The 56,105-nt window shown below is 64.4% G+C and carries 53 protein-coding genes and 2 pseudogenes (1 of these 55 running past the window's edge); 31 read left to right on the forward strand and 24 right to left on the reverse strand.

Annotated elements, in window-relative coordinates:
* The coding region (locus HG262_RS03630) for an autotransporter domain-containing protein (protein WP_169269751.1) at positions 1-5,887 on the forward strand (5,887 nt) is incomplete at its 5' end.
* A gap of 74 nt (positions 5,888-5,961) precedes the next feature.
* Here the strand turns inward: HG262_RS03630 and HG262_RS03635 are convergent.
* From HG262_RS03635 to HG262_RS03645, 3 genes are all read right to left on the reverse strand, one after another.
* The gene (locus HG262_RS03635) at positions 5,962-6,933 is read right to left on the reverse strand and encodes a zinc-dependent alcohol dehydrogenase family protein (RefSeq protein WP_169269752.1); all 972 of its coding nucleotides are present in this window, start codon (positions 6,931-6,933) and stop codon (positions 5,962-5,964) included.
* 97 nt (positions 6,934-7,030) lie between these two features.
* On the reverse strand, positions 7,031-7,333 hold the full coding sequence (locus tag HG262_RS03640) for a metalloregulator ArsR/SmtB family transcription factor (RefSeq protein WP_169269753.1): 303 nt from the start codon (positions 7,331-7,333) through the stop codon (positions 7,031-7,033).
* A 53-nt stretch (positions 7,334-7,386) separates the two neighbouring features.
* On the reverse strand, positions 7,387-8,364 hold the full coding sequence (locus HG262_RS03645) for an alpha/beta hydrolase (RefSeq protein WP_169269754.1): 978 nt from the start codon (positions 8,362-8,364) through the stop codon (positions 7,387-7,389).
* 72 nt (positions 8,365-8,436) lie between these two features.
* Here HG262_RS03645 and HG262_RS03650 point away from each other — a divergent pair, with 72 nt between their 5' ends.
* Positions 8,437-8,862, forward strand: a complete 426-nt coding sequence (locus HG262_RS03650) for an Rrf2 family transcriptional regulator (RefSeq protein ID WP_169269755.1) — start codon at positions 8,437-8,439, stop codon at positions 8,860-8,862.
* An 83-nt stretch (positions 8,863-8,945) separates the two neighbouring features.
* Here HG262_RS03650 and HG262_RS03655 read toward each other — a convergent pair whose 3' ends face one another.
* The 3 genes from HG262_RS03655 to HG262_RS03665 are packed head-to-tail and all read right to left on the reverse strand — an operon-like array spanning position 8,946 to position 10,789.
* Positions 8,946-9,305: an AraC family ligand binding domain-containing protein gene (locus HG262_RS03655; RefSeq protein WP_169269756.1), complete on the reverse strand. Its 360-nt coding sequence runs from the start codon at positions 9,303-9,305 to the stop codon at positions 8,946-8,948.
* 24 nt (positions 9,306-9,329) lie between these two features.
* A complete protein-coding gene (locus HG262_RS03660) occupies positions 9,330-9,887 on the reverse strand; it encodes a GNAT family protein (protein WP_169269757.1) in 558 nt (185 codons plus the stop codon).
* Complete coding sequence (locus tag HG262_RS03665; protein ID WP_169269758.1) at positions 9,884-10,789, reverse strand: LysR family transcriptional regulator; 906 nt, start codon at positions 10,787-10,789, stop codon at positions 9,884-9,886. The genes HG262_RS03660 and HG262_RS03665 overlap by 4 nt, the downstream gene beginning before the upstream one ends.
* A gap of 143 nt (positions 10,790-10,932) precedes the next feature.
* On the opposite strand from HG262_RS03665, the gene HG262_RS03670 reads away from it, so the two are divergent.
* Positions 10,933-11,337 (forward strand): RidA family protein, encoded by a 405-nt coding sequence (locus tag HG262_RS03670; protein ID WP_169269759.1) that lies wholly within the window; start codon positions 10,933-10,935, stop codon positions 11,335-11,337.
* A gap of 9 nt (positions 11,338-11,346) precedes the next feature.
* Here the strand turns inward: HG262_RS03670 and HG262_RS03675 are convergent, their stop codons facing one another.
* Positions 11,347-11,916 carry a hypothetical protein gene (locus HG262_RS03675; protein ID WP_169269760.1) on the reverse strand — a complete coding sequence of 190 codons (570 nt, stop codon included), beginning with the start codon at positions 11,914-11,916 and terminating at the stop codon, positions 11,347-11,349.
* 291 nt (positions 11,917-12,207) lie between these two features.
* Here HG262_RS03675 and HG262_RS03680 point away from each other — a divergent pair, with 291 nt between their 5' ends.
* The gene (locus tag HG262_RS03680; protein ID WP_169269761.1) at positions 12,208-13,041 is read left to right on the forward strand and encodes a DUF4189 domain-containing protein; all 834 of its coding nucleotides are present in this window, start codon (positions 12,208-12,210) and stop codon (positions 13,039-13,041) included.
* An 85-nt stretch (positions 13,042-13,126) separates the two neighbouring features.
* On the opposite strand, the gene HG262_RS03685 is transcribed toward HG262_RS03680, so the two are convergent.
* The 3 genes from HG262_RS03685 to HG262_RS03695 all read right to left on the reverse strand — a co-directional run bounded on the left by HG262_RS03685 (position 13,127) and on the right by HG262_RS03695 (position 16,282).
* Positions 13,127-14,125: a tripartite tricarboxylate transporter substrate binding protein gene (locus HG262_RS03685; protein ID WP_169269762.1), complete on the reverse strand. Its 999-nt coding sequence runs from the start codon at positions 14,123-14,125 to the stop codon at positions 13,127-13,129.
* An 85-nt stretch (positions 14,126-14,210) separates the two neighbouring features.
* Positions 14,211-15,263, reverse strand: a complete 1,053-nt coding sequence (locus tag HG262_RS03690) for a hydroxyacid dehydrogenase (protein WP_169269763.1) — start codon at positions 15,261-15,263, stop codon at positions 14,211-14,213.
* A 119-nt stretch (positions 15,264-15,382) separates the two neighbouring features.
* Positions 15,383-16,282 (reverse strand): LysR family transcriptional regulator, encoded by a 900-nt coding sequence (locus tag HG262_RS03695; RefSeq protein WP_169269764.1) that lies wholly within the window; start codon positions 16,280-16,282, stop codon positions 15,383-15,385.
* 174 nt (positions 16,283-16,456) lie between these two features.
* On the opposite strand from HG262_RS03695, the gene HG262_RS03700 reads away from it, so the two are divergent.
* The 3 genes from HG262_RS03700 to HG262_RS03710 all read left to right on the forward strand — a co-directional run bounded on the left by HG262_RS03700 (position 16,457) and on the right by HG262_RS03710 (position 19,245).
* A complete protein-coding gene (locus HG262_RS03700; protein WP_248293221.1) occupies positions 16,457-17,620 on the forward strand; it encodes an alpha-hydroxy acid oxidase in 1,164 nt (387 codons plus the stop codon).
* A gap of 85 nt (positions 17,621-17,705) precedes the next feature.
* On the forward strand, positions 17,706-18,581 hold the full coding sequence (locus tag HG262_RS03705; protein WP_248293222.1) for a hypothetical protein: 876 nt from the start codon (positions 17,706-17,708) through the stop codon (positions 18,579-18,581).
* Between the two features lie 4 nt (positions 18,582-18,585).
* Complete coding sequence (locus tag HG262_RS03710; protein ID WP_211186953.1) at positions 18,586-19,245, forward strand: hypothetical protein; 660 nt, start codon at positions 18,586-18,588, stop codon at positions 19,243-19,245.
* A gap of 27 nt (positions 19,246-19,272) precedes the next feature.
* On the opposite strand, the gene HG262_RS03715 is transcribed toward HG262_RS03710, so the two are convergent.
* On the reverse strand, positions 19,273-20,199 hold the full coding sequence (locus HG262_RS03715; RefSeq protein ID WP_169269766.1) for a LysR family transcriptional regulator: 927 nt from the start codon (positions 20,197-20,199) through the stop codon (positions 19,273-19,275).
* Positions 20,200-20,291: 92 nt separating this feature from the next.
* Here HG262_RS03715 and pcp point away from each other — a divergent pair, with 92 nt between their 5' ends.
* Together pcp and HG262_RS03725 are read left to right on the forward strand one after the other, a co-directional pair.
* A complete protein-coding gene (gene pcp / locus HG262_RS03720; protein WP_169269767.1) occupies positions 20,292-20,939 on the forward strand; it encodes a pyroglutamyl-peptidase I in 648 nt (215 codons plus the stop codon).
* A 16-nt stretch (positions 20,940-20,955) separates the two neighbouring features.
* Positions 20,956-21,855 (forward strand): alpha/beta fold hydrolase, encoded by a 900-nt coding sequence (locus HG262_RS03725; protein WP_169269768.1) that lies wholly within the window; start codon positions 20,956-20,958, stop codon positions 21,853-21,855.
* A gap of 205 nt (positions 21,856-22,060) precedes the next feature.
* Here HG262_RS03725 and HG262_RS03730 read toward each other — a convergent pair whose 3' ends face one another.
* Positions 22,061-23,422, reverse strand: coding sequence for a carotenoid oxygenase family protein (locus HG262_RS03730; protein ID WP_169269769.1), 1,362 nt, complete (start codon positions 23,420-23,422; stop codon positions 22,061-22,063).
* 277 nt (positions 23,423-23,699) lie between these two features.
* Here HG262_RS03730 and HG262_RS03735 point away from each other — a divergent pair, with 277 nt between their 5' ends.
* On the forward strand, positions 23,700-24,446 hold the full coding sequence (locus tag HG262_RS03735) for a lysozyme inhibitor LprI family protein (RefSeq protein WP_248293223.1): 747 nt from the start codon (positions 23,700-23,702) through the stop codon (positions 24,444-24,446).
* A 334-nt stretch (positions 24,447-24,780) separates the two neighbouring features.
* Here the strand turns inward: HG262_RS03735 and HG262_RS03740 are convergent, their stop codons facing one another.
* The 3 genes from HG262_RS03740 to HG262_RS03750 all read right to left on the reverse strand — a co-directional run bounded on the left by HG262_RS03740 (position 24,781) and on the right by HG262_RS03750 (position 28,696).
* Entirely contained in the window at positions 24,781-25,584 is an 804-nt protein-coding gene (locus HG262_RS03740) for a hypothetical protein (RefSeq protein ID WP_248293224.1), read from the reverse strand.
* Positions 25,585-25,655: 71 nt separating this feature from the next.
* The gene (locus HG262_RS03745) at positions 25,656-27,146 is read right to left on the reverse strand and encodes a DUF1254 domain-containing protein (protein WP_169269770.1); all 1,491 of its coding nucleotides are present in this window, start codon (positions 27,144-27,146) and stop codon (positions 25,656-25,658) included.
* 86 nt (positions 27,147-27,232) lie between these two features.
* Entirely contained in the window at positions 27,233-28,696 is a 1,464-nt protein-coding gene (locus tag HG262_RS03750) for a DUF1254 domain-containing protein (RefSeq protein ID WP_169269771.1), read from the reverse strand.
* Positions 28,697-28,833: 137 nt separating this feature from the next.
* Between HG262_RS03750 and HG262_RS03755 the strand changes: the two genes are divergently transcribed.
* From HG262_RS03755 to HG262_RS03765, 3 genes and pseudogenes are all read left to right on the forward strand, one after another.
* Complete coding sequence (locus HG262_RS03755) at positions 28,834-29,745, forward strand: helix-turn-helix domain-containing protein (RefSeq protein WP_169269772.1); 912 nt, start codon at positions 28,834-28,836, stop codon at positions 29,743-29,745.
* 139 nt (positions 29,746-29,884) lie between these two features.
* Positions 29,885-30,512, forward strand: a pseudogene (locus HG262_RS03760) (tyrosine-type recombinase/integrase).
* 434 nt (positions 30,513-30,946) lie between these two features.
* Positions 30,947-31,834 (forward strand): LysR family transcriptional regulator, encoded by an 888-nt coding sequence (locus HG262_RS03765; protein ID WP_169269773.1) that lies wholly within the window; start codon positions 30,947-30,949, stop codon positions 31,832-31,834.
* Positions 31,835-32,063: 229 nt separating this feature from the next.
* Here the strand turns inward: HG262_RS03765 and HG262_RS31125 are convergent.
* From HG262_RS31125 to HG262_RS03780, 3 genes and pseudogenes are all read right to left on the reverse strand, one after another.
* Positions 32,064-32,364, reverse strand: a pseudogene (locus tag HG262_RS31125) (aldehyde dehydrogenase family protein); the annotation flags it as partial.
* 8 nt (positions 32,365-32,372) lie between these two features.
* Positions 32,373-32,960 carry a thiamine pyrophosphate-dependent enzyme gene (locus HG262_RS03775; RefSeq protein WP_348984358.1) on the reverse strand — a complete coding sequence of 196 codons (588 nt, stop codon included), beginning with the start codon at positions 32,958-32,960 and terminating at the stop codon, positions 32,373-32,375.
* 11 nt (positions 32,961-32,971) lie between these two features.
* Entirely contained in the window at positions 32,972-33,508 is a 537-nt protein-coding gene (locus HG262_RS03780; protein WP_169269775.1) for a phosphonopyruvate decarboxylase, read from the reverse strand.
* Between the two features lie 76 nt (positions 33,509-33,584).
* Between HG262_RS03780 and HG262_RS03785 the strand changes: the two genes are divergently transcribed.
* The 4 genes from HG262_RS03785 to HG262_RS03800 all read left to right on the forward strand — a co-directional run bounded on the left by HG262_RS03785 (position 33,585) and on the right by HG262_RS03800 (position 37,192).
* The gene (locus HG262_RS03785) at positions 33,585-34,556 is read left to right on the forward strand and encodes a LysR substrate-binding domain-containing protein (protein WP_248293225.1); all 972 of its coding nucleotides are present in this window, start codon (positions 33,585-33,587) and stop codon (positions 34,554-34,556) included.
* Between the two features lie 268 nt (positions 34,557-34,824).
* Positions 34,825-35,157: a hypothetical protein gene (locus HG262_RS03790; protein ID WP_248293226.1), complete on the forward strand. Its 333-nt coding sequence runs from the start codon at positions 34,825-34,827 to the stop codon at positions 35,155-35,157.
* Positions 35,158-35,226: 69 nt separating this feature from the next.
* Entirely contained in the window at positions 35,227-36,195 is a 969-nt protein-coding gene (locus tag HG262_RS03795) for a tripartite tricarboxylate transporter substrate binding protein (RefSeq protein WP_169269776.1), read from the forward strand.
* 37 nt (positions 36,196-36,232) lie between these two features.
* Positions 36,233-37,192, forward strand: coding sequence for a tripartite tricarboxylate transporter substrate binding protein (locus HG262_RS03800; protein WP_169269777.1), 960 nt, complete (start codon positions 36,233-36,235; stop codon positions 37,190-37,192).
* 77 nt (positions 37,193-37,269) lie between these two features.
* Here HG262_RS03800 and HG262_RS03805 read toward each other — a convergent pair whose 3' ends face one another.
* Both HG262_RS03805 and HG262_RS03810 read right to left on the reverse strand, forming a co-directional pair.
* Positions 37,270-37,623: a hypothetical protein gene (locus tag HG262_RS03805; protein ID WP_248293227.1), complete on the reverse strand. Its 354-nt coding sequence runs from the start codon at positions 37,621-37,623 to the stop codon at positions 37,270-37,272.
* A gap of 87 nt (positions 37,624-37,710) precedes the next feature.
* Positions 37,711-38,190: a hypothetical protein gene (locus tag HG262_RS03810; protein WP_169269779.1), complete on the reverse strand. Its 480-nt coding sequence runs from the start codon at positions 38,188-38,190 to the stop codon at positions 37,711-37,713.
* Between the two features lie 255 nt (positions 38,191-38,445).
* Here HG262_RS03810 and HG262_RS03815 point away from each other — a divergent pair, with 255 nt between their 5' ends.
* From HG262_RS03815 to HG262_RS03880, 14 genes are all read left to right on the forward strand, one after another.
* Positions 38,446-39,375, forward strand: coding sequence for a TauD/TfdA family dioxygenase (locus HG262_RS03815; protein WP_169269780.1), 930 nt, complete (start codon positions 38,446-38,448; stop codon positions 39,373-39,375).
* Positions 39,372-40,406, forward strand: coding sequence for a tripartite tricarboxylate transporter substrate binding protein (locus HG262_RS03820; RefSeq protein WP_169269781.1), 1,035 nt, complete (start codon positions 39,372-39,374; stop codon positions 40,404-40,406). Before HG262_RS03815 ends, HG262_RS03820 begins: the two co-directional genes overlap by 4 nt.
* A gap of 151 nt (positions 40,407-40,557) precedes the next feature.
* A complete protein-coding gene (locus HG262_RS03825; RefSeq protein WP_169269782.1) occupies positions 40,558-41,394 on the forward strand; it encodes a transporter substrate-binding domain-containing protein in 837 nt (278 codons plus the stop codon).
* A gap of 30 nt (positions 41,395-41,424) precedes the next feature.
* The gene (locus HG262_RS03830) at positions 41,425-42,312 is read left to right on the forward strand and encodes a transporter substrate-binding domain-containing protein (RefSeq protein ID WP_211186947.1); all 888 of its coding nucleotides are present in this window, start codon (positions 41,425-41,427) and stop codon (positions 42,310-42,312) included.
* A gap of 88 nt (positions 42,313-42,400) precedes the next feature.
* Complete coding sequence (locus HG262_RS03835; RefSeq protein ID WP_169269783.1) at positions 42,401-43,648, forward strand: pyridoxal phosphate-dependent aminotransferase; 1,248 nt, start codon at positions 42,401-42,403, stop codon at positions 43,646-43,648.
* Positions 43,645-44,382, forward strand: coding sequence for an amino acid ABC transporter permease (locus HG262_RS03840; RefSeq protein WP_169269784.1), 738 nt, complete (start codon positions 43,645-43,647; stop codon positions 44,380-44,382). The genes HG262_RS03835 and HG262_RS03840 overlap by 4 nt, the downstream gene beginning before the upstream one ends.
* On the forward strand, positions 44,372-45,190 hold the full coding sequence (locus HG262_RS03845; protein ID WP_169269785.1) for an amino acid ABC transporter permease: 819 nt from the start codon (positions 44,372-44,374) through the stop codon (positions 45,188-45,190). The genes HG262_RS03840 and HG262_RS03845 overlap by 11 nt, the downstream gene beginning before the upstream one ends.
* Positions 45,177-46,007 carry an amino acid ABC transporter ATP-binding protein gene (locus HG262_RS03850; RefSeq protein ID WP_169269786.1) on the forward strand — a complete coding sequence of 277 codons (831 nt, stop codon included), beginning with the start codon at positions 45,177-45,179 and terminating at the stop codon, positions 46,005-46,007. The genes HG262_RS03845 and HG262_RS03850 overlap by 14 nt, the downstream gene beginning before the upstream one ends.
* 19 nt (positions 46,008-46,026) lie before the next feature.
* Positions 46,027-46,653 (forward strand): cysteine dioxygenase family protein, encoded by a 627-nt coding sequence (locus tag HG262_RS03855; protein WP_169269787.1) that lies wholly within the window; start codon positions 46,027-46,029, stop codon positions 46,651-46,653.
* On the forward strand, positions 46,650-47,864 hold the full coding sequence (metC, locus tag HG262_RS03860) for a cystathionine beta-lyase (RefSeq protein WP_169269788.1): 1,215 nt from the start codon (positions 46,650-46,652) through the stop codon (positions 47,862-47,864). The genes HG262_RS03855 and metC overlap by 4 nt, the downstream gene beginning before the upstream one ends.
* 122 nt (positions 47,865-47,986) lie before the next feature.
* On the forward strand, positions 47,987-48,337 hold the full coding sequence (locus HG262_RS03865) for a VOC family protein (RefSeq protein WP_169269789.1): 351 nt from the start codon (positions 47,987-47,989) through the stop codon (positions 48,335-48,337).
* A 9-nt stretch (positions 48,338-48,346) separates the two neighbouring features.
* Positions 48,347-49,276, forward strand: coding sequence for a CysB family HTH-type transcriptional regulator (locus tag HG262_RS03870; RefSeq protein ID WP_169269790.1), 930 nt, complete (start codon positions 48,347-48,349; stop codon positions 49,274-49,276).
* A 110-nt stretch (positions 49,277-49,386) separates the two neighbouring features.
* Complete coding sequence (locus HG262_RS03875; protein WP_169269791.1) at positions 49,387-51,594, forward strand: rhodanese-like domain-containing protein; 2,208 nt, start codon at positions 49,387-49,389, stop codon at positions 51,592-51,594.
* 117 nt (positions 51,595-51,711) lie between these two features.
* On the forward strand, positions 51,712-52,599 hold the full coding sequence (locus HG262_RS03880; protein ID WP_169269792.1) for an aldo/keto reductase family oxidoreductase: 888 nt from the start codon (positions 51,712-51,714) through the stop codon (positions 52,597-52,599).
* A 23-nt stretch (positions 52,600-52,622) separates the two neighbouring features.
* On the opposite strand, the gene HG262_RS03885 is transcribed toward HG262_RS03880, so the two are convergent.
* From HG262_RS03885 to HG262_RS03900, 4 genes are all read right to left on the reverse strand, one after another.
* On the reverse strand, positions 52,623-53,996 hold the full coding sequence (locus HG262_RS03885) for a 3-deoxy-D-arabino-heptulosonate 7-phosphate synthase (protein ID WP_169269793.1): 1,374 nt from the start codon (positions 53,994-53,996) through the stop codon (positions 52,623-52,625).
* Between the two features lie 157 nt (positions 53,997-54,153).
* A complete protein-coding gene (locus HG262_RS03890) occupies positions 54,154-54,642 on the reverse strand; it encodes a heme-binding protein (RefSeq protein WP_169269794.1) in 489 nt (162 codons plus the stop codon).
* A 99-nt stretch (positions 54,643-54,741) separates the two neighbouring features.
* The gene (locus HG262_RS03895) at positions 54,742-55,383 is read right to left on the reverse strand and encodes a response regulator (RefSeq protein ID WP_169269795.1); all 642 of its coding nucleotides are present in this window, start codon (positions 55,381-55,383) and stop codon (positions 54,742-54,744) included.
* Positions 55,380-56,105, reverse strand: partial view of an ATP-binding protein gene (locus tag HG262_RS03900; RefSeq protein WP_169269796.1) — the 3' portion only. The gene runs 711 nt beyond the window's last position; 726 of the gene's 1,437 nt are visible here — the last part of the coding sequence; the start codon falls outside the window, past its right edge; the stop codon is at positions 55,380-55,382. Before HG262_RS03900 ends, HG262_RS03895 begins: the two co-directional genes overlap by 4 nt.

Raw genomic sequence — 56,105 nt, forward strand, 5'->3', positions numbered from 1 at the left:
GGCAAGCGGCGCGGGCATACTCTCGGGCGCCGGCCGTATCAACGGCAACGCCACGCTGACTGGCGGCGTACTCGAAGGCGTGCAAGGTCAGACGCTGGTGTTTGGCGGCGACCTGTCGCTGTCCAGCGCAAGCCAAGTGAATGTGGAACTGGGCAATGCATCCAGCACCGCCTTGTTTTCGGTGGCGGACAACTTGACGTTGGCTGGCAGCCTGAACATCACGGATCAAGGTGGCTTCGGCGCGGGGGTTTATCGCCTGTTCGACTACGGCGGCAGCCTGACGAACCAGGGCTTGGCCATCGGCACCACGCCCGCCGGCGTTGCCGCCAGCGCGTTGACCCTGCAAACCGCAGTCATCGGCCAGGTCAACCTGGCCTCGACAGCCGGCGCAACATTGGGCTTCTGGGACGGCGGCAACACCGCCGGCCACGACAACGGCGCCATTGACGGCGGCTCGGGCACGTGGAGCGCCGACGACCGCAACTGGGCCAACGCAGACGGCACGTTGAACGGCCGCTTCCAGCCCAATCCGACATATGCCGTCTTCCAGGGCACGGCCGGCACGGTCAGGGTGGACACCTCGGCCGGGGCCATCGGCGTCACGGGCATGCAGATTGCCACCGACGGCTACCGCATTGAAGGCGATGCCATTGCCCTGCAAGGCGCGGGTGGCGAGAGCATCATCCGCGTGGGATCGGGATCGACAGCGGATGCAGGCATGGCCAGCACCATTGCCGCCCGCCTGACGGGCGCCAGCAAACTGGTAAAAACCGACGCCGGCATGCTGACCCTGACGGGCGACAACACGTATACCGGTGGCACCGACATTCAGTTCGGTACCTTGTCGGTCTCCGCCGACAACAACCTGGGTGCGGCCAACACCGGCGTGGCGATGGCCGGCGGCTCGCTGGCTACGACCGCCAGCTTCAACACGACTCGCAATATCTCCTTGATGCAAGACGGCGCCATCAACGTCGCGACGGGCACGCAGCTGGGCCTGACGGGCACGGTATCGGGCGCGGGCGCCCTGATCAAGCAAGGCGCCGGCACGCTGGCGCTGACTGGCGCCAATACCTATGGCAACACGCGCGTGCAGGCCGGCACGCTCATCGGCGACAGCGCGTCGATCCGTGGCGATCTGCAAAACGATGGCACGGTCATTTTCGATCAAACGTGGGACGACAGCGTGTCCGGCCAGATGATCGGCACCGGCGCCATCGTGAAACGCGGGGCGGGCATCCTGACCCTGAATGGCCTGAACACGCTGAACTGGAACATCGAAGCCGGCACGCTCGCAAGCGACGTGACCCGGTACACCGCCAACGCCACGATCGGCGCCGCAGGCACGTTGCGTTTTGATCAGGCCACCGATGCCGACTATGCCGGCAAAATTTCCGGTAGCGGCACCTTCGAGAAGACCGGCGCGGGCGCATTGCGCCTGAATGCGGACAACGGCGCCTTTGCCGGCACGACGCGTGTCTCGAGCGGCACGCTGGTCGTGGCCAACACGCTGGGTGGCAACGCGGAAGTGTCCAATGGCCGCCTGCATGTGACGGGTACCTTGAGCGGCAATGCGGCCATCGGCCACAACGTCGTCCTGTCAGGCACCGGCACCGTCGGCCAGAATGTCACGCTGACGGGCGGTGTGCTGCAAGGCACGCAAGGCAGCACGCTGAAGATAGGCGGCAACCTTACCCTGGACAACGCCAGCCGGGTCAACGTGGCGCTGGGCCGAGCCGGGTCCAATACGTTATTCGATGTGGGCGGCGACCTGGCTTTGGCCGGCACGCTGAACATCACCGATCAAGGTGCCTTCGGCGCAGGCATCTACCGCTTGTTCGATTATCGCGGCGCACTGACGTCCAACACGGTGGCCATCGGTACCGCGCCCACGGGCGTCATGGCCAATGACCTGCGAATCCAGACCGCCGTCAACGGGCAGGTCAACCTGATGTCCTCCACGGGCGCCACGCTCAGTTTCTGGGACGGCGGCAATGCTGCGCAACGCGACAACGGCATCATTGATGGCGGCTCGGGCACGTGGCGCACCGACGGGCTGAACTGGACCAACGAGGACGGCACGCTAAACGGCCGTTTCCAGCCCAACCCGACCTACGCCGTGTTCCAAGGCGCGTCCGGCATCGTGGCGGTAGACGCGTCGGCAGGCGGCGTTGGCGTGACGGGCATGCAGATGACGTCGAACGGCTATCGCGTTGAGGGGGATTCGATTGAACTTGCGGGCGGCGCGGAAACCATTCTGCGCGTGGGTTCGGGCAATGCGTCGGGCGCGGCGACCTCTGGCACCATTGCCTCCCGCCTGACAGGCGCCAGCATGCTGGTGAAGGCCGATTACGGCACGCTGGTGCTGGCGGGCAACAACACCTATACGGGCGGCACCGAAATTCGCACGGGCACGTTGTCCGTGTCGTCCGACGCCAACCTGGGGGCATCAGCAGGCGCGTTGACGTTGAACGGCGGCGCGCTTGCCACCACGGCCAGCTTTGATTCGGCGCGTGCCGTAACGCTGGCGCAAACCGCTGATATCAACGTCGTGGCAGGCACCACGCTGGGTTTGCAAGGGAGCATCGGCGGCACGGGCAACCTGCAAAAGCTCGGCACCGGCACCTTGACGCTGTCGGGCGCCAACACCTATGGCAACACGCAAGTGCTGGCCGGCACGCTGGTGGGCCATGCGGGGTCGATCCGCGGGGATCTGCTGAACCTCGGCGCGGTCGTGTTCAACCAGGCGACCGACGCGACCTACGCGGGTTATGTGTCGGGCACGGGCACGATGGCCAAGCAAGGGGTGGGCGTGTTGACGCTGACCGGCGTCAACGCGCAAGACTGGCGCGTCGATGCGGGCACGCTGGCCGTCAGCGCCGGCCGCTACACCAGCAACACCACGATCGCCGCGGGCGCCGAGGTGCGCTTCAATCAAGCCAGCAGCACCTCGTTCAGTGGCGTGCTGGCGGGCGCAGGCCAGCTTACGAAGACCGGCGCGGGCATGTTGCAACTGCTGGGCGACAACAGCGGCTTTGCGGGCCGGACGCAGGTTCAATCCGGCATGCTGTGGGTGTCGGACAAGCTGGGCGGCTCGGCGTCGGTCACGGGCGGTCGCCTGCATACGGACGGCGTTCTGGGCGGCGACGTCACGGCAAGCGGCGCGGGCATACTCTCGGGCGCCGGCCGTATCAACGGCAACGCCACGTTGACTGGCGGCGTACTCGAAGGCGTGCAAGGTCAGACGCTGGTGTTTGGCGGCAACCTGTCGCTGTCCAGCGCAAGCCAAGTGAACGTGGAACTGGGCAATGCGCCCAGCACCGCCTTGTTTTCGGTGGCAGACAACCTGACGTTGGCCGGCAGCCTGAACATCACGGATCAGGGCGGCTTCGGCGCGGGGGTTTATCGCCTGTTCGACTACGGCGGCAGCCTCACGAACCATGGCTTGGCCATCGGCACCACGCCCGCCGGCGTCTCCGGCAGTGCGTTGACCCTGCAAACCGCAGTCGGCGGCCAGGTCAATCTGGCCTCGACATCCGGCGCAACGTTGAGCTTCTGGGACGGCGGCAACGCTGCCGGCCATGACAACGGCGCCATTGACGGCGGGTCGGGCACGTGGCGCGCCGATGGCCGCAACTGGGCCAACGTGGACGGCACGTTGAACGGCGTCTTCCAACCCAAGCCGACGTTTGCCGTTTTCCAGGGCACGGCCGGCACGGTCAGGGTGGACACCTCGGCCGGGGCCATCGGCGTCACGGGCATGCAGATTGCCACCGACGGCTACCGCATTGAAGGCGATGCCATCGCCCTGCAAGGCGCGGGTGGCGAGAGCATCATCCGGGTGGGATCGGGATCCTCGGCCGACGCAGGCATGACCGGTACCATCGCCGCCCGCCTGACGGGCGCCAGCAAGCTGGCCAAGACCGACTTCGGCACGCTGGTGCTGACCGGCGACAACACCTACACCGGCGGTACGGAGGTGCGCGCGGGAACCTTGTCGGTCTCCCGGGACGCCAACCTGGGCGCCGCGGCAGGCGGTCTTACGTTGAACGGCGGCACGCTGTCCACCAGCGCCAGCTTCGATACCGTCCGCGGCGTCATGCTGGCCCAAACCAGCCGTATCGCGGTGGCATCCGGCACGAACTTCGGCCTGAACGGATCCGTCACCGGCAACGGCGATCTGGCCAAGACGGGCGACGGCATGTTGACGGTGTCGGGTGACGGCAGCGCCTACACCGGTAGCCTGCTGGTGCAGGCAGGCGCGTTGAATGTCGCATCGACGGGCAAGCTGGGCGGCACGTTGACGCTGGCCAACGGCACGCTGTTGCAAGGCGCGGGCCAAGTGGGTTCGACCACGCTGCAAAACGGTGCCACCCTGGCGCCGGGCAATGTCGCGGGCGCCTTGAACGTGGCGGGCGACCTGACGTTCATGCCGGGTTCCGTCTATCAAGTGGCCGCCGACCCGGCATCGTCCGCCAGCGCCCGCGTGGCCGTCAGCGGCGTCGCCAATCTGGCGGGTTCCGTGGTCCACGTCGGACCGGAAGGGGGCTTTGACACCACGCGCCAGTACACGATCCTGAGCGCGGGCGCCATCAACGGCCAGTTCGACAACGTGTCGTCGAACTATGCATATCTGGATCCCGCATTGCGCTACGGCGCACAGGACGTCATGCTGCAACTGGGTCGCAAGCAGGTTCCCGTGAACCCCGTCGACCCCGTGGACCCGGGCACGCGCCCGATCACCTTTGCGGACGCCGCGCAAACCGCCAACCAGCGCGCCGTCGCCAATGCGCTGGAAACGCTGCCCTCGGGCAATGCGCTGCAAGAGTTCATCCTGACCTTGCCCAATGGCGCACCGCCGGCGGTGTTCAACAGCCTGTCCGGTGAAGCGCATGCCAGCGTCGCCTCCAGCCTGATGGGCGCCAGCAGTACCACGCGCACGCTGCCGCTGTCTTACCTGCGCGCCAATCTGAACGCGGGCATGCGTCCCGGCGCACCGACGGCGCAGGCAGGCGGCACACTGTCCGCGTCTGCCTTGCCGTCGTCGAACGCGCAGCCCGCCTGGGCAGAGCTCGTCGGCAACTGGCAAACGCAGAAAGCCACTGGCAACACCGCGCAAGTCCGTCAACACATCGGCGGCGTCTTCGCTGGCGCCGACCATGCCGTGGGCGAGGGCTGGCGGGTGGGCGGGGCCGTCGGTTACACCGACAGCAAGATCCGGGTGGATGACCGTGCGTCGCAGGCCGACGTGTCCGGCTACAGCGCAGCCATCTATGGCGGCAAGGCCTTCAAAGCGGGCGCAGGAAAGTTGAACTGGCTGGTCGGCACCTCCTACACCTGGCACGACGTGAGCACGGAGCGCTCCGCCACGGTGGCAGGCGCCTCGCAAACGCTGACCGCCGACTACGGCGCCAGCACCACCCAGCTTTTCACCGAACTAGGCTATGCCTTGCCCTTGGCCGACCGTGCAACGATCGAACCCTTCGCGGGCCTGGCCTGGAGCGACCTGCGCACGCGCAGTTTCTCCGAATCCGGCGGCTCGGCGGCGCTGCGCGGCCAAAGCAGCAACAACCAGCAAACCACCAGCACGCTGGGCATGCGCGCGCAGACGGACTTCACGCTGGCCGGGGCCGAAGGGCGCTTGCAGGCGACGCTGGGCTGGCGCCATGCGTTTGGCGACGTGTTGCCGCAAACGCACATGGCGTTTGACGGCGGCCAGGCATTTACCGTGTCGGGCTCGCCTATCGCCCGCAATGCGGCGTTGGCCGAGTTAGGGGCCGAAGTGGCAGTGTCGCGCAACGCGTCCGTGGGCTTGAACTACAGCGGACAGTACGGCGGGGGCAACCGCGAACATGCGGGGTCGTTGAACGTGCGCTGGCGGTATTGAGGGGGGCTGGACAGGCGGCAAAACGGTGTCAGACTACGGTTTCGGCGGCGAAAACCGGAGCCTGACACCGTTCTTTAGTCAGCTAACGGCACGACGGCGATCGCGATTTTTCCTTGAACACCGTTGTTGGGCGTCTCGAGCCGGGCATGGGCCAACGCAATGTCGGCAAGCGAATAGACCGCGCCGACGTGCGGGCGCAACTGTCCGCGATCGACCAATGCGCTCAACTCATCAAGCTTGCCTCGGTTCTGCCGGGTGAAGACGAAGTGGTAGCTTGCGTTCTTGCCCCACGCCTGGACGAGATTTTGCGGCTGCGCGATGTCCACGATCGAGACGACGCGGCCAAGCTGGGCCAGGGCATCGGGGCTGCGCGACAAGGTGTCGCCGCCGATGGTGTCAAACACGACATCGACGCCGCGGCCGCCGGTTTCGCGCAGGATGGCGTCGACGTAATCCTCGTTTTCGTAATCGATGGCCACATCGGCGCCCATCCTGCGTGCGAACTCGAAGTTTGCCGCGCGCACCGTGGTGAACACCCGTGCCCCCATGGCCTTGGCCAGCTGTATTGCGACATGGCCGACGCCTCCCGCGCCGCCGTGCACCAGGATGCTTTCGCCGACCCGCAGCGCCGCGCGCACGACCAGCGCTTCCCACGCGGTTCCGCCCACCAAGGTCAGGCTTGCCGCTTCAAGGTGGCTTAACGAGGCAGGCTTCTTCCCCACAATGCTCTCGGCGGCAACGTGGTATTCGGCATAGCTTCCTGGCCCATCGAATATCTGTGGCGTGTACCAGACGGCGTCTCCAGGAGAAAAAGCCGTTACTCCCGGTCCCACGGCTTCGACCACGCCGGACACGTCATGGCCGGTAATGGCGGGCAGGGGCACCAAGTCGGAATAATCACCGCGCCGGATCTGGTAATCCAGGGGATTGATGGAGGTGGCGTGTACCCGGACCAGGACCTGGCCCGCGTGCGGCACGGGCGTGGGTACGTCGCGCAGCGCGAACGAGGCGGGGCCGCCAAAGGACTGAAGTGTCATCGCTTTCATTGCAATTTCTCGTTTCGTTAAAAAGGGATATCGGGAAATATCGATATTTACGGTTAAAAAAACGGATGAATGGAAATGCCATGCCGTGCGGCAAAAATCACAGCTCTTTCCCGATGATCTCGGCAAGTGCGCTGATGGTGGCTTCGTTACGCTTGTAGTAGGTCCACTGGCCGATGCGCTTGGCTTCGACCAGGCCGGCCCGTTGCAGGGTGGCAAGATAGTCAGACACCGTCGATTGCGACAGCCCGACGCCTTCCTGGATACTGCTGACGCAGACGCCCACGGTGTGCACATCCCCTTCATCCTGCGGAGGAAAGTGCTTCGCAGGGTCCTTCAACCCCTTCAATATGTCGAGGCGTGTACGGTTTGAGAGGGCTTTGAAGATGTCGAGCAGTTCCATGGCATGATTGTATCGGTATTTCCCGATATGTCAATACGAACCGCCTGACGTCCTCACAACCCCCGCAGGAAATCAATGAGCGCGTCATTGACTTCCTGGGGCGCCTCCTGCTGTAGCCAATGCCCCGCGCCGGGAATGATGGCGGTCGTGCGCAATCGGGGAACCAGGCCGGGCATGGCGTCGATGATCTGGTCCATGCCGGGGATCGCCAGCCCCGTGTCGCGTTCGCCCACAAGATACAGGGCGGGCACGTCCACTTTCTTGCCGTCCAGGGCCGCTTGCAGCGCCCAATTTCGGTCCAGATTCCGGTAGTAATTCAGCCCGCCGCGAAAGCCGCTGGTCTGGTAGCCCTGAATGAAGACGTCCAGGTCCGACGGGGTAAGCCATGCCGGCATTGTGGCGGGAAGGGGTAGGGAATCGAGCAGGCCGCGCCCATTGGCCACCATGCCGAATGGATTGGGGGTGCTCGGGTCGTCGCGCGGCCCGGCGTCGCCGGAGGCCGCGAAGTAGATCGCGCGCAATGTCGCGCCGATGTCGCGTTCGAATTCCCGTTCGGCCACGCCCGGCTGATTGAAGTAGTGCGTATAGAACATGGCTGATTCTGTTTTGGGGAACAGGCGGCTGGGCGCGATTGGGGGCCTGCCCATTATGGGGACGCCCAGCGCGGCGACCGCCCGAAAGCGGTCTGGCCGCAACTGTGCCGCTTGCCATGCGATGTTGGCGCCCCAATCGCCGCCCACGATCACGGCGTCCTTTGCGCCCTCGCGATCGATCAGCGCGACGAGATCTCCGATGACGTCCAGGGTTGTGAAGGCGGCCGCGTCCAGCGGGCTTTCGCTGGCGCCGTAGCCGCGCAAGTCCGGGGCGATTGCGCGAAAACCCGCCTTGGCCAACGCGGGCATCTGGTGGCGCCAGGCATAAGAGGTCTCGGGAAAGCCGTGGCACAGCAACACAAGCGGGCCTTCGCCCTGGGCGGCAACACGTAGCGTGATGCCGTTGACGTTCACATCGCGAGTTTCAAAGTCTGTCATTTGGTGCGCCCACAGAAAGAGTCGGATGCCGCTATAATACCGTAACAGTTTAAGTTACGGTTATCCGCTTCCATGGCCTACGACACACGCCTTGCCCGTTTGCTGCACGTGCTGATTCACATGCATTTGCGTGGCGGCACGACCACGTCGGGAACGCTGGCCCAGATGCTGCACACCAATGAGGTCGTGGTGCGCCGGACCATGGCGGCGCTGCGCACCGCCGGCATGGTCGCGTCCTCGGGCGGGCGACATGGCGGTTGGACGTTGGCTAAAGGGTTGGACACCATCACCGCGCGGGATGTCTATGAAGCCATCGCCCATGGCTCCGTCTTTGCCATTGGACCGGCGGACGACAATCCTGCATGCCCCGTTGAGCGCGTCGCGAACCAGTGGGTCGCGGACGCGTTGCGTGAAGGCGAAAGTGCCTTGCTGCACCATCTGGGCGGCAAGCCGCTATCCGAGCTCGCCTCGCAGATTCTCGCGAAGCCCGTAGCCTGACGCCTGTGGACGCATCATTTTCGCCAGGTGACGACTTCACGGCTAGGCGAGTCGCGTGTTCGCCAAGGCGCTACACGTCGCGCCTAGTCTTTTCTAGGACGCCATTTACCGGAAAGCGGGTGTATCAACGTCAGGAGCACGATCGCCGGAACGTCGGCATACAGGCTGTGGGGTTCATCACCGGGGAGCATCACCAACTGGCCTTCGGTCAGGGTGCACCGGCCCCCTGACGCATCGATGTCGACCTGTCCTTCAAGGCACTGGAGCGTCACGACACCCTGGACATGATGCGAGGGCATCCGGTGCCCGGCGGGCAGCACGAGCCGGATGATCTGCAGTTCGGTCGTGCGCAGCAGACTGACGCTGACCGGCGGGGCAGGCTCCAGGCTCGGCCGATGAAACAGGTCGATGACGTCCAGCGGATTCGCGTGCTTCAGGGCCATATGGAACTCCGGTGTCGCGTTGCCTCATGCGGTAATGGTCGGAGCGGTTGTGCCTGGGCGGGCCTGAACCGCCGCGTACATCCAATAGTCACGTGGCTGGCCGCGGACCTTGCGGTACTGATGCAGCACGCCCTCGCGCTGCATCCCTATCCGATCCAGGACCGCAATGGACGGGGCGTTGCTATCAAGGACCGTGGCCTGGATGCGCTGGAGGCCCAGGGCATCGTGCGCCCAATTCACCACGGCACGCGCGGCGTGCGTGGCCAAGCCGCGGCCCTGGTAACGCGGATCCAGGTCATAGGCTAGTTCAGCTCTTCCATGCGCGCGAGCGATTTCGTTCAAACCGACTGTGCCCAAAAGCTTGCCGTTTGCGTCCACGATGGCCCAGCGCAGCGCGTCCCCGTCTTCAGCGTAACCCTCGATGAGTGTCGCGAGAGCGGCCGGACTGATATCGCCCCAGCTGGTATGTTCAATGACGCCGGGCTGGTTCAAATACGCCGACCACGCCGTGGCGTCGTTCGGCTGAATCGGCCGTAGAGAGGCGTGCAGGGCGCTCGGTAATGCCGGGGGTGTGGCGGTCATGGCGCGTATGGCCCCATCAGTTCCGCCACCCAGTCGATGAACAGGCGCAGCTTGGCGCTGACGTGCCGGTTAGGCGGGAAGGCGATGGTTAGCGGCATCGGGTCCAGGCGCCAGTCTTCAAACAGCGGTACCAGTTCGCTGCGCGCCAGGTATGGCCGGGCCATGTAATCGGGCAGCCACAGCACGCCCAACCCTGCCAATCCCGCGGCCAGATACGCATTGCCGTCGTCCACCGCCAGCACATAGCGTCCGTGCACGTTGATGCTTTCGTCGCCGCGGCGCATGGCGTAGGGGAACGCGCGGCCGATGCGCGACCACAGGTAACCGACGATCCGGTGATGCGTGTCTTCCAGCTCTTGCGGGTGCGCCGGCAGGCCGGCGCGTTCCAGATAGGCGGGGGCGGCGTAGACACCCAACCGCAGGTCGGCCACGCGGCGCGCCATCAGCGACTGGTCGGTGATCTCGCCGCCGCGCACCACGCAATCCACGTTCTCGCCGAGGATATCCACGATGCGGTCGCTGACGCCCATGTCCAACTGGATGTCGGGATAGCGCGCGTGGAACGCGGGCAGGGCGGGGATCAGGATCATGCGGGCCAGCGGGCTGGGCACGTCCACCCGCAAGCGGCCCCGGGGCGCGGCCGAAGCGGCGGACAAGCCGGTTTCGGCATCGTCCATGTCGGCCAGCAGTTTGACGACGCGTTCGTAATAAGCCGCGCCGTCCGCAGTGACCGCGACGCGGCGCGTAGTGCGGTTCAGCAGTTTGACGCGCAGGCGCGCCTCCAGCTGCTGTACCAGTTGCGTGACGCTGGTCTTGCTCATGTGCAGCGTTTGCGCCGCCTTGGTGAAGCTGCCGGCCTCCACCACGCGGGCGAATGCTTGCATCGCATCGAATCGGTCCATGCCGGCTCCAGGGGGTGTACGGATTGTTTGGATTCTACAAACAGTGATGGACAACGTTGCCCATTTATCGCGCCCGGCCCGGTCTTTACAGTGAAGCCATGGTTAATGACGGGCCGTTTTCGGCCCATTGATGGAGCTTACTGATGACTGCACGCGACGTCGTTTTTCCCCCGGGCCGCCAGGCGCTTTACGAACGCAACCGGTATTCGCCGGCGATCCGGTCCAATGGTTTCCTGTTTGTGTCGGGGCAGGTGGGCAGCCGCGAGGACGGATCGCCCGAACCGGACCTTCAAACGCAGGTCCGCCGGGCGTTCGACAATCTGAACGCCATCTTGAAAGCGGCCGGTGGCACGTTCGACGATATCGTCGACGTGACGGTCTTCATGGTCGACCCCGCGTCCCAGTTCGAAGCCATCTGGCAGGTGGTGCCGGAATACTGGGGCGAGGCGCCGCATCCGACCCTGACCGCCGTGGGCGTGACGTGGCTGTATGGCTTTGACTTCGAGATCAAGGTGATCGCGAAATTGCCGGAAGCCGCCAAGGGCTGATCCCGCCGCTTACTTCACGACGTAGTTGTTCGCCTCGTTTTCACCTGCCCACTTGCGCAATGCGGCAATGAACTCCGGGCACACGTTGCCGTCGACGCTGGAACTGACGATGACGCTGTTCTGCATCTGCATCAGCACCTTGCATTCATAGACGCGCGACCGGTTCTGGTAATGGCCGGTCGTGTTGGTCTGGAAGACCGGCGTGGCGGCGGTGGTGTTGGTGGCGGGGATCATGCCGACCACCTGCTGGCTGGAGCCGGTGGTGACCCATTCCGTGTAGGGCGCGGTCTGATAGTCGGACCACTCCAGCTCGACGGTGTTGCCCACCGTACGCGTCCTGGACGGTTCGCCCAGGGCCGCGATGGCGTCATTGATCGAGCGGCCTTCCATGTTCTTGGCGACGTTCACGCTGGGAGAGAACGACAGGCCCGACTTGAACACATTGCCCAACGAGGGCAGCGCGGAACTGCCGCCCGTCGGCATCGGCGCGCAGCCGGCAAGGCTGGCGGCGGCGGCAATCAGGCTGGCTGCGCGCCAGAGCGGCTTGCGGCGAATCGGGGAGGGCTGGGGCGACTTCATGGCGTGCTGTCGATGCTCCGTGGCGGATCAAGGTGGCTCAACGCGTTTGTTTCTTTTCGTGACCGAGGGCTGTCTTCGCCGCTGGCGCCGTCGGGTAGCGCATGCGCCCGCCGCTGTCGGTCTGCTTTCGGAAAAGTTCGACATTTTTACCGGAAAAAGGGGCCAGTAGCCCTTCGCCGGATGTGAAATTTGTTACGTAATATGCCGACGGGCGATATTCACAGGGGGACAGACCAGGGGAGCTTCTTGCTAAGATCGTCCCCGCTCTCCACTCGATCCCTGACTCCGACGATGATGTCTGCCCGATTCCTTCCCCTGATCCGTGCTGCGTTCGCCGCTCTTGCTTTGGTGGCGGGCCTGGCCTCTCCTGCGGCGCATGCTGATACGGTCTATGGCGGCGTTGCCACCGACGGCAAGCACGACAAGATTTATTGGGTAATGCCGGAAAAGACGAAGCAGTGGGCCGATATGGGGGCGATCGCCGAGTGCAAGCGGGCGGGCGGCAAAGAATGCAAAGTGCTGACCACGTTCTGGGACAGCTGCATGGTCTATGCCCGCAATTCGCGCCAGGATCTGTTTCCGGGCAACAGCGTGTCGCCGGAAATGGCGGCCAAAAAGGCCATGCGCCGCTGCACGGCAGCCAGCCCGGACGGCAAGTGCCGGTTGACCACGATGCCGTTGTGCGCGGGCCCGGCCTACAGCGCCGAAGACCTCGCGGCCCCGAAGCGCGCCAAGCCCGCCGACGTGGAAGCGCTGTCGGCCAAGATGGACAGCCGAGGTTATTGGGGCGCCGTGGCTGAAAACGGCGATGGCGGCATGCTCTACGCGGACGGCTATCCCACCGAAGACGAGGCAGTCACCACGCTCTTGAAGTGGGAAGACTGCAAGGACTGCCGCAAGCTGTTGACCTACAAGGACAGCTGCGTGGGCATGGCCTGGGTCAAGGGCAGCGAAGGCCGCGGCACGCGATTCACGGCGGTGAACACCGATGCGACGTCGGCGCGCGAGGCGTCGCGCTCCACTTGCACGGCCAAGACGGGCGCACCGGCTTGCGTGGCCATGGTGCGCTGCTCGGGCCGCGCCTATATCGACGGTTACCCGGGCGAAGACGTCAAGGCGCAATAATCGCTGGCGGCCCAGGCCCAGGCCCAGGCCCAGGCCCAGGCCCAGGCCCAGGCCCAGGCCCAGGCCTGGTCGGACCGCTCGCGGCTTATTTGTCCAGCCAGGGCGCTTCCTTCCACAGCGTTTGGAATTCCGCCTCGCCGGCCGTCAATTCACGCGCGTAGTCGGCGGGGGCCAGGTAGCGCAGCGGGGCGAACATCTCTTTGGCTTTCGCCTGGAATTCCGGATCGTCCACCGTGCGCTTGACCGCGTCGACGAGCTTGCCGCGCACCTCTGCCGCCAGTCCCTTGGGGGCGGCCAGGCCGCGCAAGGACGCCAGTTCAAAGTCATAACCCTGTTCCTTGAAGGTGGGCACGTCGGGCAGCGCCGCCGAGCGCGTCTTGCCCATTTGTCCAAGGAAACGCAACGGCGTGCCGCCTTTCTGGTACTGGAGCGCCTCGCCGACGTTGATTGCGCCGATCATGATTTCGCCGCCCGCCAGCGCGCCGCGTACTTCGCCGGCGCCCTTATAGGGAATGTGGCTGAGCTTCGTGCTTGACGCCCGTTCGAACCGCAGCATCGCCAGATGGTCGTCCGACCCCGTGCCTGTCGTGCCCACCGTGACCTTGCCGGGGTTTTTCTTGGCGTACGCCGACAGGTCGGCCAGCGTCTTCAGTTCGTTGTCGCTGCGCACGGTGAAGGCGCCGGGATCGTCGATCAGATTACCCAGCAAGTCATAGCTTTGCCACGTGAAGTTGGACTTGCGTTCGATGGGAATCGTCAGCAGGTTGGGCGTGTTGATGAAGCCGATGGTGTAGCCGTCGGGCTGGGCGCGCGCCAGTTCGGTGAAACCGATGGCGCCGCCCGCGCCCGGTCGGTTCAGCACCACGATGCGGGCGTCGTTGCCCAGGTATTTCTGCAGGAACGGCGCCATCATGCGGGCCACCAGGTCAGTGCCGCCACCGGGGCCGTAGGACACGATCAGGTTGATGGGGCGCTCCGGGTAGCCGGCGGCCTGGGCGCTGCCGCCAAAAAGGGCGGCGCCCGACAGCAGGGCGGCGGACGCGGCCAGTGCGCGCAGCATGCGGCGCTTGTTGGGGTGTTGCATGGTGTCTCCTCGGGGATGGGTCGGCGGCTTGGTGCCGCGCTGTTTTTTCAGGGGGCAACGCCGGGGTGGCGTTGCGGGCACTGCGTTATTTCAGTTTGGCGATGCGTGCGGCGGCGACGGGCCAGACTTCGGGGTTGAGCAGCTGCGGGGGGCGCTCGCCGCGCAGCATCGCGATCAGCTGGGTCGCGGACGATTGCGCGACGTTGCGTCGGGCCTCGTGGGTGACGCCTGCGGTGTGGAAGGTGGCCACCACGTTGGGCAGCCCCAGCAACGGCGCATCGCGCGAAGGCGGTTCCTGCTGCCAGACGTCCAGGCCGGCGCCGCGCAGGTGCCCGCCCTGCAAGGCGTCATACAGGGCGGCTTCGTCATGGATGCCGCCGCGCGCGGTCGAGATGAATACGGCGCCCGGTTTCATGGCGGCGAAGGCGTGCCCATCGATCAGGCCGCGTGTGGACGCGTCCAGCGGGCAATGCAGCGACACCACGTCCGATTGCGCCAGCAGCTCGGCCAGCCCGACGGGTTCTGCGCCGCGGCTGCGGATGGTGTCGGCGTCCAGCAGCGGGTCATGCGCAATCACCCGCATGCCAAAGCCTTGCGCGATGCGGGCGACCCGTGTGCCGATTTGTCCGATGCCCACCAGGCCGATCACCGTGCCATGGATCTCGTGGCCCATCAGGTCTTCACGGGAAAAGCCGGTGTCGTGGCGCAAGCGTTGATGCGATTCGACGACGCGGCGCTGCACCGCCAGCAGCAGCGCATACGTGTGTTCGGCGACCGACGCGGCGTTGCCGCCCGCCTGATTCACCACGGCGATGCCGGCGGCCGTGCAGGCCGGCACGTCGACCGTGTCGTAGCCCGCGCCGCCCGAAGACACGCACACCAGATCCGGGCATTGCGAAATCAGTTCCGCATTCACGAACCATTGGCGGGGCAGTTCATCGCGGGCGGCGGACACGTGATAGGCGTGGGCGGTCTTCAGGCCGGCCAACGTGCGCGCATCGTCGCCGCGCGCCGGCAGCACCGACAAGCCGATGCCCGGTTCGGCGTCGATAAGCTGGTCGAACACCGGGTTCAGCCACAGGTCGAGCCGGCACAGACGTTTGGGGAAGTCTTGCTGAGAGGAACCGAAATCCGGCATTGCGTGTTGTCTCCGTATAGGCATGGTGTCTTTTGAGGCGACTCTACTCGTGCCAAAACCGGAGATAAAGCGAATAATTTTCGGAGTTAAGGGCGACTTTTAGTAAACAGTTGGCCCGCTCAGACCATTCCAGCCGGGGCCTCGAAATCCAGCGCGTCCTGCGCCAGCACGCGCAGGCTTTCCAGCATGGGTCGCGTGTCGTCGCGCCGCCACTGGAAGGTGTAGGGCAGGGGGCGCAGGGGCGCGAGCCCCGGCAGGCGGTGCAGATCGCCGCGCTGGATCAGGATGCGCGCCCAGGCGGTGGGCAGGAAACCCAGCCCCAGGCCCTGGCGCAACATGCCGGCGATGGCGCCCCAGCTGTTGCAGCATTGGGTGCGGCCGGGCGATATGCCTTGTTCAGTCAGCCAGTCGTCCAGCATGCGGATCACGCCGGAGCTTTGTGGCTGCGTGATCAAGGTCAGCCCCGGCAGGTCGGCCGGGGTCAGCGCCGCCGGATCGGGCACCGCGCGGGAGGACGCCACCCATTCGAAGTCAGCGCTGCCGATCAGGTGCGATGCGATGGACGCGCGCGACGACGGGCCTGCGATCACGGCGAAATCCAGATCGCCTTCTTCCAGCCCGCGCTCCACCAGTTCGCCCACGCCCACGTACGGTTCCACCAGCAGATTGGGATGCGCGCGCTGGATTTCTTCGATCAGCCGGGGCATCCAGGTGATGGACGTGAGTTCTCCCGCGCCAAACCGGCACCGCCCGGAATACGTCAGGTTGTTGCTGGCTTGCTGCATGAATTGGTCGGCGTTGCGCAGCAGGTCCTTGGCGTGGGGCACCAGTTGTTCGCCCAGGGCGGTCAGCGTGGCACTGCGCGCGCTACGGCTGAACAGGTCCGCGCCGATGGACGCTTCCAGTTCGCCGATGCGCTTGGACAGCGACGACACCGAGATATTCAGCCGGTTGGCGGCAATGGCGAAGTTCTTGCAGGTGGCGGCCCAGTAGAAGGCTTCAAGTTGCTTAAGCGTCATGGCGGTGGGCAGTAGCGGAAAATCGAGTCGAGGGCGAATAAAAGTGTAATAACCAATATCGATAAAGTCACTTTATTCAAAATGGCGCCGCGCCTATAGTCAACCGCCATTCCCATGACAACAGCGCGGCGGCCCCTGCACAGGCCGGCCGACCGCCGCGAGGAGCCCCCACCCATGCCCGACCCCCTGCGCCATTTGCTCAGCCTGCATGATTTCGAGGCGGCTGCGAAGCAGCGATTGCCCAAGCCGATCTACGCCTATGTGTCCGGGGCGGTGGAAGACGGGCAGTCCGAGCGCGGCAACCGGCAGGCGTTCGCCCAGTATGGTTTCCGGCCCAAGGTGCTGGTGGATGTATCCCAACGCAGTACGCGGGCGACCGTGCTGGGCCGCGCATACGCGGCGCCGGTCGGCGTCGCGCCGATGGGCATTTCGGCCCTGTCCAGCTACCGCGGCGACATCGTGCTGGCCCGCGCGGCGGCGGACGCGGACGTGCCCTGCATCATGAGCGGGTCGTCGCTGATCCGGCTGGAGGAAGTCATGCAAGCGGCGCCGGGCACGTGGTTCCAGGCGTACCTGCCGGGCGACGACGCGCAGATCGCGGCCTTGATCGACCGCGTGGCGGCGGCCGGGGTGACGACGCTGGTGCTGACGGTGGATACGCCGGTGGCCGCCAATCGCGAGAACAATGTGCGCGCGGGCTTTTCGACGCCGCTGCGGCCCAGCGCGGGCTTGGCCTGGCAGGGGCTGACGCATCCGCGCTGGTTGTTCGGCACCTTCCTGCGCACGCTGTGGCGCCATGGCATGCCGCATTTCGAGAACAACTATGCGACGCGCGGCGCGCCGATCCTGTCCGCCAATGTGCTGCGCGATTTTTCCGACCGGGGGCATCTGAACTGGCAGCATGTGTCGGCCATCCGCCGCCGCTGGAAGGGGCAGATGGTGATCAAGGGCATCCTGCATCCCGACGATGCGCGCACGGCCCGCGCACAGGGCATGGACGGCGTGATCGTGTCGAATCATGGCGGCCGGCAACTGGACGGCAGCATGTCGCCTTTGCAGGCCTTGCCGGCGGTGGTGGACGCTGCCGGTGGCATGGACGTGATGCTGGACAGCGGCGTGCGGCGCGGGTCGGACGTGCTGAAGGCCATGGCGCTGGGTGCCCGTTGCGTCTTCGTGGGCCGGCCTTTCAACTATGCGGCGGCGGTGGCGGGGCAGCGCGGCGTGGCCCACGCCATCGGCCTGATCGTGGAAGAGGTCCGACGCAACATGGGGCTGCTGGGCGTGGTGGACGTGAAGGCGGTCAACGCGGATTGCATCGTGCGTCTGCCAGGCGCATAGGCCAGGCAGCGCGGGCAGCCGGCTTGGCCTAGAATGCGGGCACCACTTTCATGCGGCGCTGTCCGCCAAGGATGCCTTGCTTCATTTGCGTAGAACCGTTCTGACGCTTAACCGGCGCGCTCAGGCGTGCGCTGGCGTCGTACTGGGGTTGGCCTTGTGGATGCCGGTTGCCGCCCATGCGCAGGCGTCAGCGCCCACACCCGCGCCGACTTACCTGAAGGCCACCGAGCCGCTTGGCGGCGCCTTTGAGCTGGAAGGCTATCCGGCGTCCACGCTGCGGCAGATCAAGTATCGCGGCAAGGCCTACCGGCCGTTGAACGCCTACGAATTCATCTCCGTGAAAGCGTTGGGCCCGACTCAAGAGGGCCAGCCGATGCTGCTGGCGGTGTCCAACGATTTCATGGGCGTGGGTACGATACTGATCGCCGTGCAGAACGACACGCCGCTTGCGCGCGTGTTGAGCCCGACCGTCGACACGCGCGACCCGGACATGGGCCTGGCGCAGCCCGGGCGGCAGGACCTGCTGCTGTTCACTGCGGGGTCGCGCGCGCTGGTCACGTCCACGGGGCAGGTGCTGTGGTTCGAGCATGCCTTGCCGAAGGAATATCAGCGTTCCATTCCCCTTCTGGTGTCGGTGTCGCCGGACAATCGCCATGGCGCGTTGCTGCTGGATAACGAGATCCGGTTAAGCAAAGCGGACGAAGGCCCGTATGCCAGCGTGCCGTTCACCAAGGCGATGCAGATCACTGCCTTCAAGCCCGCTTCGCAAGGGAGTTCTGAACTGGCGCGCAAGGCGCTGGACGAAGGCAAGCGCATTGACCAGCGCAGGCTCTACGCCAACATGAAGGCCGAATGGATCAACAGGAATTTTCGATGGCAGGAAGGCAAGGACGGCTGGCAATTCGTGGGGCAGGGCCTGAAGGCGGTTCCCCTGCCGGTTCCACCCCGCCAGGAGCGATGACGTGATGCGTACGCCTGTGTTCCAGGCTCTGCGCGGGCTGGCCCTTGCGGGTGCCGCGGCGCTTGCCGGGTGTGCAAGCTCGCCCGACGTGTACGAAAAACATGTCCGGTCCGAAGACGCCAAGCCGGCGGATGTGGCGCTGACGCTTGACGTGACGTTTGCGCGAGCGCCCGACTACGAGCCCAGGACGAACGAGTTCGGGTCGAAGGTCAAGCGGGTGGAGTATGCCGGCTATCCCAGCCTGGACGTGCCTTTCTATCAGAAGGGCCTGGGATTCGACCTGGGCGTGCTGGGAGACCCGCGGGCACTGTTGGCCTTGCCGTACCCGTCGCCCACGACCCGGACGACGTCCGCGCAACTGAAAATCTTTGGCGAACGCCTGGATGCCACCCGCTACCGCTTCGTTGTGCTGCCGCGGCCGGGGTGGAACAGCATGAACAGCTTTCAGGTCGCGTTTGCCATCAATGGCCGGCGTGAGGGCATGACGTTCGCCTACAGCGCGAAGACGGTATGCGAAAGCCGCTTCGACGTGACGACGCCGACGTATGGCTTCGGGATGTCGGTGGCCGCCAGCTTCCCGGGCGGCAAACCCGGATGCCTGAAGGCCTGCGATGCGCGGCCCGGCTACCCGGGCCAGTGCGCGTTTTTCTCGGGCGTCGAATAAAGCCCCCGGGCCGCCCGCCCGCCGGGCTCAATCCGTCAGGTCTTTGACCGCACGCTGGATCAGCCCCTGCAGCCAGGCCAGGGCGGCATCCGCCGGCGCTCGGCGGCTGCTGACCATGTCGATGCCGAAGGGGCCCGGGTCCACTTCAGGCGGCAAGGGCCGCAGGCTGAGCGCTTGTCCGGCCAATCGCAGCGCCGCCCGGCGTGCCAGCGTGGCGATCAGATCCGTGCCGACCACCGCGTGCGGCAAGGCGACGATATGCGCGAATGTGCAGGCGACGCGGCGCTTGCGGCCCAGCCGCGCCAGGCTGGCGTCGACCACGCCACGCGCCGAGCCATCATCACTGGGCACGAACAGCGCGTGGGGAAGCGCCACATAGCGGTCCAGGGTCAGCTTGCGGCCGCGCAGGCCCGGGTGCTGCTTGTCGGCGATGCAGACGAACGATTCTTCATACAAGGGCGTGACGCGCATGCGCTTGGGCGCGGTGAGGTGGCCGCCGATGGCGATGTCCACGCTGCCGTTATCCAGCTGTTCATAGACGGTGGCGCGGTCCAGCCGGGCCACCCGCAGATCGGCCGCGGGCGCCTGGCGCCGCAGCCGGGCAACGATGTGCGGCACCAGCACGACGTCGGCGTAGTCGCTGGCAGCCAGCGTGAAGCGGCGGCCGTCGGCGGCGGCCGGGTCGAAGCCCGCACCTTGCGCCAGGGCGCGGCGAATCTGGTCCAGCGCGCTGCTGATGGCGGGCATCAGGGCCACGGCGTGGTCGGTGGGCTGCATGCCGTCGGCGGTGCGCACGAAAAGCTCGTCATTGAAGACACGGCGCAGGCGGTTGAGCGCGCTGCTGACCGAAGGCTGGGCGCGGTGGATGCGCTGCCCGGCCAAGGTCACGTTGCGCGTTTCGTACAGGGCTTCGAAGGCAACCAGCAGGTTCAGGTCGACGGCAGATAGATTCATGTCATCAATAGTACGAATAACGATTATCGATTTCAATAATTGCCAGGCGCGCTTCTACGATGGCCGGCATGGATACAGAAAAGGAACATGCCATGCCCACCGTGCTCATCACCGGAATCGAACCCTTCGATGGCGAAACGCTGAATCCGTCTTGGGAGGCGGCGCGACGCCTGGACGGCGAAGAGGTGGCCGGCGCCCGCCTGGTGGCGCGCCAATTGCCCTGCGTGATCGGCAAGGTGGTGGGTGTGCTGCGGCAGGCGATCCAAGACGTGCAACCGGACCTGGTGATCTGCCTGGGACAGGCGGGCGGGCGTAGCGATGTGACCGTCGAGCGGGTAGCGATCAACGTGGTGGATGCGCGCATTCCGGACAACGACGGCCACCAACCCATCGACGAACCGGTGGTGGAGGGCGGCCCGGCGGCATATTTCTCGTCGCTGCCCATCAAGGCCATCGTGCGCGACCTGCGCGCGGGCGGCGTGCCGGCGTCGGTGTCGCTGACGGCGGGCACCTACAACTGCAACACCATCTTCTATGGCCTGGCGCATTTCATTGCCACGGAGCGGCCCGCGCTGCGGGGCGGCTTCGTGCATGTGCCGTATCTGCCGGAAATGGCGACCCGTCATCCTGGCGCGCCCAGCCTGGCGCTGGACGTGCTGGTGCATGGCGTGAAGATCATGGTGGCGACATCGCTAGCCGTCACCCAGGACATCAAGGTCGGCGGCGGCACGCTGCATTGACACGGAGCAATCGACAATGAACACATTCGCAAGCCCGGACGCCTTCGCGTTGGACGGCGTGACGTTCCAGCACCGGCGGGTATCGGTGGACGGCCTGGGTTATCACGTGGTGGAAGGCGGCGCAGGCCCGGCGCTGATCCTGCTGGCGGGCTTCCCGCAGAGCTGGTACGCGTGGCGCCGGGTCATGCCGCTCTTGGCGCCGCATTTCCGCGTGGTCGCGGTGGATCTTCCGGGGCAGGGCGATTCGGACAAGCCCCTGGATGGCTACGATACGCGCACCGCCGGCGAGCGGCTGCGCGCCTTGTTCCACGCCATGGGCTTGACGCGCTATGCGTTGGCGGGCCACGACATCGGCGCCTGGATCGCCTACCCGTATGCGGCGCGTTACCCGGCCGAGGTCGAGCGCGTGGTGCTGCTGGACGCCAATATTCCCGGGGTGACGCTGAAGCCCGCCATCGAACTGGGGCCAGACAACTGGAAGAGCTGGCATTTCCTGTTCAACAGCGTGCCGGACCTGCCCGAAGCCTTGCTGGCCGGGCGCGAGCGCATTCTGATCGAATGGTTCTTTTCGCGCAAGACCGCCAACAAGCCAGGGGTCTTCAGCCGTGTGGACATCGACGAGTACGAACGCGTCTATCAGACCTTGGGCGGCCTGCGGGGCATGTTGGGGTACTACCGCGCGGCGGTGGAAGACGCGGCGCAGAACCGGGCGCTGCGCGATACGCCGCTGACGGTGCCGGTGCTGGCGCTGGGTGGCGACCGGGGCAGCGCGCCGGATCTGCACCAGGCCTTGAAGCCCTTGGCGCAAAACCTGCAAGGCGGCGTACTGGAGGATTGCGGCCACTATCTGCCCGAAGAGCAGCCACGTGAACTGGCGCGCCGCATGCTGGCTTTCCTGACGCAGAGCCGCGCCTGATGTCGATGTTCATAGAAGGTGGAAACGCGACACGCTTTACATCAAGACTTAGTGAAATTCAGTGTATTCACTCTGGCCGTAAGGGTTCACTGAAGGTGGCATTTTTTCCCCACAACGTTTATTGAACTTGGATGCTGATTGGGGGTGCGACATCGCGAGGTCTCCCAGTCCTCCGCGCCACAGGCCTTACGGCGAAGGCAAGTACCTAGCCAGGGCGGCTATACGGTGGCGGGGCGCCGTCCTCCCGTGGCAGCCACGCCCCATGGAACCCCGCCGGAATCCGATGCGGCAACCGCACCGTCGCCAACGGCCCGGCATCCAGATCACGCCCATCCAGCACCACCACGTCACTGGTGTCGCTGGCCTGGCGGTACACGCACACAAGCACCCAGCCGTCGTCCTCGTCCCGCGCATCCGGCCGCGACACGAATACCGGCTCGCTGTTCTGGTCGCCAGGCGGCACGCAATACTGCTGGGTCGCGCCGTTTTCCATGTCGTAGCGCACTACGCCGCGCATTTCCACATTGGTGGGCTGCTGCACCGCGTACGCATAGCGGTAAGGCCGCCCCGTGCGGACCTCGTTGATGCGCGGCAGTTCAATGCCGGCCTCGTCCCATTGCCGCTCGCTGACCTCGCCGCGCGCCAGATCGATCACGTAACGCCACAGCACGCCCAAGGGGTTCTCTTCGAAGCCCGCGCCGCTGCGCGACACGCGCAGGTATTCCGGGTAGCGCACCACATCCAGCAGCAGCGTCGTGGCGTCCAGATCGTACGCGTTCACCACGTGCAGGATGAAGCATGGTGCCACCTCGAACCAGCGTACCGGCCCGCCATGGCGGGGGATCACGCCCAGTCGCGACTGACGCTCGTCGTGCCAGCGCAGCGGCATGCGGTATCCGCGCGACAGCATGGAAAAGTCGTACGCCACGTTCAGGTCCAACAGGATGCTGTAGCAGCCGGTGATCGCCATGTCGTGCATCATCGACGGCGCAGGCATGTCGATCAATTGGTCCAGCACCTGCTGGCCGTCGGAACCCGCCACTCCGTAGCGCAACCAGGGCGGTTCCCAGTGAGAACGGAAGCTCATCAACTCGCCGGTCACGGGGTCCACCTTCGGGTGCGCGGTCATGCCGCCCGCCAGGCCCGGATGACGCCGGCTGGCTCCCAGGAAGTCCAGCTGCGGCGTCATCGCGAGCGGGGCGCCGCCCTCGGCCAACGCCAGCGTTTCACCGGCGTGGCGCAGTACGTTGACGTTGGGATTGGTGTCGGGCAGGTCGGCCGCCAGATGCGACGCACGTTCGCCTGCCCAGATCCGGGTGCGAGCCCAGCGGTTGCGGTAACTCGCCGCCCGGCCCTCCCGGAATTCGATGGCGTGCAGCATCGCCGGCTGGGGCCACCACGACAGCACGTCGTTGCCCTCGAAGCGGCCGCGCAGCGGGTTGGGGCCGTTGCGTACCAGCACCCCGTCCAGCTCGGGCGGCAACGCGCCCTCCACGTGCAGGTCCATCAGGTCGATTTCATGGGACAGCGGCGCGGTGGCGCCAACGTTCAAATCGAATGAGCTCATCGTTGCATCCTTGATCGCGATAATCGCTGGATGCATTTTTACCCGGATTAAATTAATCCGTCAATATTATCCGGGTATAAATTGTTTGATTGCCTGCGTCCCTATGGCCCCTCGCAGGATCCAAAAATGGTGTCAGACTACAATTTTTTCTGATGCTCCAAGATCACAAGACCAGAGATGTGCATTAGCTCGGTCAAGCTGATTTGACGCGTCACGAGGGCGATGTGTTGTGCTGTACGCAAGACATCATCAACATACAACTTGAGAAGATAGGATCATGACCCAGCCGCATTCAACACGCCCACCCGCTTACGCACTGAAGATGCGGTATGCACCTGCGATGAAGCTTCTCTTTACGTTGGGCCTTGCAACGCTATGGACGGGCGCCCAAGCCGCCAGTTTTGATTGCAACAAGGCCGTGGGCACTACGGAAAGGTTGATCTGTAGCGATGCCGAGACATCCGCGCTGGATGGAAAATTGCAAGGGGCCTATGGAACAGCACTAGCCGCAACCGATGCCTATGGCAAGAAAGCGTTGGCTAAAGAACAGCGCAACTGGATTAAATACGCTCGTGACATTTGTCAAGACAGCGCCTGCCTGCAGCAAGCCTACACAACCCGCATCGCCATGCTGGCGCGTAATGAGGAACATATTGCCGATGGCGAGGTGTACTCAGACTGCAAGCTGCCAGGCACCCAAACCGTTAGTGGCGAATGCGTGAATGTTGTGTCGATTCGTGATCCCAACTCCCGTGTTGAATCGTTCAACCAATCGTTGGCGCATCAGAAGCAAAACGGCCGAATCATCGGTTGTAGCCGGCTGATTGATCTACCGGTTGGCGTCGCTGGGAGTAATCACAGTTTTGGCGGCTCCTGCGTATTGCAGGAAGGTACGCAGCGCAAGAACGTGAGGATCTGCAACGACGATATGTTCGGGCATTTCCAAGTAGAGCTGTCCACGCCACAGGATGTCTCAGACAAGCGCCTGGTCGACTTTACTTACGCGCAATGCTATGGCGGTTGATGGTAAGCGCCCTCTGGCCGTAAGGGTTCATTGAAGATGGCATTTTTTCCCCACAACGTTTATTGAACTTGGATGCTGATTGGGTGTGCCACATCGCGAGGTCTCCCAGTCCTGCGCGCCTACCCCACATCGACGGGGCGCTAGACATGGTTGATGAATGACTGCCATCGGCCAGGAACGGTCGCTGGCCCCTACGGCCGAGCGTTTGCTTAACTTAAAGTGATCAGCGCACAAATGCGAAACGCACGGCCCCGGCCTATATCGGCCACCACCGCGCCGCATATTGGCAACTCGCCTGCGAATTCAGCCGCGTCGGGCACACGGAAGCGTCACGTTAATTCGGAAACTGCATATTCAAACCCATGTAGATCTGCCAATCGGGCTGTCCCGGGCCCCGACTTGCTACGGCAAACTGAGGCTCAACAAACAGGTTGTAGACGGTCTTCTGACGTTTAAAGACCTGGCCGATCCCTATCCCCAGCGGCACGCTATACCCATCGTTCTTCAAGTTGTAGGTCCAGACCGGCGCCGCGCGCAGATAGGTGCCACCACCGAGCTGATACATCGCGAAAGGCTGCAAGGCGACCAAGTTCGCGTCTTCGCGTCGGCTGGAACCGGCAAAGCTACTCTGCCAAGACAGCAGATAGCCGTACTGGAACTTCGGTGAACTGGCATCGAACAATACGTTGACCAGGCCGGCCGACCACTTTTCGCTGCCCACCTCTTTCTTGGTCGCCGTAGGCGCAGTGATCTGCGGCCCAATGCCAAAGCTGACGGCGGGGTTCCCGGTATCTATGAGATAGGCAGTGAAGATATTCAAGTCACCAATGCCCGTCTTGTGGCTGTTGTCCACTGGGAACGTATTCACAGGGAGCGAGGCCCGCATCAGCCAATTGCTTTTGGATATGGAGAATGGTTGGGCATAACGCAGCCAGAACTGGTTGGCGGTATCGCCGGATTCCGTCTGCCTGCCGATGTAATAGTTCTGGATGTTGAAGGCCGTCATATTGGCCAGCGGATTGTTGGCCTGCGCCGCAGAGTCGGCGGCGTCTGTTTGAGCTGACACTTCCAGAGAGATCGCTACCGATGCGCTAGCGACCGCAACCATGACGGCGAACCTAATCAAAGCTGTGTTCATTACATACCCCGAATCGATAGCGGGCCATTGCTTCGGCTCATCGACCGATGGTCGAAGGCCGCAGCGTGGAATCATTTGACCTTGACCACGTCGTCCGGCTTCCACGTCTGGTCGTAGAAGGCGTCTTGGGCACCATACAAGCGCAGGGCAACAAGGAAATGACGAGAGGGAATCGTTTGGATGAACGCGGTTTCGGCGACGCCCTCAGGCTTTTCTGGTCCAAACCAGATCTCTACAGAGCCATCAGACTGCTTGGGAATGTCGTAATAGCCATTGGTCGACGGCAGCAATTGCTTGGTTTGCGGCATCGTGCCGTCGGTGATGTTGTACGCGGTGACCGCCCAGAATAGAGCCGCGGGTGGATTTGGCGGCAACCGCAATTTGTAGGTGTGGCTGCCCTCCAGGAAGTTGCCCTCTTGATCTCGCGCCGTGAAGGGGTACTTTGAGCCAGCCCCGGTGGTATGCATGACCATAGCGGGCGCGGAGGAATAGGCAAACTGAAAGAAATTCGCGCGCTGATTGACGTCCAGATAGCTATCCTGCATCCATTCAGCCGTTCCGCCAGCCCACGTGTTTTCGTAATATCGATCCTTGTAATACAGATTGCGCTTATCCTCGCGCCCCAACTGTCGATTCGCCAAAATCATCTTAGGCGCGGTTTCTACCGCCTTTTTCAGCAGTTCATCCTGCCGCGCGGTGGGCTTGAAGGGCTGACCCTTGATAATGCCGATGGACGCCAGCACACCGCGCAATTCCGGATCGATGGCCTCCACCGGCTCGTAGTCAACGAACTCCTTCAGTTTGGTCCAATAAGTACTGTCGATGGGATACATCATGTTGATCTGCTTGCCGCTCGCGTCCGGAAAACTCATCGGCTTGATGTCCTTTTCCGTCGCCCACAACGGATAGACCCTCGTCGTCTCAGCATTCTTCACCGCAGGCGTTGGATCGGGCTTGCCATCACCCTTGGCCATCACCGTGCGGAAAAACAAGAAGACGTTGTATGTCGGTGATTTGAAAGCGAAGTAGCTAGCGGGCACATGCCCCTCGTAATCTGGGGGCAAAAGCAAAAAAAGGCCGCCTCGGGCCCGGTCCGGCCCGATAGCGCCAACGTCCGTAATGGTGCGCTGAAAGAAGTCGGTGAACATGCCAATGACATTCGGAGGCGCATTCACCACGAGCGGGCCGGTCTTCTTCAGATCCAGGTAGCTCATGGAATAGATGACGTCAGCATTTGGCGTGGGCACCATCGTCCGTGAATCCATACGCTGCTTCCATATGGGGAGCACGTTGTAGCCGGCGCCAAATTCCTTCTCCGACCCGTCGCGCATGCCAATCACGTTCAGCGCCGGCAGCATGGTCATGTAGGCATGCACGGCGCGCTGGTAGTAGAGCTCGTCGCGCAGGCTTTCGGCTTCGCTGGGATCCAGCCAATTGCCATTGTTGATTTGCTGGACGAGCGGCGACATGGGTAGCTGGCCCTGCGGAGGAGCCGCCATGGCGGGCGGAAAGGAGGCCAGCAAAATGCCGGCCGTCAACGTGAGCTTGGGCAATACGGGCATGTAGAGGCTCCTGAGAATGGCGCGACCATGGCGCCAATGCTGTCAATCGGACTGGGTTTGCAATCCTGCGTCGCCGCCAGACGCGTTCATTCAACCTTTTTGACGACCGGCGGCTTCCAACTGCCGTCCAATATGCCCTTCTCGCCCCAATAGGCCCGGATGTAGAGCGAAAAGGTTTCGGTGGGCGAAGGCAGCCAGTTGGCCTCCTTGTCCTTGCCCGGCGACGTCGGCCCGACATAGATCGTCAGCGAGCCGTCCGGTCCGCGTACCAGATCCTTGTTCTTGGTGCCCAACGAGTACCGATTCAAGTCGTTTGGACTGAAAAGATGATGCTTGTTGTACAGCGTGAGCGACCAAAAGCCCTTGACCGGCGGTAGTTGCCCCGAAGCGAAGGTAATCTCGTACCGTTGCCCGCCGTCCAGTTGAATTCCCTTGGCGTCCATGTCGGTATAGAAGTACTGCGTTTCGATGGGCCGGTTGTCGAACATGTTCGACTTCGCCGTACCCGTCCGATTGAAGTAATCTACCCCGGTCTGGGCATTGTTTACCGAGCGGTTCCAGTTGTTGCCAGCCGGCGCGCCATTGTGCTTCCACTGGAAAAACGGCGCGATCACCTGTTCCTCCGTTTCCTTCGCGACCTGCATCAACGCTTCCTTGATGGCCGGGTCCTTTGCTGCGGCGGCCATCACCGCGCGGAACTGCGCGTACATGGCCTCTTCGCCCGGAAGCGGCGGCACCATGTCGAGCACTTGGCCGAACTGATCGAAGAACCGCTCCGGAACCACCCAGCGGGTTTCTCCCACGCTGGCGCTGTCCGGGGTGGGGTTGGGGATGTCGGCAGTCGCCTTCCAGTCGATGGACTTCATCTTGCCGTTGAAGTCTTTCAGCGGATAAAAGACCACCTGGTTGATCTTCTTCTGGATGGCCTGCCGGTCTTGGTCCGTGTCATCCATGAAGATGCGCGGAATGACGTTGGCCAGCGCTGTCGGGCTGCGAATAACAGCCTGCACGCCCTCGGGCTTCTTGCCTTTCCAATTTGGCCCCACCAACAAGTAGAAGCCGGGCTTGCTCTTGTAGGGTTTGCCCAGTTCTCCGAATTGATTGGTGCGGTGATCATAGAGCGCATAGACCCAGAACCGCTCCCCGAAATCAGGCACTTGGGCAATGACCGGCTCTTCGTCCAGTGAGAAGAACCCAAGCCCGTAGACCACGTCCTGGTTAGGGCACGTGACGAATGTTTCGCTGGGTTCAATGTAGTCGTGCAGCATGCCGACCTGCCCACGCGGGGCAACGGGCAAAATTCCGCCAAGCAGGCCGGGACGCGGGGCCTTGGTTATGCGATCGTTCCGATTGAGCATATTCACCATCGGCCAGCCCCACACGTACGCCATGCGACCGATCGCTTGAGCGTATTCGGGATGCATGATCACGTTGGGAGAGGGCTGCGTCTGCGGTGTGGCCTCTTGCTTCTGCGCCGCACCAGAGAGAAATGGAAACGCGCTCGCGAAAAAAAGCGCAGTAGAGAGTATTGCGACTCGTTGCTTGATCATGCCGTTCCTCGGTTGGGATGCGAATCGGGGACCTAATGGACGGATTTCTAAGTCGAACCCCATTATTCTTACCGGCGACGGAAGGTGAAGTCCATGGTAATTTTGGCAATAACTCTTCACGCCTTCCGAGAGAAACCATGGAGTTGCAACGTTTCGAATCGTTCGGACAGTTCGAGAATGCGGTCGTCAATGTCGACCTAAAGGTGCGTCTACTGGGCACTAAGGACGGAAGATGGCGGCTCGGGCATACCGATGTCGGCGGCATCACCGTTCAGCAGGGCATGGAGACGGTTCCAAATCTGTGCGAGGCTTCTGGCTGGCCCACACATTTGATGTTCTTGTTGTCTCCGGGACGGCCTAGCGCCACCTGGTTGAACGGCGTTCCGTTTGCTGACGGCAAGGTGGGAGTTCTTGCACCCAGACGAGGGTTTGTCTTCCGAGCGGAAGGGCCTAACGAATGGACAACTATCGCTCTGCCCCTGGCTTCATGGCTGTTGAATGCGGATAACGAAGCGGGCAGGATATTGCGCGGCTGGACCCGATCAACGCAAATGTTGGACACGACGCCGAGTGCGATTGAGACGCTGAAACACGCGGCTTTGATCGCGTCGGCCCCATGCACGCCCACCGCAACCGGCCGCTTGCTGATCGAGAACGCCATCGTGGCCCTTGTGCACTCGCGCCGCCAGCGATCGGCAGCGATCGGACGCCCAGGCGTCTCGCCTCACGCGTTGTGCGATGCCACGCTAGACCTATTCGATCTGATGGACGGGACCGCCTCGGATGCCGACAGGCTTGATGGCTTGCCGCTCGGACGAAGATCATTGAGTAGCTTCTTCCACAACTGCTTTGGTTTAGGCCCCGTGCAGTACCTCCACTTGAGGCGTCTGCACGCAATACATTGGGCCTTGCTGAGTGCGGCCCGAGGCAACGCTTCAATTGCCGAGACGTTCGAGCTGCATGGCTATGCGTACTCTTCCTATGCCCTGGGGCAATATCGCCGCATTTTTGGAGAGGCACCGTCGGCCACGCGTGAAAGAAGGCGATGAGGCAGGGGGACTGCTTTCTACTAAACATTGTGGCCCAGCTTTCGCGTAAGACGTGGTTTTGTTAAACGCCGCCTATGGGGCGGAGAGCGCCCCTGCTTAGGAGCACACTGAATCTCCCTTTACTGAAATGGAGATTGTCATGGAATCCGCGAATGTGGCCGTTGGTCGTCGTGTGCCATGGAACAAGGGAAAGCTGACCGGGCAGAAGCCGCCCCTAAAAGCTCCGAGAAATTTGGGCAATTCGAATGAGGCTTCCGATGGCTTCGAACACCCGGGAACTCGCGATGTTCAATCTCGCAATTGATAGCAAGCTTCGAGCGTGCGATCTTACGAGATTGCAGGTACAGGACATCCGTCACGGAAGCCATGTTGCCGCGCGAGCTACCGTCATGCAACAGAAGACCCAGCGTCCGGTCCAATTCGAGATTACGGAGCAAACCCGTGAGAGCCTTGAAGCATGGATCGAGGCGCGAGGGCTAAAGGCGGCGGATTTTCTGTTTCCGAGCCGGTTGCATACGTCGCCACATCTATCGACGCGGCAGTACGCCCGGATTGTGCATCGCTGGGTCGCATCGATTGGCCTAGACGATACCGCATATGGAACCCACACTATGCGCCGTACAAAAGCCTCTCTGATCTACCGCAGGACGAAGAATCTTCGGGCTGTACAGCTCCTGCTCGGGCATACGAAGCTGGAAAGCACAGTTCGCTACTTTGGCATCGAGGTTGACGATGCTCTTGAGATGGCTGAACAAACAGAGGTTTGATGCATCCTGGCCGGCGAGCGGTCGCTTGCCGGCCAGGAGCGGCCGTTCGAACGCTCGCCTGGGGTTTGGATCGAAAAAACCAGGACTCCCAGTTGGACGTTCACGGCCAGGAGGTAAAGGCGATCGAGTCGGCCCACTATCGCGCAGTTGCAAAAACACGGGGAGCGCTACTTAGAGATACGCCTTGGACTAACCGCCATTCGGAGGCACTCGAAAGCTCTCAATAATCTTCTTTTCGGCCTTTTGAAGTAGAGAGATCGTCACCGCTATCCATCTCGAAACACACTTTTTCGGGTGGCCCGGTGCCATGTCGGCAGGAGCCTGGGCGGCATTGTCTTGTTGTTCGGATGTCTTGTTTTCCATGAGCGAGATGTTCGAATATCCCTTACCATCCGTAAAGTTGACCTTACTGATCGGAATGGTCAGGAATACTGATGCGCAATTTGAATTTGGACCAACTTCAAACGCTGATAGCGATTGCAGATCTAGGCACGTTCGCAGCTGCCGCCCAGGCACTTCACCTTGCACCTCCGACGATCAGTTTGCATGTCAAGGAACTGGAATCTCGCATGCAGGCTCACCTGCTCGAGCGCGGTAGAAGGCAGACAGCGCTGACGCCAGCAGGGTTGGCACTGGTGCAAGAGGGGCGCAAGCTACTTGCCTCGAGCGACGATCTGATTGATCTCGTACGCAGCACGGCAGCCGGCGGTGACGGCTTGGTAAAGATTGGGGTGTCGGTCGGCGTCGGAATGCGACGGCTGCCGCTGATGCTCGATGCCCTTAAGAGGCGAAAACCAGGAGTGGAACTGAAGCTGGAGGCAGTAGGATCAGCCGAGGCTATGCAACGGCTACATGCCGGGACTCTCGATATCGGCATCGTGGCCAGCCCCCAGCCTGCCGTCGCGCGTGTTGCGCTCGTTCCCTGGCGAAACGACCCAATGGTTGCACTGATACCTGCTTCCTGGGAGGTTCCCGAAACAGTGACACCAGAATGGTTGTCCACGAGGCGGTGGGCCTGTTTCGCGCCGGGCACCCAAATGTATGGCCTTGTTGCGTCGTGGTTCGGGCAGGCTGGCCTAAACCCGCGCCCCTATTTGACTCTGAGCTACCCCGGCGCATTGAAGAGCTTGGCCAGTGCCAGCCAGAGCGCCGCGATCTTGCCCTTGGAAGAAGTCGACGATCAACAGCGGACGCCAGACACATTGGTTCGCCCTCTTCACCCGCGGCTCATGCGCCCGATGGCCGTAGCGCATCGAAGCTTTCCCGCTCCCAGTGAGGCTATGACTGCCGTTCTGGAAGTCCTAGCAAAGTTCGCTACCTAACACGTGCGATCCCGAGAGGCCACGAAATTTCCCCCTTAGTTATTGACCCGCAATGCGAACAACCGCACTGGGTGGGCAGTGGCTGCAACGGGTCGGGATCGGACAGCCGCGAATTCCTGTAACCAGCCAGAAGGGGACATTCTCGAGCATGCTCCGCCCGGCGATTTTTCGGCGCAATCGCATCTTCCTCCTCGCTCTGCCGCTCCAGTCTCCTGGGATCCTGTCAATGGAGGTCCGCAAACTCCAGCGTGGAGTCAGACGTGAATTCCGAAGGCTTCACGACAACCGAGCAGCCCGCCGCCAACGCTGGCGCTACCTTCCACGGCTGCAGCAAGGGGGGATTCCACGGCGTGATGGCCGCCACACCCCCCAGGGGTTCATGGCGTGTGTACGTAAAGTAGCCCTTCTTATCCAAGGCAGCGTCGATCCGTGAATCTTGTCCGCCAGATCGCCGTCATGTCCGTCCACGGCCCTTCGGAAAAGGCGAAATGGGCGGCTTGCACCGCCGCATCCACGTCCTGCGCGCGGCCGCCTCCGCTCAGAATGTCGGCAAGTCCAGGGCGGCCCGAAACCGATTCTTGACGTGGACGCCATCTCGCGGAGGAAGCGCGCGCGGTGGCTCGTCCGGCTGGATAAACACCTGCACGAATGCTACGCCGCGCCGGGCCTTCACCCGTTCCACGACTTCGCTCGTCTGATCGGTTTCACGGACGCTGAAGGCGTCCTTGATGCCGAACCCCCGCGCCACCGCCACCAGGTCGGTGCCCAGACTGGTGTGGCTGCGCTGCATGCCGGTTTCGCCGAAGTGGCCGTTATCCAGCACGACGATCGTCAGGTTCTTTGGATGTTTGGCGGCGATGGTGCCCAGGGTGCCGATGCCCATCAATTGTTCGCCATCCCCCGTTATCACGACGACCGAGCGCTCGGGCTGCGCCAGCGCCAGCCCAAGTCCCATTGCCGCCGCGCCGCCCATGGCCCCCCAGAGATAGAAGTTGTGGTCCCGGTCGCCGGCAGCAAAGACGTCATAGGACGGCGACCCCAGGCCGGAAATGACCAACGCGTCAGGAGCAGCGGCGATCAGTTGCGACACGAAGGAGCGACGTTCAACGGCGCAGGATGAGTTCACGTTTGCCGACATCAGTTTCTCTCCCATTTTTTGCGTCCGATCAAGGTCTGCGACAGCAATACCGCCACCTGTTCCCCCGCCAGGAAGGCGGAATCGAGCGCGGCACTGACGATCTCGCCGACCTCTTCGGGATTCGACGCCCTAAGCACCGTGATGCCCATCAGTTCCAGCGCCTGCTGCGTCGTCTTGCCCATCGGCCCCTGCCACGGATTGAATTCGGCGTACTCACCGCGCATGGTCACCAGCGTCAAGAAGGGAAAGTTGCAGCTGCGCAGCAACGAAAACATGTTCACACAATTGCCCACGCCGCTGCTTTGCATCAGCAGCGCGGCGCGCTGGCCACCAAGCCACGCGCCGCTGACCACCGCCACTCCCTCTTCTTCCGTCGTCAAAACGACGTCGTTGATGTCAGTATCCAGCTGAGCCTGCCGAATAGCGTAGGCGTGGCCGGCGTCCGGCACATAAGCGATCTGACGGATGCCGCCGGACTTCAAGGCGTCAAACACGGCTTGCTGCCAAGCCGGCGCCTCCGTAGTGGTCGATGTCATGGTTCTATTCCCTGGGTCTGAGTACTTCGAGCCATCTTATATCGCTATAAAATTGCCAACTAAATAGAATTTCTTGATGGATCTCATCACCCATCTGCATACCCCGGAGGCATGGATGGATCTGAAGCAATTAAAGGCATTCGTGACGGTGGCGGAAGCCGGCAGCGTGACCAGCGCCGCGCGTCTGTTGAACATCGTGCAGCCGGCGGTCTCGCGCCAGTTGAAACTGCTTGAAGAAGATATCGGCGCGCCGCTTTTCACTCGCGGCCGCCTTGGGATGGAGCTGACGGATGCTGGAAAGACGCTCGAGGATTACGCTCGCCGGGCCTTGAACGAGCTCGATCGGGCGCGGGCCGAGATCCGGCCGTCCAGCGGGACCGTGGGAGGCATCGTTACCGTCGGACTGCTTCCCAGCACCGCCGACATGCTGTCGAGCGCCCTGTTGAGCGCGGTAGCAGCCCGCTACCCCGGCATTCGCCTGCGGCTGACGGCGGGCTATGCCGGGCACCTGCAATCCTGGCTAGAAACCGGAGACGTAGACTTTGCGCTGCTGTACGACTCAAAGCCGAATCCTGCTTTGAAATTCCGGCCATTGCTGGAAGAAAGCCTGTGGTTCGTGGGTCCGCCGGCAAGCGGGCTGGACAAGCGCAACCCTGTGCGCATGGCCGACATCATCGGGCGTCCGCTGGTGCTGCCGAGTGCGCCGCACGGCCTGCGCTCCCTTGTCGAGCAGGCCGCGCGCACGCAGGAAACCGAACTGCATATCGTGGCGGAAACCAACGCGATGAGCGTGCAGAAGCGCCTGGTGCTGGACGGCCATGGTTACACCATCCTGCCCTCGATTGCGGTGGCAGATGACGTGGATCGGGGAATCTTGGCGGCATCACCGGTCGTTGATCCGCTGCTGATACGTCGCATCGTGCTAGCGCAGCCCACCACGCGCGCAGTGGCCAATTCCGTGCACTGCGTCATGAACGAACTGATCGACTGCGCGCGCGACGCAGTCCGGAAGGATCGCTGGCCTTCAGCGCGATGGCTCGCCAAATAGCAAGCGCCCGCACCATCTCCGGGTGTGATCATACCCATCACGAAATTCTATTTATTCGACGTTTTCATAACGGATTAATCTGGGGCATCCCCATTGCGTTATGTGGTCAACATGCCTCCTCTCATCGACCTGGACCAGCGGTCTACCGGTAAAACGGAATCGCGGTTGATGCCCGGCCCCGCGGGTGCGCTTGAAGTGCTTATCGACCGCACCGTCGCACGGCCTGCGCGATGCAGGATGGCTCGTCCTGCGCCCCAGCTTTCGGGGCGTGGAAAACAGCGCCGGCGTCTACGATCACGGCGTGGGCGAAACCCTGGACATCCTGACCGTGGTAGAGGCGGTGCGTCACGAATCTGTTCGGGCACCCTTAGCATTGATCGGCTTCTCTTTCGGCGCCTATGTGCTTGCCCGCGTGATCCGCCTGCTGGTCGACAGGGGAGCCGCACCCTTGCCGCCATTGCTGGACTGGGCCCGACCCACCTCGCATCCCATCATCGTGGTCCCCGGTGCAGACCACTTCTTCAATCGTTCGCAGGATTTGCTGCTGTCCCTCGTCCTTGCGCACCTTCCCAAGGAGTCCGCCAAGGCTCGTACAGATTGATCGCGGCTCGTCCATACACCTCCCCGATTCGCCAAAGAGCAAGAGGGAGGGTCCACCAAGGAGACAAACATGCGCTTTCCCATCAGGCGTTGGGCGTGCGGGGGCCTGGCATCCGCTTTCAGCGCCATAGCTCTGGCTGCCGCACCGTATCCGGACAAGCCTATACGTCTTATCGTGCCATGGCCCGCAGGCGGCTCAGCGGACACTATCGGCCGATCGTTGGGCAATGCCTTGGGCAAACACCTGAACGCAACGGTTGTAGTGGAAAACCTGGCTGGCGCATCCGGCACGATCGCCACCACGCAGTTCGCGCGCGCCGCGCCCGACGGTTATACCCTGCTGCTCGCCAGCAGTTCGGCCAACGTCTCGGCGCCCAATCTCTACGCCAAGGTCCATTTCGACCCTATCAAGGACTTCACACCGATCGGTGAGGTCGCGCTGGTGCCCAGCGTACTTATCGTTTCCGCCGAGTCCCCCTTCAAACGCCCCGCTGACATCGTGGCTGCTGCGCGCAAGCAACCCGGCACGCTCGTGTATGGCTCCGGTGGCACGGGAAATTCCGGGCACCTGTCCGGTGAACTTTTCAGTTCAATCAACGGAATCAAGGTCACGCACGTTCCCTACAAGGGCAACAACCCCGCCCTGACTGACCTGATGGGCGGGCGGCTCGACTTCATGTTCGACAACGGCGCAATTGGCCACATTCAGAGCCGGCGCGTACGCGCATTGGCCGTCGCATCGGATACACGGCTCAAGGCCATCCCCGACGTGCCGACGTTCGAGGAGCTGGGCATGGCGGGGATGCAGCTGACGACATGGTTCGGCCTGGCCGCGCCCGCCGGCACGCCCGCCCCGATCGTGGACAAGTTGAGCGGCGCGCTGAACGCCGTGATGTCCGATGCCGACTATTCGCAACGGTTGATCGCGATGGGCGCGGAATCGCGGCAGAGTACGCCGACTGCCTTCACTGCGTTCTGGGCGCAGGAGCTGGACAGGTATCGCAAGCTCATTCAGTCGGCGGGCATCCAGGTCAACTAGGAGACAACGGCTCACAGCAGCCGTTTGAGGAGACAGCATGAAAGCAAATGCCATAAAGCGGTTCTTCGCGGCCGCAACGCTTGCGTTGGTTGCCAACGCCGCCTGCGCCGCCTGGCCGGATGATCGCCCAATCGAGTTGGTAGTAGGGTTTGCGCCGGGTGGGGGCACGGACGTCATGGCCCGGTTGGTGGCGCAGCACTTAGAGAAGCGCCTGGGCACCAATGCGCGGATCATCGTCATCAACAAGCCCGGCGCAGGCGGGGAGATCGCCGTGCGCTACGTAGCGGCGGCAAAGCCGGACGGCTACACGTTGGGCATGATCAACGCTCCGGGCTTCGTGTACCTGCCTCTGCGCAAGGGCGCGAAGTACAAGCCCGAAGATATCCGCCTCATCGCCCGCCTGGTCGACGATCCGCTGTTATTCATCAAACGCCGCGGATCAAGTGCGCCAGACGATCTACCGGGCTTGGTGCAAAAGCTCAAGCAATCGTCCGAATCGCTGTCCTTCGGGCACAGCGGCGACGGCACGACGGGACACCTGGCGCTGATGGACCTGGAGCGCAGTCAGGGCGTACGAGGTAACAGCGTTCCGTTCAAGGGCGGCGGCGACATCCGCTTGGGCGTGCTGGGCAATCACATTGACTACGGCCTGATCACGGTTAGCGAAGTGCCGGAGCTGAACGATTCGAACGGTCCCTTCGCCGCCATCGCCATCACCAGCGACAAGCGCCACAACGAAACCATCCCCACAGCCGCCGAGGCCGGGATTGCGTTGCGATACTCATCAGAGCGCGGCATGGGCGGACCGGCGAATCTGCCCGACCCGATCCGGGAAAAGCTGGAGCAGGCACTTCAAGACACACTGCAAGACCCCGCCTTCCTAGCCGCGTCCGGGCGCGACGCGGCCGTGCTTGCGTTTCAGCCGGGCGAGCAATGGAAGGAAAGCCTGGATCGTCAAACGCGAGCATTCCAGGCACAACCCGCCAGCAACCCATAACCAGGCGGGTTCATCATAAGCATGCACAGTTGTTGCACTTCCCAACGCCTTGTGGCGGCGCTGCGCGACGGCCTGGGTCAGGATTCGCAGACCCAGGCGATGGGCACGTCGTCTACGGCAAACTGCACGGAGGGCCAATAGCCATCCATGAACCAGGTCGCGTCGCGCGGCGTCAGGTGCAGCACGTAACCGCCGTCGGTCGAGACGACCAAGTCCGATGGCACGAAGTGTTCGAGGAACGCCGCGGGCGGATCTTCGGGGTCGCCGCTGTCGCGCCCCGCGCGCCAGAGAAAATGCAGCGCCGCGTTGCGGTGCGTGGCCAAAGCTTGGGCGATCGAGCGGGCTCGTGCCAGTAACGGCGCCGCCGCCTGCGGATCGGCCGCAAGCAACACCACGCGCAGCCGGCCACCGTCGGCGGTTGCACAGTCCAACCAAGTTTCCTGAGCAGGAATACCGTCGTGGGTATACGCCTTGAGATCGGACGGCATAGGGGGCTGCGTAGGCGGTTGCATACGACGTTACGCCAGTAGCGCCGCCGTGGCGCGGCCCGCAATCATGTCTTCGAACAGGGCCGCGAGATTCGGGGCGACGTCGCGGGTGTCCTCGAATTCCGGCTCGATGCCGTGCACGATGCGGCCCGAGTCGCGTTCTATCGCCAGGAATTCGTAATCGCCGGCAACGCTCATGTAGATCGGCGTGTGCTGTTGCCAGAAGTCCAGGACCGCCTGCCGGCCGGCGTCGTCCAGCGCAGCCTCCAGGCTGATATCGCGCAGGGTGTGCCAGGCAAAGGAGCTGTCCGCCGTGCAGTCATGGTCGGCTGCGCTCAGGAACCAGCGTGTCTGGTTCGCGTTGTGCAATTCGGTGAATGTCGCCAGGAAAGCGCCATAGCCGTGCGCCTCGCCCGGCGCGGCCGCTGGCGTCGAGGTGGGCGCGGTGCGCAGCACCGTCCAGGCATGAGCGGCGAGATGATCCAGGAAGCGTTGTGGCTGCGATGTCATATCGGTTTCCTCGGACGGGGTATCTATGATATTGCAGTCTGATACCCTGTTTTCCAGCGAAGAGAAGATTGCTGCCGCAATACAAGTGACTTCCGGCGCGATCGCTCTCTGACGCAGCTTCCTCAAGTTCAATGGCCTTCGACACCTAGCTCGCACCTAGCACGTGCTGCGCGCTATTTTCACATTGCGTATCGGTATTTGTTGAGCGCATGGGGCGCACCTATCCTGTTTTTACCAAACAGACAGGGGCAGCACATGAGCACGCTAGCAAGCACGCGGCTGGAGATCCGGCCGCTTTCCGTCTTTACCGGCGCCGAGATCCACGGCGTGGACCTGACCCGGCCATTGAGCGGCGACGAGGTCGACCAGATCAAGGCCGCGCTGCTGCGCTGGAAGGTGGTCTTCTTCCGCGACCAGCACATTGATCACGCGCAGCATCTGGCGTTTGCGCAGCATTTCGGCCGGCCGACCTCTGCCCATCCGTACGACGCCAATCCGCCTGAAGGCTATCCGCAGATCCGCACCATCTCGTCCACATCGAAGACTGGCCGCCGTGGCGAGCGCTGGCACACGGACGTGACCGGCGTGGTCAATCCGCCGGCGGGATCCATCCTGCGCGCCGGCCCTCAGGTGCCCGCGTATGGCGGCGACACGGTCTTCACCAACCTGGTGGCGGCCTATGAGCACCTGTCGCCCGCGTTGCGCGCGCTGGCGGACACGCTGTGGGCACGCCATCAGTTCGGCGGCTACAACGGTGATTTCGACAACCAGACCGTCTACGCGCAACGCGTGCAGGCCAGTCCGCTGGTGTCCGAGCATCCCGTGGTGCGGGTGCTGCCTGAAACGGGTGAACGGGCGCTGTTCGTGAACCCGGGCTTCACGCGGCGCATCAAGGACGTGAATGAAGAAGAAAGCCGCCACCTGCTGAACCTGTTCTTCGAGGAAATCACCCGCCCCGAGTACACCGCACGCTTTCGCTGGGAGCCGGGCAGTATCGCGTTCTGGGACAACCGGGCCACCGCGCACCAGGGGCCGGGCGACTTCGCCTATCTGGACGTGGAGCGGGTGCTGTACCGCATCACGCTTGAGGGCGACGTGCCGGTGGGCGTGGACGGCCGGCATTCGAATGCCGTGCTGGGTAAGCCGTTCAGCGCGTTCGGCGTGGACACGGGAGCGGTGGCATGAGCATCAAGCAAAAATGGGCGGGCAAGCGGGGCTGGCGTGCGGGCGTGGGCTTGCTGGCGGGCGTGGTGCTGGGGGCAGGGCTGTTGAGCAATTTCGCCGGATCGACACCGGTGCCGGGTGTAGACGCCAACCGTTATCCGAACCGGCCGGTCAAGATCATCGTCCCGGTCTCGGCCGGCGGCAGCGCGGACAAGCTGGCGCGCACGGTGGCGCAGAAGCTGGGCGAGAAATGGCACCAAAGCGTGGTGGTCGAAAATCAGCCCGGCGCCAGCAGCGCCATCGGCAACGCGGCGGTTGCGCACGCGCGGGGCGACGGCTACACCTTGCTGCTGAGCGGTGACGCCTTGTCGCTGAACGCGCTGCAGCCGGGCAAGCTGCCCTATGACCCGGGCAAAGATTTGCAGGGGGTGACCAAGGCGGTGGTCAACCCGCAATTGCTGGTGGTGCGGCCTGGTTTGGGCGTGAAGACGTTCGAGGAGTTCGTGGCGCTGGTCAAGCGGCGGCCGGGCGAAATATCGCTGGCCCTGCCGGGCGGCACGGGCAGCTTGCAGCATCTGGCGGTGGAACTGCTGAACGAGCGCATCGGGGCCAAGACCAATCAGATCCCTTATCCGGGCGGCGGGCCTGCCACGCTGGACGTGCTGGGCGGGCACGTGGACGCCATGCTGATCACGCTGGCCGCGGCCACCGAGAACGTCCGCAACGGCAAGCTGGTGGCCCTGGCCGTCACCACGCCGTACCGGTCCAAGGCGCTGCCGGATGTGCCGACCATCGAGGAGGCCGGGCTGGCGGACTACGTGGTCGAAAGCTGGCAAGGGTTCTCAGTGCCGGCCTCGACGCCGCGCGCCATCGTAGACCGCATCAACCACGACGTGGTGGCGGTGCTGCGTGAACCCGAGACCGCGGCGCTGCTGGAGAACCTGGGATTCACGATCGCGGCGACCTCGCCCGAAGCCGTGGACCAGACAGTGCGGGACGACATCGCGACCTACCGGCGCGTCATCGCTTCTGCGCAAGTGAAGCTTAAGTAGTGCGGTTCCGTGTCATATCGTTATAGGGGCGGGCGCGTCTTCGCCCTGGGGAACGACGCGCCGCATATGGATATCTGAAAGTCTTCTTTGTCTTGCCGGCCCGCGGCCCGCAGCATGGACCTCCGTTCAATGCATACGACAAGACGACAACATGGCAATCCGCAAGATACCGGGCACCGCCCGCACCGCAGTCGCGTTGGCACTGGCTTTCACCGCCGGCGCAGCCCACGCCGACGCCACCCTGGACAAGATCAAGGAACGGGGCACCGTCACCATCGGCGTACTGGCCAACGGCGGCGTGTTCGGTTCGCTGGACCCGGTCACGCAGCAGCTGGTGGGCTGGAACCCGGAACTGGCGCGTGAACTGGCCCGGGGCCTGGGCGTGAAGGCGGAGCTGGTGCAGGTGCAGACCGCCACCCGCACGCAGTTCCTGATTTCCGGCAAGGTGGATCTGTTGATCGCGTCCATGGAATTGAATCCGGAACGCGCCGAAATCCTGGGCTATGCCCCCACGCCGTTCTTCCGCGTCGGCGGCGCGGCGGCCACCCTGAAGACCAGCGGCATCGCGAAGTGGGAAGACCTGCGCGGCAAGCCCGTGTGCGTGTCGCAAGGCAGCAGCTTCGCCAAGCCCCTGTCGGCTGATTACGGCGCCGTGGTCAAGGGCTACAAGAGCTCGTCGGATTCGCTGCTGGCGTTGCGCGGCGGCCAGTGCGTGGCGGCCGTGCACGATTCCACGCTGATCCACCCCTTGCTGCGCAACAACCCCGAATGGGCCGCTTACCACGCGCCCATCGCCACCGAGGTGCTGCCGGCCAATTCCGTCGTCTGGACCCGCAAGGGCGAGACCGACACCATCGCCGCCGTCGACAAGGTGGTGCAGGACTGGCACCGCACGGGCTGGCTGATCGCCACGGAAAAACGTTTGGGGCTGGAGCCGGCGCAGCCGCTCTTGCAGGAACTGCATGCGAAAGCCAAGCAAGGCAGTTGAGCGCGGACACGACAAGAACGGAAAGCAGAAATGAAGCACATCAGCATGAAGACAACAGGATGGAAGACGGCCGCCGCCGTTGCCTTGGCCGGCCTGGCCGGATTGGCCAGCAGTGCCGCGCAGGCGGACGCCACGTTGGACAAGGTCAGGCAACGCGGCAAGATCGTGATCGGCGTGGATGGGGCCAGCCCGCCGTTCGGCGTCCTGGATCCGGCGACCGGAAAGGTCGGAGGGTTTCAGACCGAACTGGGCGCGGACATCGCAAAACGCTTGGGCGTGACGCTGGAAACCGTGCCGGTGACGGCGTCCACGCGCGTGCAGTTCCTGCAGGCCGGCAAGGTCGACCTGTTGATTGCCAACATCCAGTGGACGCAGGAGCGCAGCGAGATCCTGAGCTACGCGCCCACGCCCTATAACCTGGTGGGCGGCGCAGCGATGGTGTCGAAGAAAAGCGGCATCAAGCGCTGGGAAGATCTGAAGGGCAAGGTGGCCTGCGTGTCGCAGGGCAGCAACTTCGCCAAGCCCTTGCAGGATACCTATGGCGCGGTGGTCAAGGGCTTGCGCAACATTCCCGAATCGCTGCTGGCGCTCAAGGGCGGCAGCTGCGACGCGTCGGTGCACATTCAGCCGGCGCTGTATGAGACCTTGCATGGCCCGAACGGCAAGGAGTGGAACGACTTCGAACTCGCCACCTCCGACCAATTGATCCCGTCGCCGACGGTCATCTGGACCCGCCGCAACGAGGCCGATACACGCGCCTTTGTCGACAGCGTGATCCAGGACTGGCTGAAGACGGGCTTGCTCGTCAAGGAGGCCGATCGCCATGGCGTGCCGGCGGACTATCTGAAGCAGGCGACCGCGCAGGCGCAAACCGGCAAATTCGACAGCGCGCCGCCCGAAGCGCAGGCCAAGCCATGACGGCCGGCGTGGCCGATTCCCTGCTGGAGATTGGCCTGGCACAGGCGCTGGACCCTTTGAACCTGATGAATCCCGGAAAGGTACTGCCATGACCGAAACCTTGTTTCCCGGCGTGTTGTCCCGCCGAGCCCGCAGCGCCGAGCTGTCGCCCATTGCCGCGGCCGGCGCCCGTGCCGCGCGTCTGGCGGCCGAGGGCCGCTCGATCATCGTGCTGACCTCGGGCGAGCCCGACTTTGATACGCCGGCCCCGATCAAGGATGCCGCCCGCGCCGCGCTGGAGCGTGGCCAGACCAAGTACACCCCCACCGCGGGCACGGCGGCATTGCGCCGCGCCGTGGCGGACGGCTACCGCCAGCGGCACGGCCTGGACGTCGACGCGTCCAACGTCATTATTTCCAATGGCGGCAAGCAGGTGATCTACCTGGCCTTGAACGCCACCCTGGACGACGGCGATGAGGTCATCGTTCCAGCGCCGTACTGGCCGACGTTCCCGGACGCGGTGCGGATCAACGGCGGCGTGCCCGTTATTGTCGGCACCCGGGCGGAAGACGGCTTCAAACTAACGCCCGCCGCATTGCGCGAGGCGATCACGCCACGCACCAAGTGGCTGATCCTGAACTCGCCCGGCAACCCGACCGGCGCGGTCTATACCGCCGACGAATTGCGGGCGCTGGCGCAAGTGCTGCGCGCCGCGCCGCATGTGCTGGTGCTGTGGGACGAGATGTACGAAGAGATCTGGTTCGGCGAGCCGCCCGCGCACCTGTTGCGTGCCGCGCCCGACTTGGCTGGCCGCACGCTGGTCGTCAACGGCGTGTCCAAGGCCTACGCCATGACGGGGTGGCGGATTGGCTGGGGCACCGGCCCAGAGGCCTTGATTCATGCGCTGGAAGCGGTGCAGTCGCAGGTTTCCTCCGGCCCCAGCTCGCTGGGCCAGGCGGCCGCGTTGGCGGCCTTGCAAGGCGCGGCGGACGGCTTCGTCGAGACCGCCCGCAAGGCGTATGAACGGCGTGCGCAACAGGTCGTGAACGGCTTGGCCGCCGTGCCCGGCGTGCACGTGCACGCGCCGCAGGGATCATTCTTTGCCTGGATCGGCGTGAGCGGGCTGATCGGCGCATTGCGACCCGACGGCCGGCGCATCGAGGACGATGGCGACGTGGTGGACTGGCTGCTGGAATCCGAGGGCGTGGCAGTGGTGCGCGGCGCGGCGTACGGCTTGTCGCCGTACCTGCGCCTGTCGTTCGCCGCATCCGACGCGAATATCGACGCGGCGCTGGAACGCATCGGCCAGGCGGTGGCGGCGTTGGCCTTCCCACAGACGCTGGAGGCCACCGCATGATCGATTCGGTGTTGCGTGCCTGGGTGGCATTCTTCAAGCCGCTGGGCCTGAACTACAGCTTTGTGCAGGACCCGGGCGAACTGCCTGCGTTCGGGCACGGCCTGCTGGTGACGCTGCAACTGTGCGCATGGACCATCCCGGTCAGCCTGCTGTTCGGCGTGCTGATCGCGGCGGCGCTGACCAGCGGTCGGCCGTGGCTGGCGCGGCCCTTGCAGGCTTTCGTGGAAGTGACCCGCAACACGCCGACGCTGGTGCAGCTGTACTGTGCGTTCCTGGTGCTGAACATGCTGATCACGCAGAAGCTGGGCGGCGGCAATCCGATCACCCCGTTCGCCTGGGTCGTAATCGTGGTGGCCTTGCACAAGGGCGTGTTCCATGCGGAAGCCTTGCGCGCAGGGATCGAGGCCGTGCCGCAGGTGACGATGGAGGCCGCCCGTTCGCTGGCGTTCTCGCGCCGGCAGATCCTCACGCAGGTGCAGCTGCCTCTGGCGGTGCGCTTTGCCTTGCCGGCACTGGTGAACAACCTGGTGGACCTGGTGAAGATGACCGCCATTGCGTCGGCCATCGCGGTAGGCGACGTGACCTATGAGTCCATCATGATCTGGTCGCACCGCGATAACGTGTTGGAGCTGTTGCTGCTGATCCTGCTGTACTTCGGCCTGCTGACCTGGCTGGTCAGCGTGGGGGGCCGCTGGCTGGAAGATCGTTTGAGGATGCCCGGCTATGGCCAATGACCTTGCATTGCAGGCCGGCCGCGCGCAGGCCTCCGGGCGCTTCCTGCCCGCTTTGTTGCGGGACCCGTGGTTCGGGCTGTTGCTGGCGCTGGTGGGGCTGGGTGCCGTGTGGGCGGGCACCGGCACCACGCCTGCCGCCGTGCAGGCGCTGTGGCATTGGTCGCCGGCGTTGCTGCGCGGGATGGGGATGAACATCCAGATCAGCGTGCTGGCGATGGCGCTGGGCACCGTGCTCGGGCTGGCGGTGGGTGCGCTGTCCCTGTCGCCGTCGCGCCTGCTGCGGCGCGTCACGCGCGCCTATGTGCTGCTGTTTCGCAACGCGCCCATCCTGGTGCTGGTGTATTTCACGACCTATGTGTTCCCGTTCGAGGTGAACCTGGCGGGGTGGTACCTGCCGTTTCCGGACTGGATCAAAGTCGTGATCGGCCTTGGGCTGCCTGCCAGCGCCAACGTGGCCGAGATCTTCCGCGGCGCGATCCAGTCCATTCCCAGCGCGCAATGGGAGGCCGCGCAGTCGTTGGCGTTCAAGCGCACGCAGATCTTCCGAATGATCGTGTTGCCGCAGTGCGTGCGGCGGATGCTGCCGTCCTGGATGAACCTGATGGCCAGCATCACCATGAGCACGTCGCTGGCCTCGCTGGTGGGCGTGCACGACCTGGTCGACACGGCCACTGTCGCCAGCAACACCGTCGCCCGCTGCGACTTCACCATCCTGGTCTATTTCACTCTATTGGCGCTTTTCTTCGCCTATTGCTATCCCATCGCGCGTTGGACGCGGTATCTGGAACGACGCCATGAGCATTATTGATATCTCCCCGCTGGTCAGCCTGCGCGACGTCCACCTGGCTTTTGGCGAGACCGAGGTGCTCAAGGGCATCGACGTCGAGGTCAAGCAGGGGCAGGCCGTGTCCATCATCGGGCCGTCCGGGTCGGGCAAATCGACCATCCTGCGCTGCATTACCGGCTTGCTGCGTCCGCAGCGCGGCACGATCCAGGTGGGCGATGTGCGGGTGGACGGCCTGAAGACGGAATCGGACTTCATCGCGCTGCGCAAGCGCGTGGGCTTCGTCTTCCAGCAATACAACCTGTTCCCGCACCTCACCGTGCTGGAAAACCTGGTGATATCGCCCATCAAGGTGGGCGGGCAGCCGCGGGCCCAGGCCGAGGCGCGTGCGCGCGAGTTGCTGGCCAAGGTGCGCATGGACCACAAGGAACGTGCCTATCCGGGCGAGCTGTCGGGCGGCCAGCAGCAGCGAGTGGCCATTGCGCGGGCGTTGACGCTGCAACCCGAACTGATCCTCTTCGACGAAGTGACATCCGCGCTGGATCCGGAGATGGTGGGGGAAGTGCTGACCGTGATCCGCGACCTGGTGCAGGACGGCCTGACCTGCATGCTGGTGACGCATGAGATGCGCTTTGCCGAAGAGGTCAGCGACACCGTGTACTTCACCGAGGCGGGCCGTATCGTGGAATCCGGCCCCCCGTCGCGCATCTTCGGTTCACCCCAAAGCGAACGCACGGGCGCCTTCCTGCAGCGGTCTTCCGGCGCTGCCGTGGCCCGCCAATCGTCGCCTGACCCTATCGCAAGCTACCTGACATTCGATCCGCTGCGCCTGGCGGTGTGATCTTTACTGGAGTCTGACCATGAGCACTGAATCCGCAACTTCCAAAGAACGCCGCCAGCAGGTGCAGGCGGCGCTGTCCGATATCCAAAGCCTGCTGGGCGACGGCCCCGTGACCCGGGACAGGCTGGCTGCGGTGACCGCGCGCCTGGAACAACTGGCACAACGCCAGGAACTGTTTCCTGTGTCCGACTTTCCGCCGCCGGCACCCGGGCAGGGCGTGGGCGCGTCCACCCGCTACCGGCTGAACCCGGACGACGCGCCGGGCGTACCGGCGCTGTACCTGAATTCGATCAATCCGGGCAAGACCACGTTGCCGCATAACCATACGACCTGGGCCGCCATCGTGGCGCTGTCCGGGCAGGAACTGAACCGCGTGTACCGCCGCAGCGACGACGGCTCTCAGGAAGGGCGCGCCACGCTGGAGCAGGTGCGCGAGGTGGTGGTGCAACCCGGACAGTCCGTGTCGTTCCTGCCCGACGACATCCATAGCATCCACGTCACCGGCGACACGCCGACGCTGCATTTCCATCTTTACGGCCAGCCGCTGGAAATGTTGTCGGGGCGCATCGGCATCGACCTGGCCACCGGCCAGATCCTGAATTACAACGCGACCCAGATGAAGCCAGGCCAAGAGGTGCGCGCATGAGCCTCGACCACGCACAAGTGCAAACCCGGCTGGTGCATGCCGGGTCGCCGGAATTGAAGGGCGGCTCGGGTCCGGTGAACGTGCCGGTGGTGCGCACCAGCACCGTGCGCTTTGCCGATACCGCCACCCATGCCGCCCTGAACAAGCAGCGCGCCGCGGGCGATCGCGTGGCGACTTACGGGCGTCACGGCCTGGATACCCACCAGGCGCTGGAGGAAGCGGTGGCCTCGCTGGAGGGCGGCTACCGGACGGTGCTGGCGCCGTCCGGCCTGTCGGCGATTGCGCTGGTGCTGTTGGCGACGCTGGCGCCGGGCGACCATGCGCTAGTGGCCGATAGCGTCTATTCACCCGTGCGCAAAGTCGACAAGTCGCTGCTGCAACGCTACGGCATCGAGGTCGAGTATTTCTCGCCCGCGCAGGATGCGCTGGAGTCGCGCATTCGGCCCAACACGCGGTTGCTGTATCTGGAGTCCCCCAGTTCGTTGCTATTCGAAGTGCTGGACCTGCCCGCGCTGGCCGCCACGGCGCGGCGCCACGGCGTGCTGGTCGCGGCCGACAATACCTGGAGCGGCGGTCTGTACTACCAGCCGCTGGCGCTGGGCGCGAACGTCTCGATCCAGGCGGCCACCAAATACGTGGCTGGCCATTCGGACGTGATGTTGGGGGTGGTCACCGTCGATAGCGCGGAGCTGGCACAGAAGATCGGCGTGACTTACGACGCGCTGGGCCTGTCCGTGGGCGCGGACGACGCCTATCTGACCTTGCGGGGCCTGCGCACGCTGGACGTGCGGCTGGCGCGCCATCAAGCGAATGCGCTGGCCGTGGCTGAATACCTGGCGGGGCACGCGGACGTGGCCCGCGTCTACTATCCGGCACTGCCGCAAGACCCCGGCCATGCGCTGTGGCGGCGCGACTTCAGCGGCGCAAGCGGCCTGGTGTCGTTCGCCTTCGGCAACCCGGATCCGACGGCCGCATCGCGCTTCATCGACGCGTTGCAGTACTTTTCGATCGGCGCATCCTGGGGCGGCTATGAAAGCCTGGCGCTGGAGGCCTCGCCCGAACGCCTGGCCGAACACAGCGTCTGGCAGCAGGGTTCCGGCAAGCCTTCGGTCGTGCGGCTGCACATTGGCCTGGAAAGCCCGCTGGACCTGATCGGCGATTTGGATAACGCCTTCGTCGCCACCCGCAATGCCTTGCGCCGCAGTGCCTGAGACATATGCAAATAAGTCCTGCGCTTTAGGGTTTCTGGCTATGTAGAAGCAATTACAACCTCTTTGTCCGGTGGTATCCGCGGGTACTAGAATTTGCCCTGTTCCATGGCTGGCAGCAGGGCATGACTCCCTTTCTTTCGATTGAATCGGTACAGCTTCCGTTCTTGTCGCGCCGGACGGAAGCGGTCCGGGATTTTTATCACCGCGTGATCGGCCTGCAAGAGGTGGCAGGTGCTGATGACCAGCGCCTGCTATTTTCGCTGGGCGGGGCGACGTTGTCTTTGTCGCCCGTGGCCGAGGTCAGCCGGGCCGTCAAACCTGATTACCTGGCCATCAATCTCCCTGCCTACGATGAAGTCCTGGCGCGTTTGCGCCAGGCGGGGCATCACCCCATTTGTTCGCTGCCCGACGCGCAGCCGCGCGTCATGTACGTGAAAGATCCATCAGGCAATCAACTGGCCTTTCTGGGCTGAAGGCGCGCGATGAATTTCCAGCAACTGCGGTCGGTGCGCGAAGCCGTGCGCCAGGACTTCAACCTGACCGACGTTTCCGAAAGCCTGCATACGTCCCAGCCCGGCGTCAGCCGCCAGATCCGCGAGCTGGAAGAAGAGGTGGGTGTCGACATCTTCGTGCGTTCGGGCAAGCGGCTGATCGGCCTGACGCCGCCCGGCGAACTGATCCTGCCGTTGGTGGAGCAGATCCTGCAATGCGCCGACAACATCCGGCACGCGGGCGCGGAATACGCGGACAGCCGCAAGGGCGTGCTGTCGATCGCGGCCACGCATTCGCAGGCGCGCTACGCGTTGCCGCCGGTCATCAAGGAATTCCGGCAGCGCTATCCCGACGTGGTCCTGCATCTGCATCAGGGCTCGCCCAAGCAGGTGTCTGAAATGCTGCTGGAAGGCGAGGCCGACATCGGCGTGGCGACCGAGGCCGTGGCGGACTATCCCGGGCTGGTGAACCTGCCTTGCTATCGATGGAGCCACAGCATCATCGTGCCTTGCGGCCACCCGCTAGCGCGCGAGCATGACGGCGTCAGCCTGTCGCAACTGTCGCGCTATCCGCTCATCACGTATGGGCGCGGCTATACGGGGCGCGCCCACATCGACGAGGCTTTCGCCCGGGCAGGCATCACACCGGACATTGTGATGACCGCGATGGACGCGGACGTGATCAAGACGTATGTGGAACTGGAGCTGGGCGTGGGCATCGTGGCCGCGGTGGCCTGGGACGCCGAACGCGACACCCGCCTGACCGCCATCGATGCGCGTCACCTGTTCGAGATCAACCTGACGCGGCTGGCCATTCGCCGGGGCGCGTGGCTGCGCGGCTATGCGTTCCATTTCATCGAGATGTTCGTGCCGACACTGACGCGCGAGGTCGTGGATCGCGAGTTGAAGGGCGAGGCCTGACGCCCGCCGCAGCGCGCGCCGCATATCCATAGACGCATTTCTACGTTGTCGCGTCCGGGACGCGCACGTAGCCTGGACTTCTCTTCATTTCAGGAAGTCCAGGTCATCCCATGAGCACCTCTGCCCAAACGGCCGCGCCGGCCCGCAGCAAGCACACCGAACGCGCACGCGCCGTGCGCGCCTTCATCGCCCAGGTCCGGCAACTGGCGCCCGATGCGGCGCAAGCCACGCCCGCGCAACTGGCCCGGGTGGCGACGCTGCTGGAAGCGCTGGGGCAACGCCGCGACCTGTTTTCCGCCGAGGCCTTTGCCGTCGTGCCGGGACGCCCGACCTCGATCTATCGTCTGGCCGAGGACATCGACGGCGGTTATGCCCTGTATCTGTCGCTGGGCGAACCGGGCAAGGCGCAGCCGCCGCATGACCATACGACGTGGGCCATCATCGCCGGGGTGAACGGCAACGAGCGCAACGAGGTTTATGCGCGCGCGTCCACCCAGGATCCGCTGCGCGATACCTTGACCCATGTGCGGCGCGTGGACGTTGGCCCAGGCGGATCGATCGTGCTGGGACCGGACGACGTGCACACCATCGAACTGGTCGGCGACGAGCCCGGCGCGCATCTGCACTTTTATGGCCTGGCCCTGGACCGGTTGCACGGCCGCGTGGTGTTCGAAAGCACCGCGGGCGGCACGTATCGGACGTTTTCGCCGCCCGCAGCCATCTATCACGCGCGCCTGTCACCGCAGGAATTGCAGGACGAACTGCGCGGCGATGCCGAGATCGCCGTGTTGGACGTGCGCGAAGCCGGCCGCTATGCCCGCCGCCATCTGTTATATGCCGTGCCGGCGCCCCTGTGGCGCCTGGAACTGCTGGCCGACCGGCTGGTGCCGCGCCGCGATACCCGCATCGTGCTGGTGGACGATGACGAAACCCAGGCGCATCAGGCTGCGGCCAAACTGACCCGCCTGGGTTGGACCGACGTGTCGGTCCTGGCCGGCGGAACGGACGGCTGGGAGCGCGCGGGCCTGGAACTGTTCTCGGGCACGAACGTGCCCAGCAAGGCGTTCGGCGAGGTCATCGAACATGAGAAGCACACGCCCTGGATCGACGTCGAGGAACTGCACGAGCGCGTGGCGCGCGGCGACGATATCGTTGTGGTGGACAGCCGCACGCCCGAGGAATTCCACAATTTCACGCTGCCGTTCTCGCACAGCCTGCCGGGGGCGGAACTGGTCTACCGCATCCGCGAACTGGCGCCCGATCCCAACACCTTTGTCGTGGTCAACTGCGCCGGCCGCACCCGCAGCATCGTCGGCGCGCAGACGCTGATCGACGCCGGGATCCCGAACCGGGTCGCCTCCTTGCGCAACGGCACGATGGAATGGCTGCTGTCGGGCCGGGAACTGGCTTATGGCCGACACGCGGCCTTGCCGGAGCCGGGCGAAGCGGCGTTGGCCACCGCGCGCGAACAGGCCCGCGACGTGGCGCACCGCGCCGGCATCGGGTACATCGACGCGGCGACGCTCGCGGCGTTCGAAGCGGAGCAGGCGACGCGCACGCTCTACAAGTTCGACGTGCGTACCCGCGAGGAATACGAGACGGGGCATCTGGAAGGCTGGCGCTGGGCGCCGGGCGGCCAGTTGGTGCAGGCCACCGACGAGTATCTGGCCACGCGCCGCGCCCGCGTCGTGCTGGCGGATTGGGATGGCGTACGCGCACTGACGACAGGCGCCTGGCTGGCGCAATTGGGCGCGGTCGAGGTCTATCTGTATCAGCCGCCCGCGCAGGCCCCCGTGCAAAGTGGCCCCGAGCCCCGTCGCGTGCTGCGGCATCGTCCCGATGCCCCGGCCCTGCGCGCAGCGGCACTGCGAGCCGCGCTCGACGCGGACGAGGCCATCGTGTTCGACGTGGAATCGCGCGTGGCCTATGAACGTGGCCATGTGCCCGGCGCGCGCTTCGCAGCGCCGGATCGGCTGGCGGAGTTCCTGTCGCCGGACGATCAACGCGCTGTCGTGGTGACGTCGTCCGACGGCGTGCTGGCCAGCGCCGTGGCGGCCGAGCTGGCTTGGCGCAGCAAGCGCCCGGTCCAGCATCTGCTGGGCGGCACGCGGGCGTGGAAGGCGCAGGGTTTGCCGCTGGCGACCGGGGCCGAGGGTGTGTTGACCGGCGACGACGACCAGAGCATCAGCCCGTATCTGTTCGACGACCTGTCGGCGCGGGACCGAGGGTTCCGCGAATACCTGGATTGGGAGCTGGGGCTGGTGGCGCAGCTGGAACGGGACGGCAGCGGCGGCATTCGGCTGATCGCGGCGGGGTAGGACGCAGCGGATCGGATGGCATGGCCTTGATGCACACTGTGCGTCAGGGCCATTTTTGCCTGATTATCCAAGGCGCCGGAAAGGGCTAACCTGTGCGTTTCGCCCAGGAGATCCGACATGGCCCCGCTACACCAGGAAGACAAGGACCAAGACACTTACGCGCTGGGAACCCGGCGGGTCAAGCGCCTGGGCTACGGCGCGATGCAACTGGCCGGGCCCGGTGTCTTCGGTCCGCCGCGCGACCGCAATGCGGCGTTGGCCGTGCTGCGGGAAGCCGTGGCCAATGGCGTCAACCATATCGACACCAGCGACTTCTACGGGCCTCACATCACCAATCAGATCATCCGCGAGGCGTTGTCGCCTTACCCGGACGATCTGGCGCTGGTCACCAAGATCGGGGCCCGCCGGGGCGAAGATGCGTCGTGGATACGCGCCGATGGGGCGGCTGACTTGGAAAGCGCGGTCGAGGACAACCTGCGCAATCTGGGGCTGGACGTGCTGGACGTCGTGAATCTGCGCATCATGTTCGGCGTGCATGGGCCGGAGGAAGGCTCGATCGCGGCGCCCTTGTCGGCGCTGGTGAAGCTTCAGCAACGCGGCCTGGTCCGGCACATCGGCCTGAGCAATGTGACCGCCACGCAGGTTCAGGAAGGACGCGCGCTCTGCGAGATCGTCTGCGTGCAGAACCAATACAACCTGGCGCATCGTCATGACGACGCGCTGATCGACGCGCTGGCGCAGGATGGCATCGCCTATGTGCCGTATTTTCCGTTGGGGGGCTTCAGCCCGCTCCAATCCGCCACGCTGACGGACGTCGCGCAACGCGTAGGGGCCACGCCGATGCAGGTGGCGATCGCATGGCTGCTGCAGCGCTCGCCCAATATTCTCGTCATCCCGGGAACGTCGTCGGTGGCCCATCTACGCGAGAATCTTGCCGCAGCGAAGCTGGTGCTGCCGGCCGCGGAGATCCGTGCGCTGGACGGGATAGGGACGCGCGTGGACTGACGGGGGGCAGACGGCCGGCGACGCTACACCGCCGCCCGCAGGTCGTCCACGTGGACCATCAATTCGCGGACCTGGCACAGCATCGGATACTGCTGAAGCACTGGCGCCCATTGGGGCGATTCCAGCAATTGCCGCCAGACCGATTCCAACGCCTCGGGATCGGGCTTTCGCCCGTCCTCCAGCTGGCACGCATATTGCACGCTGGCCGGCGCGGACAGCAATTGCATCCGGCTGGCGGCGCTAAGCAGGCGCGGCGCGGTGTCGGCGGGCGCATCGCAGCAATAAAGCACCGTGCCCGCCAGATCGGGCGAATCGGCCGGCAGCGCCCTGAGCGATGCGCCGCGCAGATGCACCACCCCTTGTCGGGTCTGGAACGGATAGACGGCGTGTTCGTCGGCGTGCGCAAGCAGGCGCAAGCCCCGCTGCAAGCGTGGTAAGTCCGCGGTCGCCGCGTCGATGGACGCCTTGGCTTCAAGCAGCAGGCAGACGTCCCACACGGGCGTGATGGCGTTCGTGCATGTTTGGCGCAGCAGGACGGCGTCCCACTCGCTCTTGGCGCGTTCGGCGCTGGCGGGTATCGATGCGGGCACCAGCATCGACGTCACGACGCGGTAGGGCGGTGGGCCGCTTTCGGCCTCGTTCAGCCGTTGGGACAGGGCGGCCAGCGCCTCGGTGGCCACGGCTTCGACGGCCGCGCCCCGACGCTGTGCGGCCGAGCCTTGCGCGGCGGCAGTCTGGCTGCCGGAGCGCGGGCCGTGGCGATCCCATAGGGACTGGTATTGCCGCACCTGCCCATCCGGCGCCAGGGCATCCAGGCGTTGCAAACGCGCCAGGGCCGGATCATCCAACAGACGGGCCAGCGCGCGTTCCACGGCGGGGTCCAAGGGTTTGTCCTGCGTGGCGCGAAGCCGCTGCGCGGCCTGGGACAGCACTGTCCACGACGGCAAGGCCGCCGCGGCCTGCAGGGCTGCCAAAGCGTCCCGGGCCTGGCCCGGTGCCATGCGTTGCAGCTTGGCGGGGTGCGCGATGCCATTGACGGCGGCATGGATCTGGCGGCGGTCCTGATCGGCCGTGGAGGACAGATGCGCGAACTCGCGCACTTGCGGCGCCCGGTGCCGCAGCACGATGGCCTGGAAGGCGGGATCGCCGCCTTCTGCCCGCACGGCGTCATGGATCAACCTTGCCAGCGCCTGGATGAAGGCTTGCTTCGTTGCCGCGCCGGGCGTCGCTCCGGCCGCCAGCGCTTGGCGGGCGTGTTCCACCGCGATGGCAAGCGCGGTCGACGAACCGCCATTCAGCGGCGCCGCGACCTCGCCAAGCGTCTCGGGAACACGGTAGCGGCGGGGTAAGGCGCGAAGAATGTCGTCCAGCAACGGCGAGGAGGGCGGCAGGGGCATTGGCGGAGGTCCACGGTCGGCAATGTCCAGCAGTGTCGCATGGCGTTTCTTCGTTGGTGGCGGGTGCGTGCTGGCAGAGGCCGGGTCTGTGGCGCGGCCCGCTTTGCGGGAAACCGGGCGGGTCTGAGGGGCGTCCGAGCACCCGCCCAGCCACGTATTACTTGAACATTGCAGCGTTCTCTTCCAGCACCGTGTCGGCGCACTGGGCATCCAGATTGCCGCCGGGGGCGCCGGCCACGCCGATCGCGCCAATGACCGCGGTGCCGGCCTTGACCGGCACGCCGCCGCCCAGCAGCAGGAAGCCGGGGATGTCGGTCAGGTTGGCGGCGCCCGGATTCTTCTGCGCGTTTTCCATCATGGTCAGCGTCGGGGTCTTGGCGGACACGGCGGTGAAGGCCTTGGCGCGGCTGGCTTCGATGGTATGCGGGCCGGCGTTGTCGGCGCGCGCAAAGGCCTTGAGCAGGCCGGCGCGGTCCACGACCGAGGCGCTCACGTTGTAGCCCTTGGCCTGGCAGGCGGCGACGGTGGCGGTGGCGAGCTTCTGCGCATCGGCCATCGACAGGTTGCTTTCGCTCAGCACGGCGGCGTTGGCGGCGCCGGCAAAAGCCAGGGTGGAGATCAAGGTGGCAAGCGAGAAACGGTTCATGGTCTGCGTCCTTTTCGGGAACATTCGGTAGGAGCAGTCAGTGTGGCCAAAACCCGCGGCGGGCGGTATACGCCCGAATACGCGGGCGTCTCCGTAGCGCTACGGAGGGCCCGGGTCCAGCAGCGTGGCGTATTGGCGGATCAACTGCGCCAGCGAATCGGCTTCGAGCTTGGCGAAGACATTGGCGCGGTAGGTTTCCACCGTGCGCGGCGACAGGTCGAACTCGCGCGCGATTTCTTTATTGCTCATGCCTTGCACGATGCGTTCCAGCACCTCGTGCTCACGCCCCGACAGCCGCGCCAGCCGTTCGGCGGCGGCTTGCGTCACCGCTAACCGTTCGCGGCTGGCGATGTGCGTGCGCACGGCGGCCTGCACGGCGTCCAGGAACACGTCGTCGTCGACGGGCTTTTGCAGGAATTCCATGGCGCCGCCTTTGAACGCGCGGCGGCACAGGTCCACGTTGGCGTGGCCCGTCAGCATGACCACGGGCAGGTCGGATTGTTCGGCCAGCCGGCTCAGCACGTCCAGCCCGCTGATGCCGGGCATCCGGATATCCAGCACGACGCAGCCGATGGCGCTGGGCGTCAGCTGCGCGAGGAAGGCGAGCGGATCGCCGAAACCGGCGCTGCGCAGGCCGACGCTGCGCAACAGCAGCGCCAGCCCATCGCGCACGGCGTCGTCGTCGTCGACCAGATAGACCTGGGGGGAAAGCGCGAGGGTGCGCGCGTCGGTGGCGGTCATGAGGAGGCTCCCGAACGCGGCAGGCTGACGGTGAAGCAGGCGCCGGCGGGGGTCAAGTTGCGGGCGGCGATGCGGCCGTCCATGGCGCCGGCCAACGTGTCGCATAGCGCCAGCCCCAAGCCCATGCCCTGCGGCCGCGTGGTGAAGAACGGCGCGAACAGCCGGGGCAGGGCATCGGCGGCAATGCCAGGTCCGGTGTCGCTGACGGTGAACAGGTATTGGTTGCCGTCGGCGCGGCCCTCGATCTGGATGTGGCGCGCGCCGTCGGCCTCCGCTAACGCGTCCGCGGCGTTCTGGACGAGGTTGTGCAGGATCTGTTCCAGCGCCACGCGGTCGCCCAGGGGGCGCGCGCCGGGACTGGCGTTGTGCCATCCCAGGCGTATGCCTTGCCGGGCCAGATCCGGTTCGCGCAAGAAGCGCAAGGACGCCACCAGCGCGTCCGGATCAAGGGCTTCGCGCTGCGCGGGCGAACTGGGCTGCACCAGGGCGCGCATGCGGCTGATGATGTCGGCGGCGCGTTTCGCCTGTTCAGAACTTGCCAGCAAGGCGTGGCGCACGGCGGGGCGTTCTTCTTCGTCGTCCAGCAGGCGTCCGGCGGCGCGGGTGTGCGCCAGGATGGCGGTCAGGGGCTGGTTCAGCTCATGGGCGATGCCTGCGGCCATTTCGCCCAGCGTGCTCAAGCGTGCCATGGCCGCCAGGCGCGCCTGTTCCTGCTGCCGGCG

This window comes from Achromobacter sp. Bel, from assembly GCF_012928505.1.
Classification (GTDB): Bacteria; Pseudomonadota; Gammaproteobacteria; order Burkholderiales; family Burkholderiaceae_B; genus Achromobacter.

Bases quoted from the DNA above. Each gene is read 5' to 3' on its own strand.
- HG262_RS03800 (WP_169269777.1), top strand. From the start codon at position 36,233: ATGAAAGCAAATGCCATAAAGCGGTTCTTCGCGGCCGCAACGCTTGCG.
- HG262_RS03740 (WP_248293224.1), bottom strand. From the start codon at position 25,584: ATGAACACAGCTTTGATTAGGTTCGCCGTCATGGTTGCGGTCGCTAGC.
- HG262_RS03785 (WP_248293225.1), top strand. From the start codon at position 33,585: ATGGATCTCATCACCCATCTGCATACCCCGGAGGCATGGATGGATCTG.
- HG262_RS03885 (WP_169269793.1), bottom strand. From the start codon at position 53,996: ATGCCCCTGCCGCCCTCCTCGCCGTTGCTGGACGACATTCTTCGCGCC.
- HG262_RS03735 (WP_248293223.1), top strand. From the start codon at position 23,700: ATGACCCAGCCGCATTCAACACGCCCACCCGCTTACGCACTGAAGATG.
- HG262_RS03680 (WP_169269761.1), top strand. From the start codon at position 12,208: ATGATGTCTGCCCGATTCCTTCCCCTGATCCGTGCTGCGTTCGCCGCT.
- HG262_RS03820 (WP_169269781.1), top strand. From the start codon at position 39,372: ATGAGCATCAAGCAAAAATGGGCGGGCAAGCGGGGCTGGCGTGCGGGC.
- HG262_RS03850 (WP_169269786.1), top strand. From the start codon at position 45,177: ATGAGCATTATTGATATCTCCCCGCTGGTCAGCCTGCGCGACGTCCAC.
- HG262_RS03690 (WP_169269763.1), bottom strand. From the start codon at position 15,263: ATGCCGGATTTCGGTTCCTCTCAGCAAGACTTCCCCAAACGTCTGTGC.
- HG262_RS03650 (WP_169269755.1), top strand. From the start codon at position 8,437: ATGGCCTACGACACACGCCTTGCCCGTTTGCTGCACGTGCTGATTCAC.
- HG262_RS03865 (WP_169269789.1), top strand. From the start codon at position 47,987: ATGACTCCCTTTCTTTCGATTGAATCGGTACAGCTTCCGTTCTTGTCG.
- HG262_RS03780 (WP_169269775.1), bottom strand. From the start codon at position 33,508: ATGACATCGACCACTACGGAGGCGCCGGCTTGGCAGCAAGCCGTGTTT.
- HG262_RS03855 (WP_169269787.1), top strand. From the start codon at position 46,027: ATGAGCACTGAATCCGCAACTTCCAAAGAACGCCGCCAGCAGGTGCAG.
- HG262_RS03880 (WP_169269792.1), top strand. From the start codon at position 51,712: ATGGCCCCGCTACACCAGGAAGACAAGGACCAAGACACTTACGCGCTG.
- HG262_RS03635 (WP_169269752.1), bottom strand. From the start codon at position 6,933: ATGAAAGCGATGACACTTCAGTCCTTTGGCGGCCCCGCCTCGTTCGCG.
- HG262_RS03840 (WP_169269784.1), top strand. From the start codon at position 43,645: ATGATCGATTCGGTGTTGCGTGCCTGGGTGGCATTCTTCAAGCCGCTG.
- HG262_RS03845 (WP_169269785.1), top strand. From the start codon at position 44,372: ATGGCCAATGACCTTGCATTGCAGGCCGGCCGCGCGCAGGCCTCCGGG.
- HG262_RS03755 (WP_169269772.1), top strand. From the start codon at position 28,834: ATGGAGTTGCAACGTTTCGAATCGTTCGGACAGTTCGAGAATGCGGTC.
- HG262_RS03890 (WP_169269794.1), bottom strand. From the start codon at position 54,642: ATGAACCGTTTCTCGCTTGCCACCTTGATCTCCACCCTGGCTTTTGCC.
- HG262_RS03870 (WP_169269790.1), top strand. From the start codon at position 48,347: ATGAATTTCCAGCAACTGCGGTCGGTGCGCGAAGCCGTGCGCCAGGAC.
- HG262_RS03695 (WP_169269764.1), bottom strand. From the start codon at position 16,282: ATGACGCTTAAGCAACTTGAAGCCTTCTACTGGGCCGCCACCTGCAAG.
- metC (WP_169269788.1), top strand. From the start codon at position 46,650: ATGAGCCTCGACCACGCACAAGTGCAAACCCGGCTGGTGCATGCCGGG.
- HG262_RS03655 (WP_169269756.1), bottom strand. From the start codon at position 9,305: ATGGCCCTGAAGCACGCGAATCCGCTGGACGTCATCGACCTGTTTCAT.
- HG262_RS03895 (WP_169269795.1), bottom strand. From the start codon at position 55,383: ATGACCGCCACCGACGCGCGCACCCTCGCGCTTTCCCCCCAGGTCTAT.
- HG262_RS03725 (WP_169269768.1), top strand. From the start codon at position 20,956: ATGAACACATTCGCAAGCCCGGACGCCTTCGCGTTGGACGGCGTGACG.
- HG262_RS03810 (WP_169269779.1), bottom strand. From the start codon at position 38,190: ATGACATCGCAGCCACAACGCTTCCTGGATCATCTCGCCGCTCATGCC.
- HG262_RS03815 (WP_169269780.1), top strand. From the start codon at position 38,446: ATGAGCACGCTAGCAAGCACGCGGCTGGAGATCCGGCCGCTTTCCGTC.
- HG262_RS03795 (WP_169269776.1), top strand. From the start codon at position 35,227: ATGCGCTTTCCCATCAGGCGTTGGGCGTGCGGGGGCCTGGCATCCGCT.
- HG262_RS03835 (WP_169269783.1), top strand. From the start codon at position 42,401: ATGACCGAAACCTTGTTTCCCGGCGTGTTGTCCCGCCGAGCCCGCAGC.
- HG262_RS03640 (WP_169269753.1), bottom strand. From the start codon at position 7,333: ATGGAACTGCTCGACATCTTCAAAGCCCTCTCAAACCGTACACGCCTC.
- HG262_RS03715 (WP_169269766.1), bottom strand. From the start codon at position 20,199: ATGAATCTATCTGCCGTCGACCTGAACCTGCTGGTTGCCTTCGAAGCC.
- HG262_RS03765 (WP_169269773.1), top strand. From the start codon at position 30,947: ATGCGCAATTTGAATTTGGACCAACTTCAAACGCTGATAGCGATTGCA.
- HG262_RS03660 (WP_169269757.1), bottom strand. From the start codon at position 9,887: ATGACCGCCACACCCCCGGCATTACCGAGCGCCCTGCACGCCTCTCTA.
- HG262_RS03710 (WP_211186953.1), top strand. From the start codon at position 18,586: ATGCGTACGCCTGTGTTCCAGGCTCTGCGCGGGCTGGCCCTTGCGGGT.
- HG262_RS03670 (WP_169269759.1), top strand. From the start codon at position 10,933: ATGACTGCACGCGACGTCGTTTTTCCCCCGGGCCGCCAGGCGCTTTAC.
- HG262_RS03830 (WP_211186947.1), top strand. From the start codon at position 41,425: ATGAAGCACATCAGCATGAAGACAACAGGATGGAAGACGGCCGCCGCC.
- HG262_RS03645 (WP_169269754.1), bottom strand. From the start codon at position 8,364: ATGACAGACTTTGAAACTCGCGATGTGAACGTCAACGGCATCACGCTA.
- pcp (WP_169269767.1), top strand. From the start codon at position 20,292: ATGCCCACCGTGCTCATCACCGGAATCGAACCCTTCGATGGCGAAACG.
- HG262_RS03750 (WP_169269771.1), bottom strand. From the start codon at position 28,696: ATGATCAAGCAACGAGTCGCAATACTCTCTACTGCGCTTTTTTTCGCG.
- HG262_RS03825 (WP_169269782.1), top strand. From the start codon at position 40,558: ATGGCAATCCGCAAGATACCGGGCACCGCCCGCACCGCAGTCGCGTTG.
- HG262_RS03685 (WP_169269762.1), bottom strand. From the start codon at position 14,125: ATGCAACACCCCAACAAGCGCCGCATGCTGCGCGCACTGGCCGCGTCC.
- HG262_RS03675 (WP_169269760.1), bottom strand. From the start codon at position 11,916: ATGAAGTCGCCCCAGCCCTCCCCGATTCGCCGCAAGCCGCTCTGGCGC.
- HG262_RS03745 (WP_169269770.1), bottom strand. From the start codon at position 27,146: ATGCCCGTATTGCCCAAGCTCACGTTGACGGCCGGCATTTTGCTGGCC.
- HG262_RS03730 (WP_169269769.1), bottom strand. From the start codon at position 23,422: ATGAGCTCATTCGATTTGAACGTTGGCGCCACCGCGCCGCTGTCCCAT.
- HG262_RS03875 (WP_169269791.1), top strand. From the start codon at position 49,387: ATGAGCACCTCTGCCCAAACGGCCGCGCCGGCCCGCAGCAAGCACACC.
- HG262_RS03700 (WP_248293221.1), top strand. From the start codon at position 16,457: ATGCCCGACCCCCTGCGCCATTTGCTCAGCCTGCATGATTTCGAGGCG.
- HG262_RS03665 (WP_169269758.1), bottom strand. From the start codon at position 10,789: ATGGACCGATTCGATGCGATGCAAGCATTCGCCCGCGTGGTGGAGGCC.